The organism is Streptomyces sp. NBC_00271, from assembly GCF_036178845.1.
Taxonomy (GTDB): Bacteria; Actinomycetota; Actinomycetes; order Streptomycetales; family Streptomycetaceae; genus Streptomyces.
Genome location: NZ_CP108070.1, coordinates 8,091,699 through 8,149,369, shown reverse-complemented (window position 1 = coordinate 8,149,369; position 57,671 = coordinate 8,091,699). Strand labels below are relative to the sequence as shown.

The 57,671-nt window shown below is 70.6% G+C and carries 47 protein-coding genes and 1 pseudogene (1 of these 48 only partly in view); 16 read left to right on the top strand and 32 right to left on the bottom strand.

Annotation, left to right across the window (positions count from 1 at the left end; translation table 11 throughout):
* A protein-coding gene (locus OG798_RS37075; RefSeq protein WP_328758363.1) for an extracellular solute-binding protein crosses the window boundary here: on the bottom strand, nt 1–1,472 show its 5' portion. Its footprint begins 226 nt before the window's first position; only the first 1,472 of its 1,698 coding nucleotides appear in the window; it begins with the start codon at nt 1,470–1,472; its stop codon lies beyond the left edge, outside the window.
* A gap of 375 nt (nt 1,473–1,847) precedes the next feature.
* Between OG798_RS37075 and OG798_RS37070 the strand changes: the two genes are divergently transcribed.
* Nucleotides 1,848–4,703 carry a glycoside hydrolase family 3 C-terminal domain-containing protein gene (locus tag OG798_RS37070; RefSeq protein WP_328758362.1) on the top strand — a complete coding sequence of 952 codons (2,856 nt, stop codon included), beginning with the start codon at nt 1,848–1,850 and terminating at the stop codon, nt 4,701–4,703.
* 122 nt (nt 4,704–4,825) lie between these two features.
* Here OG798_RS37070 and OG798_RS37065 read toward each other — a convergent pair whose 3' ends face one another.
* The 3 genes from OG798_RS37065 to OG798_RS37055 form a co-directional block, all read right to left on the bottom strand.
* Nucleotides 4,826–6,271, bottom strand: coding sequence for an aldehyde dehydrogenase family protein (locus OG798_RS37065; RefSeq protein ID WP_121414880.1), 1,446 nt, complete (start codon nt 6,269–6,271; stop codon nt 4,826–4,828).
* A 415-nt stretch (nt 6,272–6,686) separates the two neighbouring features.
* Entirely contained in the window at nt 6,687–8,348 is a 1,662-nt protein-coding gene (locus tag OG798_RS37060; RefSeq protein WP_328758361.1) for a PucR family transcriptional regulator, read from the bottom strand.
* A gap of 330 nt (nt 8,349–8,678) precedes the next feature.
* Nucleotides 8,679–11,132 (bottom strand): ATP/GTP-binding protein, encoded by a 2,454-nt coding sequence (locus tag OG798_RS37055; RefSeq protein ID WP_328758360.1) that lies wholly within the window; start codon nt 11,130–11,132, stop codon nt 8,679–8,681.
* A 343-nt stretch (nt 11,133–11,475) separates the two neighbouring features.
* Between OG798_RS37055 and gabT the strand changes: the two genes are divergently transcribed.
* Nucleotides 11,476–12,810: a 4-aminobutyrate--2-oxoglutarate transaminase gene (gene gabT / locus OG798_RS37050; RefSeq protein WP_095852323.1), complete on the top strand. Its 1,335-nt coding sequence runs from the start codon at nt 11,476–11,478 to the stop codon at nt 12,808–12,810.
* A 200-nt stretch (nt 12,811–13,010) separates the two neighbouring features.
* Complete coding sequence (locus OG798_RS37045) at nt 13,011–13,838, top strand: phosphatase PAP2 family protein (protein ID WP_328758359.1); 828 nt, start codon at nt 13,011–13,013, stop codon at nt 13,836–13,838.
* Here OG798_RS37045 and OG798_RS37040 read toward each other — a convergent pair.
* The 8 genes from OG798_RS37040 to OG798_RS37005 form a co-directional block, all read right to left on the bottom strand.
* A complete protein-coding gene (locus OG798_RS37040; RefSeq protein ID WP_323138754.1) occupies nt 13,826–15,634 on the bottom strand; it encodes a chitinase in 1,809 nt (602 codons plus the stop codon). The genes OG798_RS37045 and OG798_RS37040 overlap by 13 nt on opposite strands.
* A gap of 137 nt (nt 15,635–15,771) precedes the next feature.
* Nucleotides 15,772–16,224 (bottom strand): hypothetical protein, encoded by a 453-nt coding sequence (locus OG798_RS37035; RefSeq protein WP_121414884.1) that lies wholly within the window; start codon nt 16,222–16,224, stop codon nt 15,772–15,774.
* Nucleotides 16,225–16,399: 175 nt separating this feature from the next.
* The gene (locus tag OG798_RS37030; RefSeq protein ID WP_097224649.1) at nt 16,400–17,818 is read right to left on the bottom strand and encodes an NAD(P)/FAD-dependent oxidoreductase; all 1,419 of its coding nucleotides are present in this window, start codon (nt 17,816–17,818) and stop codon (nt 16,400–16,402) included.
* Between the two features lie 72 nt (nt 17,819–17,890).
* Nucleotides 17,891–18,691 (bottom strand): ABC transporter permease, encoded by an 801-nt coding sequence (locus OG798_RS37025; protein WP_075031264.1) that lies wholly within the window; start codon nt 18,689–18,691, stop codon nt 17,891–17,893.
* On the bottom strand, nt 18,692–19,615 hold the full coding sequence (locus tag OG798_RS37020) for an ABC transporter permease (protein WP_095852329.1): 924 nt from the start codon (nt 19,613–19,615) through the stop codon (nt 18,692–18,694). It lies immediately after the preceding gene.
* A complete protein-coding gene (locus OG798_RS37015; protein ID WP_095852330.1) occupies nt 19,615–20,766 on the bottom strand; it encodes an ABC transporter ATP-binding protein in 1,152 nt (383 codons plus the stop codon). Before OG798_RS37015 ends, OG798_RS37020 begins: the two co-directional genes overlap by 1 nt.
* A 163-nt stretch (nt 20,767–20,929) precedes the next feature.
* The gene (locus tag OG798_RS37010; protein WP_121414885.1) at nt 20,930–22,177 is read right to left on the bottom strand and encodes a polyamine ABC transporter substrate-binding protein; all 1,248 of its coding nucleotides are present in this window, start codon (nt 22,175–22,177) and stop codon (nt 20,930–20,932) included.
* A gap of 101 nt (nt 22,178–22,278) precedes the next feature.
* Entirely contained in the window at nt 22,279–23,802 is a 1,524-nt protein-coding gene (locus tag OG798_RS37005; RefSeq protein ID WP_120985417.1) for a gamma-aminobutyraldehyde dehydrogenase, read from the bottom strand.
* 178 nt (nt 23,803–23,980) lie between these two features.
* Between OG798_RS37005 and OG798_RS37000 the strand changes: the two genes are divergently transcribed.
* Nucleotides 23,981–24,580 carry an NADAR family protein gene (locus OG798_RS37000; RefSeq protein ID WP_328758357.1) on the top strand — a complete coding sequence of 200 codons (600 nt, stop codon included), beginning with the start codon at nt 23,981–23,983 and terminating at the stop codon, nt 24,578–24,580.
* A gap of 24 nt (nt 24,581–24,604) precedes the next feature.
* On the opposite strand, the gene OG798_RS36995 is transcribed toward OG798_RS37000, so the two are convergent.
* Entirely contained in the window at nt 24,605–25,492 is an 888-nt protein-coding gene (locus tag OG798_RS36995) for a DUF4190 domain-containing protein (protein WP_121414887.1), read from the bottom strand.
* An 87-nt stretch (nt 25,493–25,579) separates the two neighbouring features.
* On the opposite strand from OG798_RS36995, the pseudogene OG798_RS36990 reads away from it, so the two are divergent.
* Nucleotides 25,580–26,709 (top strand): annotated as a pseudogene (locus OG798_RS36990) (adenosine deaminase).
* A gap of 20 nt (nt 26,710–26,729) precedes the next feature.
* Nucleotides 26,730–27,413, top strand: a complete 684-nt coding sequence (locus OG798_RS36985; RefSeq protein ID WP_328758356.1) for a glycerophosphodiester phosphodiesterase — start codon at nt 26,730–26,732, stop codon at nt 27,411–27,413.
* A gap of 22 nt (nt 27,414–27,435) precedes the next feature.
* Here OG798_RS36985 and OG798_RS36980 read toward each other — a convergent pair whose 3' ends face one another.
* Together OG798_RS36980 and OG798_RS36975 are read right to left on the bottom strand one after the other, a co-directional pair.
* A complete protein-coding gene (locus tag OG798_RS36980; RefSeq protein WP_328758354.1) occupies nt 27,436–29,145 on the bottom strand; it encodes an RNA polymerase sigma factor in 1,710 nt (569 codons plus the stop codon).
* Nucleotides 29,146–29,394: 249 nt separating this feature from the next.
* A complete protein-coding gene (locus tag OG798_RS36975; protein WP_328758353.1) occupies nt 29,395–30,276 on the bottom strand; it encodes a class I SAM-dependent methyltransferase in 882 nt (293 codons plus the stop codon).
* Between the two features lie 210 nt (nt 30,277–30,486).
* Here OG798_RS36975 and OG798_RS36970 point away from each other — a divergent pair, with 210 nt between their 5' ends.
* Entirely contained in the window at nt 30,487–32,106 is a 1,620-nt protein-coding gene (locus tag OG798_RS36970) for an MFS transporter (RefSeq protein ID WP_267062943.1), read from the top strand.
* 152 nt (nt 32,107–32,258) lie between these two features.
* Nucleotides 32,259–33,266, top strand: coding sequence for an Lrp/AsnC family transcriptional regulator (locus OG798_RS36965; protein WP_328758351.1), 1,008 nt, complete (start codon nt 32,259–32,261; stop codon nt 33,264–33,266).
* Between the two features lie 34 nt (nt 33,267–33,300).
* Here the strand turns inward: OG798_RS36965 and OG798_RS36960 are convergent, their stop codons facing one another.
* From OG798_RS36960 to OG798_RS36930, 7 genes are all read right to left on the bottom strand, one after another.
* Nucleotides 33,301–33,882, bottom strand: a complete 582-nt coding sequence (locus tag OG798_RS36960) for a PadR family transcriptional regulator (RefSeq protein WP_095852337.1) — start codon at nt 33,880–33,882, stop codon at nt 33,301–33,303.
* A 64-nt stretch (nt 33,883–33,946) separates the two neighbouring features.
* On the bottom strand, nt 33,947–34,468 hold the full coding sequence (locus OG798_RS36955; RefSeq protein WP_267062941.1) for a hypothetical protein: 522 nt from the start codon (nt 34,466–34,468) through the stop codon (nt 33,947–33,949).
* Nucleotides 34,452–34,943 carry an RNA polymerase sigma factor gene (locus OG798_RS36950; RefSeq protein ID WP_054235333.1) on the bottom strand — a complete coding sequence of 164 codons (492 nt, stop codon included), beginning with the start codon at nt 34,941–34,943 and terminating at the stop codon, nt 34,452–34,454. Before OG798_RS36950 ends, OG798_RS36955 begins: the two co-directional genes overlap by 17 nt.
* Before the next feature lie 94 nt (nt 34,944–35,037).
* Nucleotides 35,038–35,649 (bottom strand): class F sortase, encoded by a 612-nt coding sequence (locus OG798_RS36945; RefSeq protein ID WP_095852340.1) that lies wholly within the window; start codon nt 35,647–35,649, stop codon nt 35,038–35,040.
* Complete coding sequence (locus tag OG798_RS36940) at nt 35,646–36,065, bottom strand: Tat pathway signal sequence domain protein (protein WP_097224654.1); 420 nt, start codon at nt 36,063–36,065, stop codon at nt 35,646–35,648. Before OG798_RS36940 ends, OG798_RS36945 begins: the two co-directional genes overlap by 4 nt.
* A gap of 112 nt (nt 36,066–36,177) precedes the next feature.
* Nucleotides 36,178–37,368, bottom strand: a complete 1,191-nt coding sequence (locus tag OG798_RS36935; protein ID WP_121414890.1) for a polyamine ABC transporter substrate-binding protein — start codon at nt 37,366–37,368, stop codon at nt 36,178–36,180.
* Between the two features lie 458 nt (nt 37,369–37,826).
* Nucleotides 37,827–39,266: a gamma-aminobutyraldehyde dehydrogenase gene (locus OG798_RS36930; protein WP_095852344.1), complete on the bottom strand. Its 1,440-nt coding sequence runs from the start codon at nt 39,264–39,266 to the stop codon at nt 37,827–37,829.
* A 165-nt stretch (nt 39,267–39,431) separates the two neighbouring features.
* Here OG798_RS36930 and OG798_RS36925 point away from each other — a divergent pair, with 165 nt between their 5' ends.
* The 7 genes from OG798_RS36925 (at nt 39,432) to OG798_RS36895 (ending at nt 46,087) form a co-directional block, all read left to right on the top strand.
* Entirely contained in the window at nt 39,432–39,950 is a 519-nt protein-coding gene (locus OG798_RS36925) for an Lrp/AsnC family transcriptional regulator (RefSeq protein WP_054235338.1), read from the top strand.
* On the top strand, nt 39,935–41,317 hold the full coding sequence (locus tag OG798_RS36920) for an aspartate aminotransferase family protein (protein WP_095852345.1): 1,383 nt from the start codon (nt 39,935–39,937) through the stop codon (nt 41,315–41,317). The genes OG798_RS36925 and OG798_RS36920 overlap by 16 nt, the downstream gene beginning before the upstream one ends.
* Before the next feature lie 190 nt (nt 41,318–41,507).
* Nucleotides 41,508–42,245, top strand: coding sequence for an ABC transporter ATP-binding protein (locus OG798_RS36915; protein WP_095852346.1), 738 nt, complete (start codon nt 41,508–41,510; stop codon nt 42,243–42,245).
* Nucleotides 42,227–43,471, top strand: coding sequence for a hypothetical protein (locus OG798_RS36910; RefSeq protein ID WP_328758350.1), 1,245 nt, complete (start codon nt 42,227–42,229; stop codon nt 43,469–43,471). Before OG798_RS36915 ends, OG798_RS36910 begins: the two co-directional genes overlap by 19 nt.
* A 166-nt stretch (nt 43,472–43,637) precedes the next feature.
* Nucleotides 43,638–44,045: a VOC family protein gene (locus tag OG798_RS36905; protein ID WP_095852348.1), complete on the top strand. Its 408-nt coding sequence runs from the start codon at nt 43,638–43,640 to the stop codon at nt 44,043–44,045.
* Nucleotides 44,046–44,132: 87 nt separating this feature from the next.
* Nucleotides 44,133–45,248 (top strand): LOG family protein, encoded by a 1,116-nt coding sequence (locus OG798_RS36900; RefSeq protein ID WP_328758349.1) that lies wholly within the window; start codon nt 44,133–44,135, stop codon nt 45,246–45,248.
* A gap of 149 nt (nt 45,249–45,397) precedes the next feature.
* The gene (locus OG798_RS36895; RefSeq protein WP_328758348.1) at nt 45,398–46,087 is read left to right on the top strand and encodes an LAETG motif-containing sortase-dependent surface protein; all 690 of its coding nucleotides are present in this window, start codon (nt 45,398–45,400) and stop codon (nt 46,085–46,087) included.
* A gap of 82 nt (nt 46,088–46,169) precedes the next feature.
* On the opposite strand, the gene OG798_RS36890 is transcribed toward OG798_RS36895, so the two are convergent.
* From OG798_RS36890 to rlmN, 5 genes are all read right to left on the bottom strand, one after another.
* On the bottom strand, nt 46,170–46,973 hold the full coding sequence (locus tag OG798_RS36890) for a maleylpyruvate isomerase family mycothiol-dependent enzyme (protein ID WP_328758347.1): 804 nt from the start codon (nt 46,971–46,973) through the stop codon (nt 46,170–46,172).
* Between the two features lie 10 nt (nt 46,974–46,983).
* Nucleotides 46,984–48,126, bottom strand: coding sequence for an ABC transporter ATP-binding protein (locus OG798_RS36885; protein WP_328758346.1), 1,143 nt, complete (start codon nt 48,124–48,126; stop codon nt 46,984–46,986).
* Complete coding sequence (locus tag OG798_RS36880; RefSeq protein ID WP_443053934.1) at nt 48,126–49,802, bottom strand: ABC transporter permease; 1,677 nt, start codon at nt 49,800–49,802, stop codon at nt 48,126–48,128. The genes OG798_RS36885 and OG798_RS36880 overlap by 1 nt, the downstream gene beginning before the upstream one ends.
* Nucleotides 49,778–50,851, bottom strand: a complete 1,074-nt coding sequence (locus tag OG798_RS36875) for a thiamine ABC transporter substrate-binding protein (protein WP_121418300.1) — start codon at nt 50,849–50,851, stop codon at nt 49,778–49,780. Before OG798_RS36875 ends, OG798_RS36880 begins: the two co-directional genes overlap by 25 nt.
* Nucleotides 50,852–51,077: 226 nt before the next feature.
* Nucleotides 51,078–52,184, bottom strand: coding sequence for a 23S rRNA (adenine(2503)-C(2))-methyltransferase RlmN (gene rlmN / locus OG798_RS36870; protein WP_261689986.1), 1,107 nt, complete (start codon nt 52,182–52,184; stop codon nt 51,078–51,080).
* Between the two features lie 187 nt (nt 52,185–52,371).
* Here rlmN and OG798_RS36865 point away from each other — a divergent pair, with 187 nt between their 5' ends.
* Nucleotides 52,372–52,740 carry a DUF6479 family protein gene (locus OG798_RS36865; RefSeq protein WP_095852371.1) on the top strand — a complete coding sequence of 123 codons (369 nt, stop codon included), beginning with the start codon at nt 52,372–52,374 and terminating at the stop codon, nt 52,738–52,740.
* A gap of 100 nt (nt 52,741–52,840) precedes the next feature.
* On the opposite strand, the gene OG798_RS36860 is transcribed toward OG798_RS36865, so the two are convergent.
* From OG798_RS36860 to rpsB, 5 genes are all read right to left on the bottom strand, one after another.
* Entirely contained in the window at nt 52,841–53,971 is a 1,131-nt protein-coding gene (locus OG798_RS36860; protein WP_097224658.1) for a phosphatidate cytidylyltransferase, read from the bottom strand.
* Nucleotides 53,971–54,528, bottom strand: a complete 558-nt coding sequence (gene frr / locus OG798_RS36855) for a ribosome recycling factor (protein WP_054235439.1) — start codon at nt 54,526–54,528, stop codon at nt 53,971–53,973. Before frr ends, OG798_RS36860 begins: the two co-directional genes overlap by 1 nt.
* A 170-nt stretch (nt 54,529–54,698) precedes the next feature.
* Nucleotides 54,699–55,469: a UMP kinase gene (pyrH, locus tag OG798_RS36850; protein ID WP_054235346.1), complete on the bottom strand. Its 771-nt coding sequence runs from the start codon at nt 55,467–55,469 to the stop codon at nt 54,699–54,701.
* A 179-nt stretch (nt 55,470–55,648) separates the two neighbouring features.
* On the bottom strand, nt 55,649–56,485 hold the full coding sequence (tsf, locus tag OG798_RS36845) for a translation elongation factor Ts (RefSeq protein WP_095852373.1): 837 nt from the start codon (nt 56,483–56,485) through the stop codon (nt 55,649–55,651).
* 95 nt (nt 56,486–56,580) lie between these two features.
* Nucleotides 56,581–57,510 carry a 30S ribosomal protein S2 gene (gene rpsB, locus OG798_RS36840; RefSeq protein ID WP_121414908.1) on the bottom strand — a complete coding sequence of 310 codons (930 nt, stop codon included), beginning with the start codon at nt 57,508–57,510 and terminating at the stop codon, nt 56,581–56,583.
* Nucleotides 57,511–57,671: the final 161 nt, after the last annotated feature.

The following is a 57,671-nucleotide window of genomic DNA, read 5'->3' as shown; positions in this document are numbered from 1 at the left end:
CCCATCCGTTGCTGCCACTCGACCTGCGCCTTGGCGACCTCGGGGAAGTCGGGGTGGGCGATGGTCGCGGTGGGGCTCGCGACCATGACGTAGGCGTTGATGACCTCGTTGTTGCCCTGGTCGGTCTTGGTGGGAACGCCGTTCTTGACGGTGTAGTGGGTGCCCTCGACGCCGTAGTTGGTGAGCATGTACTCCTTGGTGCCGTACGGCGCGGCGGTGACGTTGGCGACGGCCAGCACGTCACGGATGACGGACTCGGAGGCCTTCTTGCTGACGAAGGCGAAGATGCCGGCCGGCTGCTCGGCCCAGAGGGTCGGTGAGCCGCCGTCGTGGCCGAAGATGTCCATGCCCCAGACCTTGTAGTCCGGGTTCTGGGTGGCCTGTTCGGCAGTGCGGCTCCACCACTGCGAGATGTTCTGGGCGTAGATGAGGAACTCGCCTGCCGCGAACTTGGGGCCCGGGTCGGTGGCCGCGCTCTTGCCCAGCTTGGCGTCCGGGTGGACGTATCCGGCGGCGAAGAGCTTGCGGGTCCACTCCAGCGCTTCGAGGTACTCCTGGGTCTCGATGCGGTAGACCAGCTTGCCATCGACGAGGTTCCAGCCGAGCGGCTTCTCACTGCCCGAGAGCACACCGAAGGACTGGAAGGCGGTCCACTTCATGTCGAGGCAGGCCCACCGCTTGGCCTTGGCGTTGGTGATCTCCTTGCACAGCGCCATGAACTCGTCGGCCGAGGTGGGGACTTCGTACCCCTCCTTGTCGAAGATGTCCTTGCGGTACAGGGGCACGATGCCGGTGACGTACGGGGACGGCTGCGGCAGGCCGCGCAGCTTGCCGCCGAAGAGGGAGCGCTGCCAGGCGTCCGTCGGGATCGCCGCGAGGTTCGGGTACTGCTTGATCGCGTCCCCGGAGAGGTACGGGCCGAGGTCCGCGAACTTGCCGATGATGGCGCTGGGTATCTTGCCGCCCATGTTCCAGCCGGGGATGACCACGACGTCCGGGATGTCGCTGGAGGCCAGGACCGCGCCGAGCTTCTGGTCGTAGGTGTTGCCGTCCTGGTTCTGCCACTCGACGTCGACACCGATCAGGTCGTTCATCGCCTTGTAGTAGGCGTTGTCCGACTTCGGCGGGGACCCCCAGAACGGCGACATGATGCTGACCTTGCCGCCCTTGCCGAGCTTCTTCGGCACCGAGGTCTTCAGGCCGGCGATGTCGAGCTTGCTGGTGAAGCCGACCGCGGAGCCGTTCTTGGCGGCGATGTCAGGGGTCACCACGTTGGTCGCGATGTAGGCCGGCAGCAGCTTCTTGGCGCTCTTGCCCGCCGAGGTGCCCCCGCCCGAGCCGCTGTCCGAGCCTCCGCAGGCGGCGAGCAGCGGCATCCCTCCCGCGACCGCCGCGGCGGCGACCGCCGTGGAGGCGAGGAAGCTTCTCCGGCTGGGAGCGGAGGGGGCGGAGGTGGCGGTGTTCGGCGTCATTGCGTCAACCCTTCGTGGCGCACAGCAGGACACCCGGCGGTGGAGCCGTCGGCTGCGGTGTCTTGAGTGGAACTGGCTGAGCTGAAGCGGTTCTCGGAGGACTGCGTGGAAGTCTGCGTGCCCCGAAGGAGCCGCTCCACTAGTCGAAGCGCTTCGATGTTGCTGCGAGGTTAAGTGAACACCTAGGGGTGCACAAGAGCCGATTCCAAGATTCCTCGGAGGTGTGGAGGACGGGACCGGCCTCGCCGGGCGCTTGAAATGCCAATGAGGAAACGGAGTTGTTGCGTCGAGGTGTCTTGACACCCGCCCCTCGGGCGAACCAGCATCGAAGCGCTTCGAAAGCACCCCGTCGCTCCACCGCAAAGGGATCACCACGTGACCGCACAAACGCCGCCTACGCCGCCTTTTCGCGATCCGCAGCTGCCGTTCGCGAAGCGCATCGACGATCTGCTGGCGCGGCTCACGCTCGACGAGCGCATCGCGTTCCTGCACCAGTTCGCGCCCGCCGTGGAGCGGCTCGGGGTGGCCGCGTTCCGCACCGGTCAGGAGGCACTGCACGGTGTGGCCTGGATGGGCCCGGCGACGGTCTTCCCCCAGGCCGTCGGCCTCGGCGCGACCTGGAACGACGAACTCGTGCGCCGCGTCGGCGAGGCGGTCGCGGGCGAGGTCCGCGCGATGCGCGCCCGCGACGACCGGGTGGGCCTCAACGTCTGGTCCCCCACGGTCAATCTGCTGCGCCACCCGCTGTGGGGCCGCAACGAGGAGGGCTACTCGGAGGACCCGAAGCTCACCTCCGCGATCGCCACGGCGTACACCCGGGGCCTGCGCGGCGACCACCCCGACTACTGGCGCACGGCCCCCGTCCTCAAGCACTGGCTCGCCCACAACAACGAGACGAACCGGGACACCACCTCCTCCTCGGTCCGCCCGCGCGTGCTGCACGAGTACGACCTGCGGGCCTTCCGCGCGACCGTCGAGGCGGGCGCGGTGGCGGGGGTGATGCCGGCGTACAACCTGGTCAACGGCCGCCCCAACCACGTCTCCCCCTACCTCGGGGAACACCTGCGCACCTGGACGGACCAGGACCTCCTGGTCTGCTCCGACGCGGGCGCCCCCTCCAACCTGGTCGACTCCGAGCACTACTTCGACACCCACGAGGAGGCGACCGCCGCCGCGATCCTCGCCGGGGTCGACAGCTTCACGGACCACGGCACGGACGGTTCGAAGATCGTGGACCGGGTCCGAGGGGCCCTGGAGAAGGGCCTGTTGAGCGAGGCGGACATCGACACGGCGGTCCGCCGCCAGCTCGCGATCCGCTTCCGGCTCGGCGAGTTCGACCCGCACACGGACCCCCATGGCGACACCTCGGACTTCGACACCCCGGCCCACCGCGCGCTCGCCCGGGAGGCGGCCGAGCAGGCGATCGTCCTCCTCAAGAACGACGGCCTGCTGCCCCTCGGCCCGGGCGTGCGCGTCGCCGTCGTGGGCCTCCTCGCCGACGAGTGCAAGCTCGACTGGTACAGCGGCACACTCATCCACCGCTCCACACCGCTGGAGGGCCTGTACGAGCGCTTCGGCGCCGAGCACGTCGACTTCGCCGAGGGCGTGGACCGCGTACGCCTGAGGACCTCCTCCGGTACGTATCTGTCGGTGCCCCTCGCCGTGGACGCGGACGAGGCGGTGCGCGGCGCCGAGGGGGCGCTGGACCCGGCCCTGCTCGCGGGCCGCACGGACCTGCCGCCCCTCACCACCGACGCCACCGGCACCGACCTCGCGCTGATCGACTGGGGCGAGGGGCTGCTGACCCTGCGGGCCCCCGACGGCCGCTACCTCTCGGTCGCCGAGGACGGTTACCTCCGCGCGTCCGCCGACCAGCCGGGCGGCTGGGTCGTCCAGGAGACGTTCCGCCTGGAACCGGCGGGTTCCCGCTCCGGATCCCATGGGAGCGGCCACCTCCTACGGCACGTCGGGACGGGTGGGCACATCTCTGTCGCCGCCGACGGCGTGAAGGTTGCCGACACATCGCCGGAGATTTTCGAGCTGGAGTTCACCGAGCGCGGCGAGGACGCCGTGGCCCGCGTGGCGCGGGCGGCCGACGTCGTCGTGGTCGTGGCGGGCAACGACCCGCACATCAACGGCCGCGAGACGCAGGACCGCACCACCCTCCGGCTCCCCGCCCATCAGGAGCGCCTGTTGCGCGCCGCCCGCGCCGCGAACCCGAACACCGTCCTCGCCCTGGTCTCGGCGTACCCCTACGCGGTGGACCCCACCGACCTGCCCGCCGCTTTGTGGACCGCGCACGGCGGCCAGGCTGCGGGCACCGCCCTGGCCCGCGTCCTGGCCGGCGACGTGTCCCCCGCGGGCCGCCTCCCGCAGACCTGGTACGCCTCCGACGCGGACCTGCCCGACCTGCTCGACTACGACGTGATCGGTGGCCGCCAGACGTATCTGTACTTCGAGGGCACCCCGCTGTTCCCGTTCGGCCACGGCCTCGCGTACACGACGTTCGCCTACGAGGATCTGTCGGTCACCGAGGCGCAGGCCGCGCTGAAGGTCTCCTTCACGGTCACCAACACGGGCGAGGCGCCGGCGGACGAGGTCGCCCAGCTCTACGCGCGCGCCGTGGACCCGTCGGTGCCGCGCCCCCGCCGCGAACTGCTGGCCCACCGGCGCCTCCACCTCACTCCCGGCGCCTCGGATCGCCTGACCTTCGAACTCCCCCTCTCCGCGCTGGAGTTCTGGGACGTGGCGGTCGGCAGGACCCGTCTGGAGCCGGGCGCGTACGAACTCCTCGCGGGCGCGTCGAGCGAGGACATCCGGCTGCGCACCACGATCACCCTCACCGGCGAGCCCGCCACCCCCCGCCCGGTACGCGAACAGGGCCTGAACGCGGCCGACTTCGACGACCAGCGGGACACCGAGATCGTCGACCGTACGAAGGTGTCGGGCGACGCGGTGACGCCGAGGGCCGACGCGACGGGCGAACTCGTCCACCGCGGCTGCGACTTCGCAACCGGGGTCACACGAGTCGAGGTCGAGGCGTCGGGCGAGGGAGTCGTCGAGGTGTCGCTGGACGGGGGCCCCTCACTCGCGACGGTCACCTTCGGCGGAACGAAGGGCCCGTACGACTACACCACCATCGGCGCCGAGTTCGCGGCCCACGGTGTGCACGACCTGTATCTCAGGCTGCGCGGCCCACTGCGGCTCGCGCGGGTGGGCTTCTCCGGTTGAGGGTCCGGACAGGCCGACCACCAGGGGCCCGGCACCGGAAGGCATCGGTGCCGGGCCCCTTCGGGAGACTATCTGAAAACGATTGTCGTTAGCTAGAGAGTGGCGCGGAGCGCGCTGTGCCCTTAGAGCGCGAGGCCCGTCAGGACGAGGACCCGCTCGTAGGTGTAGTCGTCCATCGCGAACTTGACGCCCTCGCGGCCGACACCGGACTGCTTCACACCGCCGTACGGCATCTGGTCGGCACGGTAGGACGGCACGTCGCCGACGACCACGCCACCGACCTCCAGCGCGCGGTGGGCGCGGAAGGCGACCTGCAGGTCGTGCGTGAACACGCCCGCCTGGAGGCCGTACTTGGAGTCGTTGACGGCGGCGAAGGCCTCCGCCTCCCCGTCCACCTTGCGCACGGTGAGGACCGGTCCGAAGACCTCCTCGCAGGAGATCGTCGCCTCGGCCGGTACGTCGGCGAGCACGGTCGGCGCGTAGGAGGCACCGTCGCGCTTGCCACCGGTGAGGAGGGTGGCGCCGGACCGGACGGCCTCGTCGACCCAGGACTCCACGCGCTGGGCGGCGTCCTCGCTGACCAGCGGGCCGACATCCGTCTTGTCGTCGGACGGGTCGCCGGTGACCTGGGCCTCGACGGCGGCGACGATGCGCGGCAGCAGCCGGTCGTACACCGACGCGTCGGCGATCACGCGCTGCACGGAGATGCAGGACTGGCCGCCCTGGTAGTTCGAGAAGGTCGCGATGCGGGTCGCGGCCCAGTCCAGGTCCTCGTCGCTCGCCCAGTCGGCGAGGACGACGGCCGCGCCGTTGCCGCCGAGCTCCAGGGTGCAGTGCTTGCGCGGCACCGAGTCCATGATCGCGTAGCCGACCTTCTCGGATCCCGTGAAGGAGATGACCGGGAGCCGCTCGTCCTGGACGAGGGCGGGCATACGGTCGTTGGAGACCGGGAGGATCGACCAGGAGCCGGCCGGCAGCTCGGTCTCGGCGAGCAGGTCACCGATGATCAGGCCGGAGAGCGGGGTCGCGGGCGCCGGCTTCAGGATGATCGGCGCGCCGGCGGCGATGGCCGGGGCGATCTTGTGGGCGCACAGGTTGAGGGGGAAGTTGAAGGGCGCGATGCCGAGGACGACGCCCTTCGGGAAGCGGCGGGTGAGGGCCAGGCGGCCCTGGCCGCCGAGGTCGGTGTCGAGGCGCTGGGCCTCGCCGCCGTTGAAGCGACGGGCCTCCTCGGCGGCGAACCGGAAGACGGACACCGCGCGGCCGACCTCGCCGCGGGCCCACTTGATCGGCTTGCCGTTCTCGGCGGAGATGAGCTGCGCGATCTCCTCGGTGCGCTCGACGAGGCGCTTGCTGACGTGGTCGAGGGCGGCGGCGCGGACGTGGGCGGGGGTGGCGGCGAACTCGTCGCGCACGGCGTGTGCGGCGGCGACGGCCTCCTCGACCTGTGCCTCGGTCGGGATGCTGACCTGTCCGACGACCCGGCCGTCCCACGGAGAGGTGACATCGAAGGTGGTCTCACCGGTGGCCTGGCGGCCGGCGAGCCAGAAGGCGTGGGTGGAAGTCATGTCGAGTCCCGGCCCTTCCGAGGTTGAGGTGTCCTTGGCGTTCGTGGTCCACGGTAGGGCCGGGGTGGCGGGAGGTCGTTTGTCCGGGGCGTAGCAGTGGCGGGGCGTGGCACTCCGCTTTGGCACCATCGAGGTGACCGCCGGTTTCCCTCGCCCCCGCCGCCCCTACCCGTCCCATCCCCGGGGGCTCCGCCCCCAGACCCCCGCCAAAAGAACGCGCAGTTCCCCGCGCCCCTGAAACCGGGGCGGGCGAGGATGCGGGGCGCAGCCCCGCCTCAGGGGCGCGGGGAACTGCGCGACCAGCCACAGACGGCCCGCGGACGAAGAACGAACCCACCCGGGGGGTCTGGGGGCGGAGCCCCCAGGTCGGCGGCAGTCCCCGCCGGACGGCGAACGCGGAACCCACCCGGGGTTCCTACTCCCCCGCCGCCGCCGTCGCCTTCAGTGCCAGCCACAGTTCCATGCGGACGTCGGGGTCGTCGAGGGAGCGTCCGAGGATCTCCTCGACGCGTCGCATCCGATAACGCAGGGTGTGCCGGTGCACACCCAGGTCGGCGGCGGCGGCGTCCCACTGACCGTGCCGGGACAGCCACGCCCGCAGCGAGGCGACCAGATCCCCCCGCCCGGTGGCGTCGTGCTCGTTCAGCGGGCGGAGCAACCCGTCCGCGAACGCCCGCACCGCGTCATCGGCGAGCAACGGCAGCACCGACCCCGCGGCCAGCTCCTCGTGCTCGACCAGCGACCGCCCCCGCCGCCGGGCCACGGACAGCGCCTGCTCGGCCTGCTTGTAGGCGGCGGCCGCGGCGATCGGCCCGGCGGGGGCCGACAGTCCGACGACCAGTTCGTCCTCGTCACCCACGGGCTGCTCCCGGGTGGCGATCCGCGCGGCGTCCAGCGCGGCCGCGTACTCCCCGCACGCCGTCACCGCCGCGCCTCCGTCCACGGCGAGCACGACCAGCCGCTCTCCGTCGGGCACGACGAGCACGGACTCACCGGAGCGGGCGGCGGCGGACTCGACGATCTCGGCGAGCCCGCCGAGCGGGTCGCCGTTCGTCGGGTCCGGCACCACGACGGGGGCCTTAAACGGTTTCGCGGCGGCCACGCGCGCGTGCCCGTCCGCGTGCGCCCGCGCCGCCGAGGCGGACGCCGACTCGGCGAGGATCAGCCGGAAGGGCGCGTCGAGCAGTTCCCCGTAGAGGTCTCCGGCCACGGTGCGCGCGTGCTCGGGCTGCCCGGCGAGCAGCATGCGCAGCACCGCCGCCCCGATGCGCTGCTCGGCGGCGTGCAGCGACCGTGAGCGTTCGGTGGTGAGGGTCAGCAGCGCGATCGCGGAGTGCACGGCGTAGCGCTCGGCGGTGCCGAGGGCGGCGGCCGTTCCGACGGCGAGCGCGGCGCGGGGGCGGCGGCCGGTGCCGAGGGAGTGGAGTTCCACGCGGTCCTCGCCGCCGACGACGGAGCTGGCGGGCGCGGGGCGCTCGCGCAGCCGCTCCACGTCGGGAGTGATGCGCGCGGCCCGCCGCCCGGCCCACTCGGGCGCGGTGGCGACGACGGCGCCGGACGCGTCGTACAGGGCCGCCCAGCCGTCCACCTGTCCCGCGAGGGCGGACAGCAGCCCCTCGGGGCCGTCGTTGAGAGCCTGCTTCGTCAGTTCGCGCTGCGCGGCGAAGCCCGCCGTCACGGCCCGGTACTGGTCCGCGGCGATCGCGGCCGACACCGCCTTGCTGATGGCCAGGAAGGGGGTGCGGCGGGGGACCTCCAGGAGCGGCAGGCCCTCTTCCTCTGCCGCGTCGACCAGGGCCTTCGGGATCTCGTCGTAGTTGACCCCGACGGCGAAGCCGAGCCCGACGACGCCGGCTCCCACCAGCCGCTTCACATAGCGCCGCATGACGTCCGGATCCTCCGCGTCCAGCTGGAGCGCGGTGATCAGCAGCAGTTCCCCGCCCTCCATGTACGGCACGGGGTCGGCGAGCTCGCTGACGTGGGCCCAGCGGACGGGAACGTCCAGACGGTCCTCGCCCGCCCGCACGGTCAGTTTGAGCGCGGAGTGGTGGACGATCGAGGCGAGCGTGGGGCGCATGGGACCTTCAGGTCTTCACAGGATCTTCGACGGTCACGGGCAGTGTGATCTTTTGGCCGCAACGTATGAACGACCTATGTCGATTCTGCCTCACCGTAAGGTCAGCCGGTGACCTTGTGTCCAGACGCCCTAAGCCCTGTCGACCTAGGGCCTGTCGTTTGGATCAGGCCTGGGCCGCGGGGTCTGGCACGCACATCTGCGGCGTTGTCGTCGGTCGCCATGGCTCCGCCATGACTCCCTCCTCCGCCTTGCAGCTGCACGCACCAGACCCCGCTCACCGGCACTGATCAGGCGACGTCTCTTGAAACGACCTGATCCAAACGACAGGCCCTAGCTCCGTAGATCCACCAGCAACGGCGGCGCGTGCTCTCCCCCCACCGTGGTGAGCGACAGCACCGCGTGCCCGGGCGGCACCTCGTGCGCCAGCTCGGACGCCGACCACCGCTCCCGCTCGACCTTCCTTATGGTCACCGCGTCCGTGGTGACGGCCTTTCCGGTGACCAGCTTGCGCAGGGCGTGAATGGCCCGGGTCATCGGCTGGTCCGCGAAGACGGTGTGCTTGGCCACGTCACGGGTCTCGACCCACTCGGTGCCCCAGGCGTGGGCGAAGCGGCTGCCGTCCCAGGTCGTGACGCCGGAGAACGCCATGCGGCAGCCCACGGCCCCGTACAGCGGCCCGTGCAGCGCCTCGGGGATGTCGCCGATCGTGCGCAGGGCGAGCACCACGCCCGCGTTCTGGGAGCGCAGGCGCTGGATGCGGCGTACGGAATCGGGGGTCAGCGTTCCGGTGGCGTCGTCGAGGACCAGGCAGACGAAGTGCGGGCGCTCGCCGCCGCGTACGACGGCGGTGAACTGGGCCAGTACGAGCCGGGCGAGCAGCCGGGCGGCCTCCTCGTGACCGTGCTCGGGCAGGTCGATCCGCACCCGCAGCGGGTGGTGGGCCACGGCACGCAGCGAGAAGGCGCGGGTGGTGCCGCCCGCGCCGAAGAAGTCGGCGAAGGCAGGACGGTCCAGGAGCGCCAGCCGGTCGGCGAGCGCCGGGCCCGCGTCGGCCGGGCTGCCGACCTGCCGCATACGGGCTTCCAGTTCGCGGCGCATCCCCGCGTGCTGCGGCCCGAAGAGGGCTTCGTGCAGGGCGGTCAGGGCCTCCGGCACGCCTTCCAGGAGTTCCCGCAGGACGCGCATGGGCGGGAACGTGCCGTGCACCGCCCGGTAGGGGCCGAGGAGTTGGGCGAGCGCGGTGGTGGCCCGCTGGCCGGCCACCGCGTCGAGGTCCCCGGCCAGCCCTTCGGCGAGGAAGGAGGCCGCTTCGTCGGGGTCGTCGGAGTCCGCGTACAGATCGAGGTCGTGGACGGAGGCGGGGTCGCCGATCTTCACCACGACGTCGAAGGCCGAGTCCGGGCCGAGCGGCGTCCCGGCGGCGGCGACCGCGACGACGGCGCACCGCCCGGTGAGCGCCTGCAGGGCGAGCGACTCGACGACGGGTGCGACCAGGTGCCGGGTCTTCCCGGAGCCGGAGGGCCCGACGGCGAGCAGGGAGGTGCCCAGGGCCTCCGGGTCGAGGGCCGCGCCTCCGCCGTCGTAGGCCTCCGGGGTACGGTCCCCGGTCGTCCACCGTCCGATGCGCACCTGTCCCACGAGCACGTCGTGCGCCGCGGTGCGCGCGGGCAGGTCCCGGGCCCCGGAGGGGTGCGTCCAGGCCGCCCCGCCCCGTCGCAGCACGGTGTCGACGAAGGCGGCCAGGCGCGTGGCGTCCCACTTCGCCGTGGTCCACGCGCGCCGCACCCGGGCGCAGTCCACGTCGTTCATCCGGCCGCCGAGCACTTCGGCGGTGAGCAGGTCCGCCGCCTCGTGCTGTCCGGCGTCACGGAGTTCGGGCCACTGGGCGGCGGGCAGGTCCGGCGCGAACTTGGCGGTGCCCGCCTCCTGTGCCTCGTTGTGCGCGGCTCGGGCGGCGAGCCACTCCCTGGCGTATCCGCGCCATGCGCCGATCCGGGCGAACGGCCACAGGACGAGCAGGGTGATCAGCGTGTAGAGCCCGTCGGTGATCAGCTGCGACTGGAACAGGTCGTAGCCGCCGGAGACCAGGGCGACGAGGGAGAACAACGGGGCGACGACCGGCAGGGCGTCCCAGCCGACCCCGGGGAAGGCGTTCGGGAAGACGAACGTCAGGGCGATCAGTGCGCCCAGCGCGGCGAGGGCGGCGCGCAGGGGCTGGGGCCGGGCGGTGACGTAGTGGCGGACGACCTCGGGCCAGCTCCCCAGCCGGCCCATGGTGTACACCAGCACGCCGAAGAAGACCCCGTTGTAGACCTCGATGGCCTCCACTCCCTGCCACGCCTTGGGCGAGGTGGTGCCGCTCCACCACCAGTCGTCCGGTGTGAACACCTTCAGCACGACCCACATGTAGGGGACGCTGCCGTGGCGCCACAGCGACCAGACGACGAGTGCCACCACGAGCGGGACGGCGAGCCCGACGATCGTGACCGGCGAGAGCCGCTCCCGCCCCTTCGACGGGCGCCGCACCCGGTATCCGTACCGCCAGATCCCGGGTCCGGCGGCAGGACGCGGCTTGTCGAGCCAGTCGGCGACGGTGGGCCGGGGGGCCGGGGACTGCTCCGGCACGGACGGCAGACCCGCGGGTCGCGGCGGTGTCCCCCTCGGCACCGGGGGTACCCCGGGTGGCGGAGACGCGGCTGCCCTACCGGGTGGCGGCGGCACGGCGGGTCCCGGCACGGCACCGGTATGCCCAGCCCGCGCGTCCTGCGTCCCGTCGCTGTCCATCGCCCTGCCCCCTGACCAGCCGCTCCGTGCTTCGTCCGCGAGTCAATCTAGTGCCCCTGCGGGGGGAGTTCACCGTTTACGCGGCCGGGTCCACGCCTTGCCCGGGCGGAGCGGCGGCGGACCGGCGACGAACCGGAGCGGGACCGGGACCATCGGTCCCTCGCCCCTCTATGTCCACCGCGGACAACGGATTCCTCCGACAACGCCCACATGGAGCATGCCGACCCTCCGTTCCCGGCCCTAGCCTGCGAAGAAAGAAGTCAAGAGTCCGAAAACACCCCGCCCGGCACACCCCGTCCGCCGCGGGGACCGTCCGGTTCGCAAGATCATCAGGGAGCCCCTCATGACCGCACTTCCGCAGGAGCGCCGCGTCGTCACCGCCATCCCCGGCCCGAAGTCGCAGGAACTGCAGGCCCGACGCATCGCCGCGGTCGCGGCCGGTGTGGGTTCGGTGCTCCCTGTCTTCACCACGCGCGCCGGCGGCGGCATCATCGAGGACGTCGACGGCAACCGTCTGATCGACTTCGGCTCCGGCATCGCCGTGACCTCCGTCGGCGCGAGCGCCGAGGCCGTCGTACGCCGCGCCTCCGCGCAGCTCCAGGACTTCACCCACACCTGTTTCATGGTCACGCCGTACGAGGGCTACGTCGCCGTCGCCGAGGCGCTGGCCGAGCTGACCCCGGGTGACCACGCCAAGAAGTCGGCCCTGTTCAACTCGGGCGCCGAGGCCGTCGAGAACGCCGTCAAGATCGCCCGTGCGTACACCAAGCGCCAGGCCGTCGTCGTCTTCGACCACGGCTACCACGGCCGTACGAACCTCACGATGGCGCTGACCGCCAAGAACATGCCGTACAAGCACGGCTTCGGCCCGTTCGCGCCCGAGGTCTACCGAGTGCCGGTGGCGTACGGCTACCGCTGGCTGACCGGCCCGGAGAACGCCGGCGTCGAGGCTTCCGCCCAGGCGATCGACATGATCAACAAGCAGATCGGCGCCGACAACGTCGCCGCGATCATCATCGAGCCGGTGCTCGGCGAGGGCGGCTTCATCGAGCCCGCGAAGGGCTTCCTGCCCGCCATCAGCAAGTTCGCCAAGGACAACGGCATCGTCTTCGTCGCGGACGAGATCCAGTCGGGCTTCTGCCGCACCGGCCAGTGGTTCGCGTGCGAGGACGAGGGCATCGTCCCGGACCTGATCACCACCGCCAAGGGCATCGCGGGCGGTCTGCCGCTCGCCGCCGTGACCGGCCGCGCCGAGATCATGGACGCCGCGCACGCGGGCGGCCTGGGCGGCACCTACGGCGGCAACCCGGTGGCCTGCGCGGGCGCGCTCGGCGCGATCGAGACGATGAAGGAGCTCGACCTCAACGCCAAGGCCAAGAACATCGAGGCGATCATGAAGACGCGCCTCGGCGCGATGGCCGAGAAGTTCGACGTCATCGGCGACGTCCGTGGCCGTGGCGCCATGATCGCCATCGAGCTGGTCAAGGACCGCGCCACCAAGGAGCCGAACCCCGAGGCGACCGCCGCGCTGGCCAAGGCCTGCCACCAGGAGGGCCTGCTGGTCCTGACCTGTGGCACTTACGGCAACGTCCTCCGCTTCCTGCCGCCGCTGGTCATCGGCGAGGACCTGCTGAACGAGGGCCTCGACATCATCGAGCAGGCCTTCGCCCGTATCTGACGCCCCACCCGCCCCAGCCCCGGACCCAGGACGGCCGCCCCGAGCGGATTCCGCTTGGTTCCGGGGCTGCGGCGACCGGGGTCAGAGCGTGTGAAGAACGTGTGCGAGGTGCATGACGGGACGCGATTCCGTCTGTCGGAGCCGGATCCCCTGCCGTAGGTTCTACCCAGATGAGAGATACACCCCGCCCACAGGGGACTGTGGGTGACACCGGGTCGAGGCCTCCCCAGCTTCGCCCTGGTCGTGCCCTCGCGCACACACCCGGAGCTTCCGGCTCCGGATCTCCTCACCGATCGGACAGTCGCTCGCCCCAAACCCCCCGGGGCGCGCGACGACCCGATCTGGACGGCCGCCTCGGAACTACCCCCCCTGTTCCGGGGCGGCCGACCTTCCTCCTGGGACGTCGCGGCCTCTTCGGACCTCTCGGCTTCCTCGGCCTTCCGGCCCTCCTCCTCGCGCTGATCACCTGGCAGGTCGCGGCCCACGGCCCCCTCGCCCGCGCGGACGAACGCCTCAGTGCCCGTCTCGTCCACCCCGACCGCGTCTCCGAACTGCTGGCCGACCTGGGCGATGTCGCCGTCGCGGTGCCGGTCCTGGCCGTCGTGCTCGGGTACGTGGCGTGGCGGGCCCGCGCGGCCGGGCGGGCGCGCTGGTGGCTTCCGCCCCTCGCGACGGCGACCTTGATGGCGGTCGTACCGGCATTGATCGTGCCTTTGAAAGACCTGGTAGCCCGGCCGGCCCCACCGGTGATGGGCCCGGGTACGGGCTTCTATCCCTCGGGCCACACCGCCACCGCCGTCATCGCGTACGGCGGTGCGGCCCTGGTGCTGATTCCGTGGCTGCGGGCCACCGGGGCCCGCCGCGCCCTGCTCGTCGGCTGTCTCACCCTCAACCTGGGTGTCGCCTTCGGCCTGATCCGGCGGGGCTACCACTGGCCGCTGGACGTGGCGGCCAGTTGGTGCCTCGGCGCGGTGCTGCTGCTCTCGCTCCGGCTCCTCCTCGGCCGGAACAGCCGTCAGCCGAAATAGCCGTCGAAGGTCCGCTGGAACTCCCAACTCCCGTAGCGGTCCCAGTTGATCGACCACGTCATCAGGCCGCGCAGCCCCGGCCAGGTGCCGTGGGTCGTGTACGAGCCGCAGTTGGTCTTCCTGGTCAGGCAGTCCAGGGTCTTGGTGACCTCGGACGGCGCCACGTAGCCGTTGCCCGCGTTCGTCGACGCCGGCATGCCGATCGCCACCTGGTCGGGGCGCAGCGGCGGGAAGACGTTGTTCGCGTCGCCCGCGACCGGGAAGCCGGTCAGCAGCATGTCGGTCATCGCGATGTGGAAGTCCGCGCCGCCCATGGAGTGGTACTGGTTGTCGAGGCCCATGATCGAGCCGGAGTTGTAGTCCTGGACGTGCAGCAGGGTCAGGTCGTCGCGCAGGGCGTAGATGACGGGGAGATAGGCGCCGGCCCGCGGGTCCTGGCCGCCCCACTTGCCCGTGCCGTAGTACTGGTAGCCGAGTTGGACGAAGAAGGTCTCCGGGGCCATCGTCAGGACGAACGTGGAGCCGTACTTGGCCTTCAGGGTCTTCAGGGCCGAGATCAGGTTCACGATCACCGGCGTGGTCGGGCTCTTGAAGTTCGTGTCGGCGGCGTCGAGCGAGAGCGAGTGGCCCTCGAAGTCGATGTCCAGGCCGTCCAGGCCGTAGGTGTCGATGATCTTCGAGACGGAGGACACGAAGGTGTCGCGGGCGCCCGTCGTCGTCAGCTGCACCTGGCCGTTCTGGCCACCGATCGAGATCAGCACCTTCTTGCCCGCAGCCTGCTTGGCCTTGATCGCGGCCTTGAAGTCGGCGTCGCTCTCGACCGTCGGGCACTCGGTGACGGGGCAGCGGGTGAAACGGATGTCGCCGGAGGTGGTGGAGGTCGGCTCACCGAAGGCCAGGTCGATGATGTCCCAGCTGTCGGGGACGTCGGACATGCGGGTGTAGCCGGAGCCGTTGGCGAAGCTCGCGTGGAGGTATCCGACGAGGGCGTGCCCGGTGGAGCCTCCCGAGCCCGTGGACGTCGTCGCCGTGACCGTCGCCGACTTCGCCGACTCCCCCGCGTCGTTCACCGCCGCGACCTGGAAGGCGTACGCCGTCGAGGGCGCGAGGCCGCTCACGGTGGTCGAGATGCCGGTGGCCGTCTGGACCTTCACCCCGTCGCGGTAGACGGCGTAGCCCGTCGCGCCGGTGACCGGTGACCAGGACAGGGCGACGGTCGAGGACGTGACCGTGCCGGCGGCCAGGCCGGTGGGCGCGGCCGGGGGCTGTCCCTGGTCGGCGCCGGGGCCGACCAGGGAGACGTCGTCGGCGTAGTACGCGCCGGTGCCGTACCAGCCGTGGGTGTAGAGGGTGACCTTGGTGGTGGACGGGCCGGTGCGGAAAGTGGTGGTGAGCTGCTGCCAGTCGGAGGCGGACTGGGTCCAGGTGGAGACGTCGGTGGTGCCGGTGCCGCTCGCGCCGAGGTAGACATAGCTGCCCCGGACGTATCCGGCGAGGGTGTATTGGGAGTCGGGTTTGACGGTCACCGTCTGGGAGCACTGCGCGTAGTCACTGCCGGCCGGGGTCGCCCGCAACGCCGAACTACCACTGCGTACCGGTGAGTTGACGACGGCGCCGGCCGTACAGGTCCAGCCGTCGAGGCCCGCCTCGAATCCGCCGTTCCTGACCAGGTCCGCGTCGGCCGCACGGGCGGCCGACGAGAGTGCGGCGAGGCCGGGTACGGCCAGAACGGTGGCCGTGCACACGGCGAGCAGCCTTCGACCCGTGGACGGTCTGGTGCGTTCGGTGCGATCCACAACTGCCTCCGGGCATGGGGGGATTCAGGAGGGTGGAGCGCGCCCAACTTGGTCCAGACCAATCCTGTTGTCAAGACCTTTGGCCGTGACCGGGGTCCGATACCGGGGTCCGATACCGGGGTCCGTCCCCGTGGCGACTATCGACCCTCGTATCCGGCGATGCCCGCCACCGCCTCGTGCATGGCCAGTTCCAGCAGCGCTGGATCGGTGAGCGTGCCGGTGCCGTCCGGCGGGATCAGCCAGCGGACCCCGCCCGCGGTCCGTCTCGGGTACGGCACCACGATCCACGTACCGCGCCCCGCCGTGCGCACCCCCGTGCCGAGCCAGCGCGCCGCGGTGCCGGGCGGCACGAAGAAACCCATCCGGGCGTCGCCGAAGTCGACGAGCACCGGGCCGAGTCGGTCGATCACGCGGGTCAGCACGTCGAGCGTGGGATAGCCGAGCTCGCCCGGCAGGATCAGTACGTCCCAGAGCCTGCCGGCAGGCAGCAGTGCGACCCCCAGCGGATTGCGCTCCCATTCCCCGCGGCAGGCCTCGGGATCCGGCGCCACGGATGCCAGCCACTCGACCGCCGTCTTGTCCCCTGTCATGGCGGACCCCCCTTTTCCCCTCGCGTCGACGCTGGTCGCGTCACAGAGGGGAGGGGGGTTCGGGCCGGGCATTACGCGGGTTCCGCCCCTTGTCGGTGGTGAGCCGGATCACAGTGGATGAGCGGGGCGTACGCCGATGGATCAGCCACGGCGGCGCACGCCCCGCCGGTGCGGCTCAGCTGTCGAAGCCCAGCCCCAGCTTGTCCATCGTCTTCAGCCAGAGATTGCGCCGCCCGCCGTGCGCGTCCGCCCGCGCCAGCGACCATTTGGTGAGCGCGATGCCGGTCCAGGCGAAGGGCTCGGGCGGGAACGGCAGGGGCTTCTTGCGGACCATCTCCAGCTCCGTGCGCTCGGTGCGCTCCCCCGCCAGCAGGTCGAGCATCACGTCCGCGCCGAACCGGGTCGCGCCCACACCCAGGCCCGTGTACCCGGCCGCGTACGCGACCTTTCCGTGGTGCGCCGTGCCGAAGAAGGCCGAGAAGCGCGAGCAGGTGTCGATCGCGCCGCCCCAGGCGTGGGTGAAGCGGACGCCCTCCAGCTGCGGGAAGCAGGTGAAGAAGTGCCCGGCGAGCTTCGCGTACGTCTCCGGGCGGTCGTCGTACTCGGCGCGCACCCGGCCGCCGTACGGGTAGATCGCGTCGTAACCGCCCCACAGGACGCGGTTGTCGGCGGAGAGCCGGAAGTAGTGGAACTGGTTCGCCGAGTCCCCGAGGCCCTGCCGGTTCTTCCAGCCGACGGACGCCAGCTGATCGGCGGTCAGGGGTTCGGTCATCAGCGCGTAGTCGTAGACCGGGACGGTGTACGCGCGCACCCGCTTGACCAGGTTCGGGAAGATGTTGGTGGCGAGCGCCACCTTGCGGGCGCGGACGGAACCGTACGGAGTGCGTACGGCCATGCCGGCGCCGTACGCCTTCAGGGCGAGCGCGGGCGTGTGTTCGTACACCCGCACCCCGAGCCGCAGGCAGGCCCGCTTGAGTCCCCAGGCGAGCTTGGCGGGGTGGAGCATGGCGACGCCGCGCCGGTCGTGCAGGCCCGCGAGGAAGGTCGGCGAGTCGACCTCTTCGCGGACCGCGTCGGCGTCCAGGAACTCGATGCCGTCCGCCAGGCCCCGCTCCCGCAGTTCCTCGTGCCACTCGCGGAGTTCGGCCGCCTGGTGCGGCTCGGTGGCGACGTCGATCTCGCCGGAGCGCTCGAAGTCGCAGTCGAGGGAGTAGCGGGCGACGGCCGCCTCGATCTCGTCGAGGTTGCGGGCGCCCAGCTCCTCCAGCTTCCCGATCTCGTCCGGCCAGCGGGTGAGTCCGTTGGCCAGGCCGTGGGTCAGGGACGCGGCGCAGAAGCCGCCGTTGCGGCCCGAGGCGGCCCAGCCCACCTCGCGGCCCTCCAGGAGCACCACCTCACGCTGCGGATCGCGCTCCTTGGCGATCAGCGCGGTCCACAGTCCGCTGTAGCCACCGCCGACGACGAGCAGGTCGCAGGTCTCGGCGCCGGTGAGGGCGGGCTCGGGGTGGGGCTTGCCGGGGTCGTCCAGCCAGTACGGAACCGGCTGGGCTTCGGAAAGAGACGTGGTCCAACGGGTCATGGCGCTTGGGGCCATGATTTCAACTCCCTACAGCTGAATTACCCACCGAAATTTCTCTGTGGGATATGCCTTCCGCGAGGCCTTTTACTATGCCTTTTGCTTGTTGCGGCGGTTGCTGACGACCATTCCGGCCAGGACGAACAGTACGGCGACGATGAACATGGCCGTACCGATGACATTGATCTGAACGGGCGTTCCGCGCTGCGCCGAACCCCACACGAACATGGGGAAGGTGACGGTCGAACCCGCGTTGAAGTTGGTGATGATGAAGTCGTCGAAGGAGAGCGCGAAGGCGAGCAGCGCGCCCGCCGCGATACCGGGGGCCGCGATGGGCAGCGTGACGCGCAGGAACGTCTGCACCGGACCGGCGTAGAGGTCCTGAGCCGCCTGCTCCAGGCGCGGGTCCATCGACATCACCCGCGCCTTGACGGCCGTCACGACGAAGCTGAGGCAGAACATGATGTGGGCGATCAGGATCGTCCAGAAACCCAACTGAGCACCCAGGTTGAGGAACAGGGTGAGCAGCGAGGCGGCCATGACGACCTCGGGCATCGCCATCGGCAGGAAGATCAGCGAGTTCACCGCGCCGCGCGCCCGGAAGCGGTAGCGGACGAGGGCGAAGGCGATCATCGTGCCGAGGATCGTGGCCCCGATCGTCGCCCAGACGGCGATCTGGAGGCTGATCGAGAGCGAGCCGCACATGTCGGCGACCCCGCACGGATCGCGCCAGGCGTCGAGGGAGAACTGCTGCCACTCGTAGTTGAAGCGCCCCTTCGGTTTGTTGAAGGAGAACACCGTGACGATGACATTGGGCAGCAGCAGATATCCCAGCGTCAGCAGTCCCCCGATGACGACGAGATTCCGCTTGAACCAGCGTACGAAGGCCATTTAGACCAGATCCTCCGTCCCGGACTTGCGGATGTAGAGGGTGACCATGATGAGGATCGCGGCCATGAGGATGAACGAGAGCGCGGCGGCCGTCGGATAGTCGAGGATCCGCAGGAACTGCGTCTGGATGACGTTGCCGACCATCCGGGTGTCCGTGGAGCCGAGCAGGTCGGCGTTCACGTAGTCACCGCTGGCCGGGATGAAGGTCAGCAGCGTGCCGGAGACCACGCCGGGCATCGACAGCGGGAAGGTGACCTTGCGGAAGGTCGTGAACGGCTTCGCGTACAGGTCGCCCGCCGCCTCGTGGAGGCGTCCGTCGATGCGCTCCAGCGAGGTGTAGAGCGGCAGGATCATGAAGGGCAGGAAGTTGTACGTGAGGCCGCAGACCACCGCCAGTGGTGTGGCCAGGACGCGGTCGCCGGAGGTGAAGCCGAGCCAGTTGGTGACGTCCAGGACGTGCAGGGTGTTGAGGGCGCCGACGACCGGGCCGCCGTCCGCGAGGATCGTCTTCCAGGCGAGCGTGCGGATCAGGAAGCTCGTGAAGAACGGCGCGATGACCAGGATCAGCACGACATTGCGCCAGCGGCCCGCGCGGAAGGCGATCAGATACGCCAGCGGGTAGCCGAGCACCAGGCACAGGATCGTCGCGGCGCCCGCGTACAGCACCGAGCGCAGGAACTGGGGCCAGTAGTCGGCCAGCGCGTTCCAGTACGTCTGGAAGTGCCAGGTGACCTTGAAGCCCTCCTCCAGGGAGCCCGTCTGCACGGACGTGGAGACCTGGTAGACCATCGGCAGCGCGAAGAAGATCAGCAGCCAGAGGATGCCGGGCAGGAGCAGCCAGTACGGGACGAGGCGGCCGCGCTTGCGGGGCGGCTTCTTGTCGGGCTGCGGCGCGAGGAGTGGCGCCTCGGTGACGCTGGCCATCAGGCGGCTTCCTCCTCGACCGTTTCCACGCCGGCGTCGATGTCCTGCGCCGCGTCGAGGCCGAAGGTGTGCGCCGGGCTCCAGTGCAGGACCACCTCGGCGCCAGGGGTGAGCCGGGCGTCGCGGTCGATGTTCTGGGAGTAGACCTCGAACTCGGGGCAGACGGCGCTGTCGATGACGTACTGCGTGGAGACGCCGATGAAGCTGGAGTCGGCGATCCTGCCGGTGATCCGGTTGCGCCCGTCGGGTATCTCGTCCGCGTCGTCGACGTGCGTGAGCGATATCTTCTCGGGGCGGACTCCGACCAGGACCTTGCCGCCGGTCGTCGTGGGCGCCGAACATCGCGCCTGCGGCAGCACCAGCCTGCCGCCGCCCGCCGCCAGGACGATGTCGTCGCCGTCCTTGCCGTCGACGGCGGCCTCGATGAGGTTCGAGGTGCCGAGGAAGTTGGCGACGAACGTGGTCTGCGGGTTCTCGTAGAGGTCGGCGGGGGCGCCGAGTTGCTCGACGCGGCCCGCGTTCATCACGGCGACCGTGTCGGCCATCGTCATGGCCTCCTCCTGGTCGTGCGTGACGTGCACGAAGGTGATGCCGACCTCGGTCTGGATGCGCTTGAGCTCCAGCTGCATCTGGCGGCGCAGCTTGAGGTCGAGGGCGCCGAGCGGCTCGTCGAGGAGCAGCACCTTGGGGTGGTTGATCAGGGCGCGGGCCACGGCGACGCGCTGCTGCTGACCGCCGGAGAGCTGGTGCGGCTTCTTGCGGGCCTGCTCACCGAGCTGGACGAGCTCCAGCATGTCCTCGACCTGCTTCTTCACCGACTTGATGCCGCGCCGGCGCAGACCGAAGGCGACGTTCTCGAAGATGTCGAGGTGCGGGAAGAGGGCGTAGGACTGGAAGACGGTGTTCACCGGCCGCTTGTACGGGGGCAGGTGGGTCACTTCCTGGTCGCCGAGGAAGACGGTGCCGGAGGAAGGTTCCTCCAGACCCGCGATCATCCGCAGGGTGGTGGTCTTGCCGCAGCCCGACGCCCCGAGAAGGGCGAAGAAGGAGCCTTCGGGGACGGTCAGGTCGAGCGGGTGGACGGCCGTGAAGGAGCCGTACGTCTTGCTGATCCCGGAGAGGCGGACGTCGCCGCCGTTGTCTGTCGTCATGGTGTGGTCCCTGGATGTCGGGGTCGTAGGGGTGTCCGGGGCGGACTGCGGTCGCTGCGCCGGTCGGGGCCGCGCGGCGGAGCCGGCGCGGGTCTCCTCGGGCCCCGGGCAACCGCCCGGGCGGCCCGGCCGGACCACCGCCACCGCTCAGCCGCCGGAGGCGTCACGCCCCGGTGAGCTTGGCGAACTTCTCTTCGTAGGCCGTCTCTTCCTTCTGCGTCAGGGAGCGGAAGGCGTGGGACTTCGCGGCCATGGCCTTGTCGGGGATGATCAGCGGGTTGTCCGCCGCCGCCTTGTCGATCTTCGCAAGCTCGTCCTTGACCCCGTCGACGGGACAGACGTAGTTGATGTACGCGGCGAGCTGTGCGGCCGGACCGGGCTCGTAGTAGTAGTCCATGAGCCGTTCGGCGTTCGTCTTGTGACGGGCCTTGTTGGGGATCAGCATGTTGTCCGTGGACGTCAGATAGCCGCTGTCCGGGATGATGAAGTCCACGTCCGGGCTGTCCGCCTTGAGCTGGACGACGTCGCCCGCCCAGGCGACACAGGCCGCGAGGTCGCCCTTGGTGAGGTCGGACGTGTAGTCGTTGCCGGTGAAGCGGCGTATCTGGCCCTTGTCGACGGCCTTCTGGAGTCGGGCGATCGCCGCGTCGAAGTCGTCGTCGGTGAACTTCGCGGGGTCCTTGCCCATGTCGAGCAGCGTCATGCCCATGCTGTCGCGCATCTCCGAGAGGAAGCCGACGCGCCCCTTGAGCTTGGGGTTGTCGAGCAGGTCGGAGACCGACTTCACCTCGATGCCGTTCAACGCCTTCTTGTTGTATGCGATGACGGTCGAAATGCCCTGCCAGGGGTAGGAGTAGGCGCGTCCCGGGTCCCAGTCGGGGCTGCGGAACTGGGCGGACAGGTTGGCGTACGCGTGCGGCAGGTTGGAGGCGTTCAGCTTCTGCACCCAGCCGAAGCGGATCAGCCGGGCGGCCAGCCAGTCGGTGACCACGATCAGGTCGCGCCCGGTGTCCTGGCCCGCGGCGAGCTGCGGCTTGATCTTGCCGAAGAACTCGACGTTGTCGTTGATGTCCTCGGTGTACTTGACCGAGATGCCGGTGCGCTTGGTGAACGCGTCGAGCGTCGGGTGGTGCTTCCCGCTGTCGTCGACGTCCATGTACTCGGTCCAGTTGGAGAAGTTGATCGTCTTCTCCTTGGCCGAGTGGTCCTCGGCGGACACGCCGCCCTGGGTCTTGCCCGCGGCCGGGATCCCGCAGCCGCTCAGCGCGCCGAGCCCGCCGACGGCGAGCGCGCCGCCCGCGGAGGCGCGCAGCAGCGAGCGGCGGCTGAGCGCGGCCCTGCCATTCCTGAAACTGCGCCGCATGGCGGCCACTTGGGCCGGGGAGAGGCGGTCGGGCTCGTACTGCTCCATGCTCGTGGTGCCCTTTCGGAAGGGTCGCGGCCGTGGTCTGGCGGCCTGGTCTGCCACTCGGCGATAGTCGGAAAGCCGGCGCGCGGCCGACTCCGGATCGACTAGGGCCGGTCCCCGAAGATCGTGCGGTGCCAGTCCTTCCTGGCGACCGCGGTGTTGTCGAACATGACGTGCTTGATCTGGGTGTACTCCTCGAACGAGTACGCCGACATGTCCTTGCCGAAGCCGGACGCCTTGTAGCCGCCGTGCGGCATCTCGCTGATGATCGGAATGTGGTCGTTGACCCACACGCAGCCCGCCTTGATCTCGCGGGTCGCGCGGTTGGCCCGGTACACGTCCCGGCTCCACGCGGAGGCTGCGAGACCGTACGGAGTGTCGTTGGCGAGCCGGATTCCCTCGTCGTCGCTGTCGAAGGGGAGCACCACCAGGACGGGACCGAAGATCTCGGACTGCACGATCTCGCTGTCCTGAGGAGCGTCGGCGACGAGCGTGGGCCGGTAGAAGGCGCCCTCCTTGAGCCCTTCGGGGATCTCTCCGCCGGTCACCACGCGCGCGTAGCCGCGGGCCCGGTCGACGAATCCGGCCACGCGGTCGCGCTGGGCGTGCGAGATCAGCGGGCCGAGGTCGGTGCCGGACGCGAACGGGTCGCCGAGGCGGACGCTCGCCATCAGGGCGGCCGTCCTGGACACGAACTCTTCGTAGAGGGGCCTTTGTACGTACGCGCGCGTGGCGGCCGTGCAGTCCTGCCCGCTGTTGATGAGCGAGCCCGCGACCGCGCCGTTCACGGCCGCGTCCAGGTCCGCGTCGTCGAAGACCACGAAGGGGGCCTTGCCGCCCAGCTCCAGATGGAGCCGCTTGACGGTCGAGGTGGCGATCTCGGCGACGCGCTTGCCGACCGCGGTGGACCCGGTGAAGGAGGTCATCGCCACGTCGGGGTGGCCGACGAGGTGCTCGCCGGCGTCCCGGCCGGCCCCGGTCACGATGTTGATCACGCCGTCCGGGATGCCCGCCGCGGTGGCGGCCTCGGCGAACAGGAGCGAGGTCAGCGGGGTCAGCTCGGCGGGCTTCAGCACGATCGTGTTGCCCGCGGCGATCGCCGGGAGGATCTTCCAGGCGGCCATCTGGAGGGGGTAGTTCCAGGGCGCGATGGAGCCGACGACACCGATGGGCTCGCGGCGTACGTACGAGGTGTGGTCGCCGGAGTACTCGCCCGCGGACTGCCCTTGCAGATGCCGGGCCGCGCCCGCGAAGAAGGCGATGTTGTCGATGGTGCCGGGCACGTCGAACTCGCGGGTCAGCTTGAGGGGCTTTCCGCACTGGAGCGACTCCGCCCGGGCGAACTCCTCGGCGCGGTCGGCGAGTACGGCGGCGAAGCGGTGCAGGGCGTCGGAGCGCTCGCCGGGGGTGGCGCCCGCCCAGCCGGGGAACGCCTCCCGGGCGGCGGCGACGGCCGCGTCCACGTCGACGGTGCTCGCCAGCTCGTACGTGTAGACCTCCTCGCCGGTGGCGGGGTCGACGACCGCGTGCATACGGCCCGAGGTGCCCTTGGCCAGCCGGCCCGCGATGTACTGCGCGCCGTCCGCGAAGCGGTCCTGCGCCTGGAAGCGATGGCCCGGATTGTGCATGTCGCTCTCCTCCGCCGTTCTCCCCGCTGCCGCAGGGGTGGGCGTAGCTCCAGCCCGATTTGAGTGCCGATCCTGACAGAGCTAAGGGACTCCAACAAGTGATTCCGTTGTTGCCTTTTGGTTACGCGACGGAATCTGTCGACCAGGTGTCGAGTCCCCATGGAAAAGGCGGGACGGAATGTCAGTGGTGCGTGCCACAGTGGCGTGCATGGCGAAGATCGATTCTTGGGAAGCGCTGGTCAGCGCGGTCCGCTCGGGGGCGAGGGTCAAGTACCTGCACTTCTGGGGGCACCGCCCGCGACCGGACGGTCAGGTGAGTGCGAGCTGCCTGAGCCAGTGGTGGCCGTCACCGTTCGTGGTGGACGGTGTCACTTACGCGACGGCTGAGCACTGGATGATGGCGGGCAAGGCACGGCTCTTCGGTGACGCGGAAGCGCAGCGGCGCGCGATCGAGGCGTCCAGCCCCGCGCTCGCCAAGAAGGTGGGACGGCTCGTGAGCGGCTTCGACGAGGCGACCTGGGAGCGCGAGCGCTTCGGGATCGTCGTCGAGGGCAGCGTGCACAAGTTCGCGGCCCATCCCGAGCTGCGCGCGTTCCTGCTGGGCACGGGCACGCGGGTGCTGGTCGAGGCCAGCCCCATGGACCGGGTCTGGGGCATAGGACTCGCGGCGGACGACGAGCGGGCGGCGGATCCCGAGCGGTGGCGGGGGCCGAACCTGCTGGGATTCGCCTTGATGGAGGCGCGGGAGCGGCTCCTGGGGGACGACCAGTTCAGGTAGTTCAGGCGCGGGAGCGGTTGGGACCTAGCCGAGGTGCGGCACGACGAGTGAAGTGGAGTAGCCGTCGTCTCCGCTGAACGGGTCGCTGTCGCCGCTGTCGTCCGGGAGGACGAAGAAGACCACGATCATCGCGATGCCGAGCGCGATGCCGACCGCTCCGCAGATGATCCCGGCCAGCGCCTGACCGGGGTTGTTCGCCTCGCCGCGGCGCGCCCTGCGTCGCCCCAGCACGCCGAAGGTCACCGCGAGGATCCCCAGGATGATCGCGACCGGCCACAGACAGAACACGACGGCCGAGATGATGCCGAGCACCAGCCCGGCGGTGCCCATGCCGTTGCTCGGCGCCGGGGGCATCATCGGCCAGCCGTAGCCGGGGGCGCCCGGGTAGCCGGGTCCCGGCGTGGGGTAGGTCGGGTAGCCGTATCCGTAGCCGTACGGGGCCTGGCCGGGGCCCTCGGGAGCGATGGGCGGCGGGGGAACCGGCTCTCCGGGGGCGGGCCGGGGGTGGGGCGAGGGTGCGGCGGCGGGAGACGCGAAGGGGTTGTCCCAGGACTGGGGCGGGGACTGGGGGTGGGGCTGGGGGTGGCCGGGCGTGCCCGTTCCGGGGAGGGCGACGACCGTCGGCTGGTTGTGCACCGAGGGGGGTGTGGGGGCACCGGGCGCGGGGGAGGGTGCCTGGTCCGCGGGCGGGGCCCAGGGGTTCGGCTCGGGTCGCGGTCCGGCGGCACCGTTGTCCAGGGGGCCGCCGGGCGGGGAACCCGGCTGGGGGTTCCCGCCGGGTATCGCGTCCTCGGAACCGGCGGCCAACGGCACGTCGATCTGGGTCGGCGGCGGAGCCGGCTGGTCCGGGGATGCCCACGGGGTCGCGGCGGCGTCCTGCGGCACCTGTGGCGCCTGCGCGTCGTCGGACATGCGTGAGGTCCCCTCCTCTGTCGTACCTGCCGTCATGCTACGGCCCGGGGCTTCACCCCGTGAGGGGCGGCCTACGATGATCCCCGAATCACCGATCAGCCGATCACCCGCGTCCCCCGACCACGGTCCGGGGGCGCCGTTCCGGGGAGGAATCCTTGACCGACCAGCTCAGCACCCGCGAGGGCGTCCGCGACCTGCACGCCTTCATCGCCGGACTGCCCAAGGCCGAACTGCACGTGCACCACGTCGGATCCGCCTCCCCCCGCATCGTCTCCACCCTCGCCGCCCGCCACCCCGACTCCCAGGTGCCGACGGACCCCGAGGCCCTCGCGGACTACTTCACGTTCACCGACTTCGCCCACTTCATCCAGGTCTACCTGTCCGTCGTCGACCTGATCCGCACCCCCGAGGACGTACGGCTGCTGACGTACGAGGTCGCCCGGGACATGGCCCGGCAGCAGGTCCGTTACGCCGAGCTGACCATCACCCCGTGGTCCTCCACCCGCCGCGGCATCGACGAGCGCGCCTTCATGGACGCCATCGAGGACGCCCGCAAGGCGGCGGAGGCCGAGTTCGGGGTCGTCCTGCGCTGGTGCTTCGACATTCCCGGCGAGGCGGGGCTCGAGGCGGCCGAGGAGACCCTGCGGCTCGCCACCGACGACCGGCTGCGTCCTGAGGGTCTGGTCTCCTTCGGACTCGGCGGGCCCGAAATCGGCGTACCGCGACCGCAGTTCAAGCCGTACTTCGACCAGGCGATCGCGGCCGGGCTGCGCTCGGTGCCGCACGCGGGTGAGACGACCGGGCCGGAGACCGTCTGGGACGCGCTGAACGAGCTGCGCGCCGAGCGCATCGGGCACGGCACCAGCTCCGCGCAGGACCCGAAGCTGCTCGCCCACCTCGCCGAGCACCGCATCGCGCTGGAAGTCTGCCCGACCTCCAACATCGCCACCCGCGCGGTCCGCACCCTCGACGAGCACCCCATAAGGGAGTTCACCCGGGCCGGGGTCCTCGTCACGATCAACTCCGACGACCCGCCGATGTTCGGCACCGACCTCAACAACGAGTACGCGGTCGCCGCCCGTCTCCTCGACCTCGACGAACTCGGCCTCGCCGGGCTCGCCAAGAACGCGGTGGAGGCGTCCTTCCTCGACCCGGCCGGCAAGACACGCCTCGCCGAGGAGATCGACACCTACGCCTCGGCGTGGCTCACGCTCTGAGCGACCAGCACAATGGGCCCATGCGCACCGTGACTGCCGTGGCCCACCGCGGCGACCCCTATCGCGTCCGCGAGAACACCATCGACTCGCTGCGTTCCGCGCTCCAACTGGGCGCGGACGCGGTCGAGATCGACGTACGGCTGACCCGCGACGAGGTGCCCGTGCTGCTGCACGACGAGACACTGAAACGGCTGTGGGAGCTGGAGCGGCCGCTCAGTTCGCTCTCCTCGGACGAGGTGCGCGGGCTCACGGGCGGCGGGGTACCGACGCTCGTGGAGGCCCTCGAGGTGACCAAGGACAGCCGGATCATGGTCGATCTGCCGGGAGAGCCCGACGGCACGGCCGTACGCCGGATCATCGAGGTCATCCGTGAGTGCGGGGCCCAGGACCGGGTGTACTACTGCGCGGGCGCCCCGGCCATGCTGGCGGTGCGCGCCGCCGACCCCGCCGCCGAGATCGCGCTGACCTGGACGAGCCTCGCACCGCCGCGCCCGGCCGTCCTCGAAGCCGTACGGCCGCGCTGGCTCAACTACCGCTTCAGCCTGGTCGACCGCGCCCTCACCGCCCGCGTCCACCGGGGCGGCCACCTGCTCTCCGTCTGGACTCCCGACACCCGCCGTTCCATGCGCCGGCTGCTGGACATGGGAGTGGATTCGATCACCACGAACCGCATCGACGCGCTGTGCGCGCTGCGCAAGGCCTGAGGGGGAAACGCGGGCGGCCCGGTCAGGAGGTGACCTGCGAGCGCCTGCTCACGGTCGCCGGGTCGGCGGGGGTCGAGCGGGTCAGGTACTGCGGCACCGGGGCGGTGTCCTCGCCGTTGTCGCGGACGAGGCCGTAGCGGATCACGCCCTGGGCGGGACCGGTGCGGACGTCCTCGGTCACCTTGTCCCAGGTCGAGGTCTGGACGAAGAGGTTGTAGTCGGCGGGGCCCTCGTTCTGGTGGAGGGTGACGGTGCCGTCGATCCAGAAGTACTCGTTCTGCCACATCTGTTGGGTGCCGGAGGGCAGGACGGCGTAGCCCACGGACGGGCCGCCCATCCAGGTCGTGCCGTCCGTCGAGCCCGACTGCACGTCGTCCATGCGGTGGCCGCCGCCCGAGGCGACGTGGAAGAGCCTGCCGCTCAGCCCGGTCCAGGTCGGCATGAGCAGGGCGCCGGTGCGTTGCTGAGGCAGCACCTGCCAGCGGACCCGGAAGTAGCCCTGCCCGCTGAAGGTGACCGTCTCCCCGCGGTGGGTGAGGCCGGTGGCGGGCGCCCCGGTGGCGGTGACGCCCTTCTCGGCGCGCCGGGGCAGCGCCGCCGGCAGCGCGCTCGCGGCGGGTGCGCTGTCGACGGCGTCGACGACGGTGCCGTACAGCTGGACACGGGTCTTCGAGGGCGAGGGCGACGGTGATGGGGAGGCCGAGGGGGACGGTGAGGGGGTCGCGGAGGCGGACGGCTCGCCCGTACGTCCCGACGGTGGGCGTGCGGTGCTCGCCGCCGTGGGCGCGGCGAGGGCCGGGGGCGGGTCGTCGGGCGCCCGGGTGACGACGTACAGGCCACCCGCCGCGAGGGTGGCGCCGGCCGTGACGGCGACGGCGGGCTTGGTGAGCAGGCCGAGGACCTTGGCGGACCAGCCGACGGAGGTGGCGGCGACCGCCGTCTTGCCGCCGAGCGCGAGCGACAGCGTGAAGCCGACCGGCAACGGGACTAGAGCGATCCCGACGAGGAGGCGTTCGGCCGGTACGACGGCCTCGCGGGCGCCCGAACAGTACGCACAGCCCCGGATGTGCCGGGCCAGCCGCTTGCGCCACACCGAGTCGGGCCGCCCGTCCCAGCGGGCGGTCACCAACCGCAGGTCCGGGCAGGGGGAGTTGCCCGCGCCGGGGTGGTGGCCGTCGAGCGCCCGCACGATGTCCCGCGCGATCTCCAGCCGTTGCTTCATCCGCTGCACCCGCACCGCCGCGTGCTGCCTGCTGATCCCGACCGCGGCCGCCAGCTCGCGCCGGGTGAGTTCGCCCGCGACCTCCAGCCACCACAACGAGAGCAACTGGCGGTCCTCGTCGTCGAGCCAGCGCACCGCCTCCGCGACCTCTCGCCGCTGTCCCTTCAACTGGAGCCGCAGCACGGTCAGTTCGGCGAAGTCGGCGGCCTGTTCACCGGCGCCGTCGGCCAGCGGCTCGGCCGTCCGGCGGCGCGAGCGGTCCCGTATCTGCCGCATCGTGATGGCGACCAGCCAGGACCGGAAGCTGTCCGGGTCGCGCAGCGAGCCGAGGTTGTCGACGGCGCGCAGCATGGTCTCCTGCACGACGTCGTCGACGTCCGCGTGGCCGTTCAGGGCGCGGCCGACGATGTTGTAGACGAGCGGGAGCCAGCCCGCGACGAGTTCGTCGAGGGCGCGCCGGTCGCCGGCCTGCGCGGCCCCGATGATGGAGCGCCACTGCCGCCCGTCCACGTACGTCCCTCCGATGCCACGGTGACCACCCGTGCCACTGGGCACACACGGGCGAAAGTGCAGGATCCCCCACTCCGGCGAGCCTGTCCGCGCGCCATGTCGCGGATCACAGCCGTTCGTCGGGCCCTGACGCACAGGAGACGGAGGGCCGCCCTCCGCGATAACAGTTTTTTGCGCACAACGGCGGTTGATCCGGGGCAGTGCCAGGGAACGGGCTCCCGGTCGCCCTGCGCATGGCGATGGCGGCGCTCAGGCAGTAGCGGTTCCGGCCGCCGGATTTGCCGCCGGAGGCGCCGTCGGATCGGTCGGATTCGTCGTCAGATTCGTCGTCACGAGATGCACGTTCATCCCGCACGGGACGACCCCGTTCGGCGCCGTGAGCTTCTTCGCCCCGGTGAGGAAGGCCGCGCGCAGGGACTCCACGGTGGCCGCGTCGAGCGGGCCGACGTCATAGACACCCGCCAGGGCGTCCCACACCTGCTCGACCGGTCCGCTCAGGTCGATGGGGACGGTCTCCCAGTCGACCGGCGCGAATCCCGCCGGCGTGAGGACGCTGTCGAGCCCCGCACGGCTGCGGGTCCTCCGGTCCCCGAGAGCGGGGATGCGCTGCCCGACGGGAGCCGTCTCGACCGCGGACCGCAACAGCCCGACGAACAGCTCGTACGCCTCACCGCCCACGGCTCCGCCGCCGATCACGCAGGCCAGCATGCCTCCGGGGCGCAGCACCCGGGCCACTTCCGCGGCCACCTGTTCCACCTCGCCCATCAGCATCAGCGCCATGTGGGAGACACAGGCGTCGAAGGTGTCGTCGGCGAAGGGAAGGTGCTGGGCCCGGCTCTCCGACAGCGTCGTCCCGGCGGGCAGCGGTCGCAGACGCGCCAGCTCCAGGGCCTCCGGTGAGAGGTCCACCCCGGCCAGCCGGCGTCCCTCGGTCCGGCCGAGCAGTTCGAGCAACAGGCCGTCGCCGCAGCCGAGATCCAGTACCCGCCCGTGTCCGGCGACCCGGTCGCGCACGATCTCGTAGCTGGACCGGCCGTCCGCGGCGCGGCCACCGGCGAACGCGTCCGCCGTCACCGCCGGCCGCTCGGCGTGGAAGGCCCGCAGGAAGGCTTCTTGCGATGTCGTCGTCATACCCGCGAACCTATCCGCCGCGCCGGTCACCAGGTCGGCGGCCTCACACCTCCTGACAGCGATCACGGAAATCCCGGGAAACCGGGTCCGGAATGTCGAATATCCAGATTTTCCCCCGCCGTGGCTGGCCCCGGCCCGCAGGCGGCCCCGAAGGTGAGCGCCGTATCGAGCGATCGCGGTGCGGTGCGCCGCAGGGGGAGAGGGAGTTTCGTGAACGTCACGACAACGGCGCACGAGCCGCGGGAACGGCGGGCGGCCACGCTCGTCATGGCCTGCGTGGGCGTGTTCGTCGCGTATCTGCCGGTGACCACCGTCTCGGTGAGCCTGCCGGCCATCCAGCGGGCGCTGAACGCGTCGACCGCCCAACTGTCGTGGGTCTCGGACGCGTTCGTGCTGCCCATGGCCGCGCTGATCCTGACCGCCGGAGTCTTCGGCGAGGTCCACGGCCGCAAGAAGGTCTTCCAGGCGGGCCTCGCGTTCAGCGCGGTGGGGGCGGCGATCGCGCTGTGCGCGCGGTCGATCGAGGTCCTGTGGGTGGGCCAGGCCTTCGCCGGTCTGGGCGCCGCCGCGCTGCTGCCCACGACGCTGGCGCTGATCAGCCACGCCGTGCCCGACCACCGCGAGCGCGGCAAGTTCGTCGGGCTGTGGGCCACGGCCCTGATGGCGGCGCTGGCGCTCGGCCCGGTGATCGCGGGACTGATCCTGGAGCACTTCTCCTGGCGCTGGATCTACCTGCTGCCCGTTCCCGCCTCGCTCCTCGCGATGGCCTTCGCGGCCCGGCTGGTGACCGACTCGCGCGCCCCCGGCTCCCGACGTCTGGACTGGCCCGGCCAGATCACCGCCGCGGTGGCGATCACCGCGCTGGTCTACGGCGTCATCGAGGGCGGCGCCGGCTCCTTCACCGAGGGGAAGGTGATCGTGGCCCTGGTGGCGGCGGCGGTCGCGGCCGTCGCGTTCGTCCTGGTGGAGCGCCGCAGTGACAGCCCGATGCTGGACCTGACGCTCTTCCGCAGCCCCGCCTTCACCGCCACGACGCTCGTCGCCATGATCAGCTTCCTGGGCCTGATCGGCTTCTTCTTCGCCCTCAGCCTCTACTTCGGCATGGTGCAGCAGCTCAGCACCCTGGAGGCGGCGGCCCGGATGCTGATGGTCACTCTGATGTGCATCCTCGTCGGGGCACCGGCCGGGCGGCTGATGCACAAGGTGTCGCCCCGCGTCCTGATCACCGGCGGGCTGCTGGTGACCGCGGCCTCGCTGCTGTCGCTGACGTCCCTCGACGCCGGTACGTCGTTCGGTTCGCTGGCCTGGCGACTGGCCCTGCTGGGCCTCGGCCTCGGCTTCGTCATCACGCCGATGACGGCCGCGGCCGTCGCCTCCGTACCGCTGCGCCAGGCCGGTATGGCGGCCGCCGGGAACAGCGCGTTCCGGCAGGTCGGCGGCGCGCTCGGCCCGGCCGTCCTCGGCGCCGTGCTGTCCACCAAGGCCGTGCACACCCTGCCGGGCCACCTCACCGACGTGGGTCTGCCGGCGGCGACGGTACGGAGCGTCACCTCCGTGGTGGACGCGAACGGCCTGGGCGCGGTCGCGGGCATGAACCTGGGCGCCGACCGGGGCCGTGCCCTGGGCGCCCTGTCCGAGGCCTTCCTCGACGGCCTTCACCTGTGCCTGATCATCGCCGCGGCACTGACCTTGGTCGCCGCGGCGGTCGGTGCCGTCCTGCTGCGCAGCCCGCGGCAGTCGGTCACCAGGCCGGTGGCCGGATCCGGCGCCGCCCCGGCGGCACCGCGGGAGACCGGGGCGGCGGAGCCCCGGCTGGGGCAGCGCGGCTGACCCCGGCACCAGGGCGTGTCTGCGGCGTGATCCGCCGGACAGGCCCTGGAGGCGCCCTTTCGTGGGGACGGAACGGGCGCCCGTACGAGGCCCGGGACCACACTGGTCCCGGGCCTCACCGTCATGCTCGATCATTGACTTCGGGAGTCCGCATGGAGCGAATGGAGCGAGAGGAGGCCGAGCCGATGCCGTCCCGCGCGCTCGACGCACTCGACCTGAGACTGCTCCAGTGCCTCCAGATCGACGGACGGGCGCCGCTCACCCGGATCGCGGAGGTGCTCGGGGTCTCCGACCAGACCGTCGCCCGGCGCCTGCGGCGGTTGCGCACCACGGCACGGCTGCGGGTGCTCGGCGTGATCGACGAGAGCCGGCTCGGCCGCACCAACTGGATCGTCCGGCTGCGCTGCACCCCGGACGTGGCCGAACTGTTGGCGGGCGCGCTCGCCCGGCGCCCCGACACCTCGTACGTCTCGCTGATCTCCGGCGGCACCGAGGTGATGTGCGCGATGAAGCCGCGCAGCCGGCAGGCCCGGGACGAACTGCTCTTCGACCGGTTGCAGCGCACCCCCCGTGTCGTCTCCGTCAGCGCCCACTGCGTACTGCACTCGTTCTACGGCGGACAGCTGGACTGGCTCAACAAGGCCAACGGGCTCGCCCCCGACCAGCAGGCGGCCCTGCGCCCACCGCCGGTCGAGCCGGTCACCGACCCCCTCACGCTGGAGGCGGCCGACGAGGCGCTGCTGGCCGTGCTCGTCCGGGACGGGCGTGCCACGCTCACCGAACTCCAGGCGGCCACCGGCCAGTCGGAGTCCGTGGTCAAGCGGCGTCTGGAGCGCATGCGGGCCACCGGGGTGCTGTACTTCGACGTCCAGTTCGACCAGGAACCGCTCGGCCACGAGGTGGAGGCCATGCTGTGGCTCACCGTGGCCCCGGCCGCCCTCGCCGACGTCGGACGGGCACTCGCCGCGCATCCCGAGGTGCGTTTCGCCGCGGCGATCACCGGTCAGGCCGGCATCGTCGCCTCGACCGTCTACCGCAACAGCGGGGAGCTGTACACGTATCTGAGCGAGAAGATCGGCGCCCTCGACGGCGTCCAGGCCGTCGAAACCGCCCTGACCCTGCGCCTGGTCAAGCAACTCGCCTACGACCCGGGCCGCTGATCCCGCCCAGGACGGGCGCGGGGTACGTGGAGCATCAGCCGCGAGCCGTCGCGCCGAGGGCCTCGGCCCGCTGGTCGAGCCTCCTCAGGGCCGTCTCGCCCCACTGAAGGTTCGCCTGCTCAAGGGCCATGCCGCCGAGCAGGGTGAGGTAGGGGCCCACGCGTTCGACGGTGACGAGGTACTCCTCCTCGCTGCGGCCGGCCAGCATGCGTTCCTGCGCGCGCCGGTAGCGGGCCAGTTTGGCGCCGGCCCGCTCCACACGCTCGACGACCCCGGCCCGTACGGCTTCGGCGTCTCCGATGTCGACGCAGCTCACCTTGACCATCAGCTCGTCCCGGATCGCCGTCGGCTTGCTGGGGACTTCGGCCGTGTAGGCGCGTATCGCGTCGAGTCCGGCCTCGGTGAGCGAGAAGAGCCGCTTGTTGGGCCGACGTTCCTGCTGCACGACGCGGGCGGAGACGAGCCCTTCGCCCTCCATGCGCTCCAGCTCGCGGTAGATCTGCTGAGGGGTGGCCATCCAGAAGTTGGCGACCGAGGCCTCGAACCCCTTCGCGAGGTCGTAGCCGGACGCCTCGCCCTCCAAAAGCGCGGCCATCACCGCGTTGCGCAGAGCCATTTCCCCAAATTAACACCCTGTATCGACACTCCATTGATTAGTCAACGGAGTGAAGGCCGTCCGCTCAACGGCGGGCAGAGCCGCTCGGCGCGATCGACGGCTGGGCGACGGGCGTGGTCGGTGTCGGCGACGGCGTCGACGACGGTGCCGGGGTGGGGACGGCCGGCCGGGTCGTGGCGCGGCCGGTCGTCCGGGCCGCCTGGGTGGGAATTGCCGTCCGCTTCCCCGGGGTGGGACTGGCCGTCCGACTCTCCGGGGTGCGGCTGGGGTCGGCGGGCACGGGGGACGCCGACGGGCTGGGGGGCACGGACGAAGGGCGGCCCTCGGAGGGCGGGGCGAGCGGGACCGTCGGGGACGTGGGTGCCTGGGACGTCGACAGGCGGATCGGCAGCGCGACGAGGGCGGCGACGGCGCACACCGACCCGACCCCGACCGCGGTGCGCAGCAGCCGACGGCGGGCGGCGCCGCGGCGGATCGCCTCGTAGTGGCCGGGGGGTGGGCCGAGGTAGTCGGAGGCGGGCCGCAGGATGACGGCGAGCGGATCGTCGGGGTCGAAGTCCGGACCCTCGTCAGAGTGTGTGATCAAGGCTTCTCCTCAGGTGGGCGCGGAGCAGTTCGCGGGCCGCGTGGAGGTCGGCCTTGATGGTTCCTTCCTTGCGTCCGGTCAGCACGGACACCTCCCGGATCGGCATGTCAGCGTAGTAGTGCAGGAGGATCGGGACGCGCAGTCGTTCCGGCAGCGACTGCACGAGCAGGCGTACGGACGGGTCGGACTGTTCGGTGTGCGGGCGGACGGCGGCCTCGGCGGTGGCACGGTGCACGGCTCTGCGTTCGCGCTCCAGCTTGCGCCAGTGGTCCCGGACGAGGTTGGCCGCGGTGACATAGAGGAAGCCCCGGGGCTCAGCCACCGAGGTCCAGCGGGCCCAGAGCCGGGTGAACGCCTCCGAGGCGATCTCGTGGGCCGTCTCGTCGTCGTCGACGAGACGGCGGCACCAGCCGGCGAGGCGCGGATAAAGGGCGGCGAACAGCTCGGACGCGGCCTTCTCGCGGGACCGTTTCAAAGCTCTCCATGGTCGTGACGTCGTGCGGGCACTCGTGGGAAAGAGCCCGGGCCGACGGCGTACGTTCCCTCGGCCCGGGATCGGTCTCGGCGGGTCAGGGCGTCGCCGAGCTCAGCGCGGCGAAGACGATCACGTTGTCGGCGTAGCCCGTACCGGTACGGGCCCCTCCGCACGTGATGAGCCGTAGCTCGGGACGGTCCACGTCCCCATACACCTCGTCCGACGGGAAGTCGGCCTTGGCGACCGTCCGTACGGCGTCGACCGTGAACTCCGCCGTCCTGCCGTTCTCCAGGCGCGCCACGATCCGGTCGCCCTTCCGCACCTGCGCGAGACGGCGGAAGACGCCGTCCCCGTAGGAACCGACCGTGACATGGCCGAGGATCACCGACGGACCGGTCTGACCCGGCGTCGGCGAGTTCCGGTACCAGCCCGCCCGGTCGTGCGCCGTGATCGGGGGCACCTGGACGCTGCCGTCCGCGGCCAGCCCCAGCTGCATGACCGGGGTGTCGACCCCGATGGCCGGGATGCGCAACCCGACCGGGACCGAACGCCCGAGGCCGTGCGCGGCCTTCGCGGAGGTCCGCGAGGGCACCGGCGTGCTCCCGGGGTGTTCGGGTGCGGTCGAGTCGGTCCCGTGGCCGCCGCAGCTCACGAGCAGCGAGGCCGTCGCCGCGGTGACGAACGCGCGCCTGGAAAGCGAGGTCATTCCCCGGTCGCCCGCCGGCGACGTACGACGAAGACCGCCGCGCCACCGATGGCGAACGCCGCGGCGGCGCCCCCGCCGATGAGGCCGCCCTGGCCGCCGGACTTCGACGCCGTCGGCGTCACACCGGTGTCGGGCGCTCCCTTCGGCACGACGGCGACCTGCGCCGGGGACGGCGCCCGGGTCGGCGTGCCGACGCTCGGAACCGGCGACGGGGTGCCGGAGGCCGGACGGGTGGTCGGCACCGCGCTCGGGGCGGCACTCGGGGTGGCGCTGCCGGTCGGCGCCTTGGACGGGGCGGCGGTGGCGGTCGGACGGACCGTCGGGACCGGGCTCGCCCCACTGGCGAAGGCGGGCACCGTGCTCGCCAGCACGGCGGTACACGCGAGTGCCAGGGTGCTGAGGACAGTTCGGCGCATGAATCGCTCTCTTTCGTCGGTCCGCCCGCCCGGTGACCCGGCGGGCTGAGTTACGGATCGTGCGAAGAGACGAGGCAGCCGGAGACCGGGTTGTAAAGAGAGGGCAAAGCCGTCAGAGTCCCGCGATCGCGTTCCAGCGCTTGGCGAACTCCGTGCGTTCCGTGGACGTGATGTCGCGCGCGATCGCCAGCCGCTTGCGCATGGTGGCGTCGGGGAAGATCAGCGGGTTCTCGGCGAGGGCGGCGGTGTCCTCGTCCTTGGAGGAGGCGAGGACGTGCTGGGCGGCCGGGACCGGGCAGACGTAGTTGACCCAGGACGCCAGTTCGGCGGCGACCTCGGGCTCGTAGTAGTAGTCGACGAGCCTCTCGGCGTTGGCCTTGTGGCGGGCCAGGTTGGGGATCATCAGCGAGTCGGACCACAGCTCGGCGCCCTCCTCGGGGACGACGAAGCGGATGTCCGGGTTGTCCGCCTGGAGCTGGATCACATCGCCCGAGTACGCCTGACAGGCCAGTACGTCACCGCTGACCAGGTCCTTGGTGTAGTCGTTGCCCGTGAAGCGGCGGATCTGGCCGCTGTGCACGTACTTCTCGACCTGGTCGCAGACCTTGTGGAAGTCGTCGGCCTTCCACCGGGTGATGTCGACGCCGTTGCCCTGCATGAGCAGCGCGAACGCCTCGTCGAGGCCGGAGAGCAGAGTGACCCTGCCCTTGAGGTCGGAGGCCCACAGGTCCGAGACGTGGTTGATCTCGCGGCCGAGCTTGCGGCGGTTGTACGCGATGCCGGTGATACCGGACTGCCACGGCACGGTGGACTTGCGACCCGGGTCGAACGCGGGCCGACTCAGCAGCGGGTCGAGGTACTTGGCGACGTTCGGCTGCCTGGCGCGGTCCATCTCCTGCACCCAGCCGAGCCGGACGAAGCGCGCGCACATCCAGTCGCTGATGACGATCAGGTCGCGGCCGGTCTGCTGGTGGTTCATCAGGGACGGGCTGATCTTGCCGAAGAACTCGTCGTTGTCGTTGATCTCCTCGATGTAGTCGACGGAGATCCCGGTGCGTTTGCGGAACGCGTCCAGCGTGGGCCGCTTCGTGTGGTCCTTGTCGTCGGTGTCTATGTAGAGCGGCCAGTTCGCCCAGGTCAGTTTCTTGTCGCGGGCCGAGAGGTCGGCTCCGGCGCGGTCACCGGGTGACACGTACGCGGCGGGCACCCCACAGCCCGCGAGGGCCCCGAGCGCCGCACCCCCGCCCAGGGCGCGCAGCAGGGACCGGCGGGACAGGGGCGAGGTCTTCCGAATCTCTGGCACCCCGGCAGCATGCCTGCTGCGACTCGACGCGAACAATGGACGCTGCGTCAAGCGGTCGCGCGCCGACCCGACACCCTGTCGATCGCGTCATTTCCGGTCGGTTACCTCGGGCGATCGCCTCAGGCGGACACCTCGTGCTGCTCCTCGTACGGTTCCTCGTACGGTTCCTCGTACGGAGTCGGCGCGGACCGCCGTGCGCCATCGCCACGGCGGCGACGACGGACAGGCCGAGACCGGGACCGTCGCTGCCGGCGATCCGCGGGACCGGCCGCACGCCGTCCAGTCCGGTCCAAAACCGGATCCAACTCCCCGCGCCGTCCTGACGGTTGGCGTACGGCGTCGTCGACGAGGTCGGCCACCAGGCGCTCCATGAGCCGCTCCTGCTCCCGGCCCGTCGTCGGGACCAGCTGGTGCGGCTGACCACCACGGGGGGGGCCGCACGGTTCACACCGTACGCACTACGCGTCCAGCGACGTCATCACGTGCTTGATCCGCGTGTAGTCGTCGAAGCCGTACGCCGACAGGTCCTTGCCGTAGCCGGACTTCTTGAAACCGCCGTGCGGCATCTCGGCGACCAGCGGGATGTGGGTGTTGATCCACACGCAGCCGAAGTCGAGGGACTTCGACAGACGCATCGCGCGGCCGTGGTCCTTCGTCCAGACCGAGGAGGCCAGGGCGTAGTCGACGCCGTTGGCCCACTCGATGGCCTGGGCCTCGTCCGTGAAGGACTGGACGGTGATGACCGGCCCGAAGACCTCGTTCTGGATGATCTCGTCGTCCTGCTTGAGGCCGGAGACGACGGTCGCGGCGTAGAAGTAGCCCTTGTCGCCGACCTGCTGGCCGCCCGCCTCGACCTTGGCGTGCGCGGGCAGCCGCTCGATGAACCCGGCGACCTGCTTCAGCTGGTTCGGGTTGTTCAGCGGGCCGTAGAGCACGTCCTCGTCGTCCGGCTGACCGGTCTTCGTCTCGGCGGCGGCCTTGGCGAGCGCGGCGACGAACTCGTCGTGGATGGACTCCTGGACGAGGACCCGGGTGGCGGCCGTACAGTCCTGGCCCGCGTTGAAGAAGCCCGCGACCGAGATGTCCTCGACGGCCTTGGCGATGTCGGTGTCCTCGAAGACGACGACCGGGGCCTTGCCGCCCAGCTCCAGGTGAACCCGCTTGAGGTCCTTGGACGCCGACTCGGCGACGGACATGCCCGCGCGTACGGAGCCGGTGATGGAGGCCATCGCCGGGGTCGGGTGCTCGACCATCGCGCGGCCGGTCTCCCGGTCGCCGCAGATGACGTTGAAGACGCCCTTGGGCAGGATGCCGCCGATGATGTCGGCGATCAGGACGGTGGAGGCGGGGGTGGTGTCCGAGGGCTTCAGGACGACCGTGTTGCCGGCCGCGAGCGCCGGGGCGAACTTCCACACCGCCATCATCATCGGGTAGTTCCACGGCGCGACCTGCGCGCAGACGCCGATCGGCTCGCGGCGGATGATGGAGGTCATCCCCTCCATGTACTCGCCGGCCGAGCGGCCCTCGAGCATCCGCGCCGCGCCCGCGAAGAAGCGGATCTGGTCGACCATGGGCGGGATTTCCTCGGACCGGGTCAGTCCGATCGGCTTGCCGGTGTTCTCGACCTCGGCGGCGATCAGCTCCTCGGCCCGCTCCTCGAACGCGTCCGCGATCTTCAGGAGGGCCTTCTGGCGCTCGGCGGGGGTCTGGTCGCGCCAGGCAGGGAAGGCCGCGGCGGCGGCCGCCATGGCGGCGTCCACGTCGGCCTCACCGGACAGCGGCGCGGTCGCGTACGCCTCGCCGCTCGCGGGATTGACGACCTCGGTGGTCCGCCCGTCGGCGGCGTCCCGGAACTCACCGTCGATGTAATTGCGCAGACGACGCAGCTCGGTGCTCACTGCCGGCCCTCCAAGTTCAGGTGTCCAATCGCTGAGACACCCACCCTAATCCGTGGCGCCACGTTTTCAACACCCCCAGTCACCCCTTGACTGCGAAATCCGCAAGCTACGTCCTCGTAAACAACGAATTTCATCGCTACAGCCTTGCGGAACCGTCGAGACCTCGTGCACAGTGAGCTCGTGGCCAGTCGAAGCGCAGACCCCAGGGACTCCACCCGCGAGTCCAGGAACGGCAGTCCCCAGCTGGACTCCGTATCCCTCGCCATCATCGAGCAGCTCCAGCAGGACGGACGCCGTCCGTACGCCGCGATCGGCAAGGCCGTCGGCCTGTCCGAGGCGGCCGTGCGCCAGCGCGTCCAGAAGCTGCTCGACCAGGGCGTGATGCAGATCGTCGCCGTCACGGACCCGCTCACCGTGGGCTTCCGCAGGCAGGCGATGGTCGGCGTCAATGTCGAGGGCGACCTCGACCCGGTGGCCGACGCGCTGACCGCCATGTCGGAAGTCGAGTACGTGGTGATGACCGCGGGCTCGTTCGACATCCTCGCCGAGATCGTCTGCGAGGACGACGACCACCTGCTGGACGTCATCAACAAACGCATCCGGGCCCTGCCCGGGGTGCGCTCCACCGAGAGCTTCGTCTATCTGAAGCTCAAGAAGCAGACCTACATGTGGGGAACCCGATAGCCGTGAGCACACAGGACCTGAGCAAGACCGCGTACGACCACTTGTGGATGCACTTCACCCGCATGTCCTCGTACGAGAACGCGCCCGTTCCCACCATCGTCAAGGGTGAGGGCACCTACATCTACGACGACAAGGGCAAGCGCTACCTCGACGGTCTCGCGGGCCTGTTCGTGGTCCAGGCGGGCCACGGCCGCGTGGAGCTGGCCGAGACGGCCTTCAAGCAGGCGCAGGAGCTGGCCTTCTTCCCGATCTGGTCCTACGCCCACCCGAAGGCCGTCGAGCTCGCCGAGCGCCTCGCGCACTACGCTCCGGGCGACCTGAACAAGGTGTTCTTCTCCACGGGCGGCGGCGAGGCCGTCGAGACCGCGTGGAAGCTGGCGAAGCAGTACCACAAGCTCACCGGCAACCACACGAAGTACAAGGTCATCTCGCGCGCGGTCGCCTACCACGGCACCCCGCAGGGCGCCCTGTCCATCACCGGTCTGCCGGCCCTGAAGGCCCCCTTCGAGCCGCTCGTCCCGGGCGCGCACAAGGTGCCGAACACCAACATCTACCGCGCCCCGATCCACGGCGACGACCCGGAGGCCTTCGGCCGCTGGGCCGCCGACCAGATCGAGCAGGAGATCCTCTTCGAGGGCCCCGAGACGGTCGCGGCCGTGTTCCTGGAGCCGGTGCAGAACGCCGGTGGCTGCTTCCCGCCGCCGCCCGGCTACTTCCAGCGCGTGCGCGAGATCTGCGACCAGTACAACGTGCTGCTCGTGTCGGACGAGGTCATCTGCGCCTTCGGCCGCCTCGGCACGATGTTCGCCTGTGACAAGTTCGACTACATCCCGGACATCATCACCTGCGCCAAGGGCATGACCTCGGGCTACTCCCCGATCGGTGCCACCATCGTCTCGGACCGCATCGCCGAGCCGTTCTACAAGGGTGACAACACCTTCCTGCACGGCTACACCTTCGGCGGCCACCCGGTCTCCGCGGCCGTGGCGCTCACCAACCTCGACATCTTCGAGCGCGAGGGCCTCAACCAGCACGTGCTCGACAACGAGGCCAACTTCCTGCAGACCCTCCAGAAGCTGCACGACCTGCCGATCGTCGGCGACGTCCGCGGCAACGGCTTCTTCTACGGCATCGAGCTGGTGAAGGACAAGGCCACCAAGGAGACCTTCACGGACGAGGAGTCGGAGCGCGTGCTCTACGGCTTCGTCTCCAAGAAGCTCTTCGAGTACGGCCTCTACTGCCGCGCCGACGACCGCGGTGACCCGGTCATCCAGCTGTCGCCGCCGCTGATCTCCGACCAGTCGACCTTCGACGAGATCGAGGGGATCGTCCGTCAGGTGCTGACGGAGGCGTGGACGAAGCTCTGATCTTCCTCCGGGATGATCAACAACGGCCCCGGTGGCGCCCGTTCGAGTGAGAATGGGCGCCCCGGGGCCGCGTGCTGTCCGGCCTCCCGGCCCCGACTCCCTAGCGTGCCCAGTGACCGATCGGCCCCGCCTTCGTTCCCCCGTCCGGGGGATTGGCAGCGCAAATCAGATCTGAACCGAGGTGTACGCGATGGTGGCCCCGCCGGACAACGACGTGCTCTGGGCACGTGCCCTGCACGTCAAGCACAACGGCTCGCCCGCGCTCAACGGTGTCTCGCTCGGCATCCGCGACGGCGAGATCGTCGCCGTCGGCGGCCCGCGCGGCAGCGGCAAGACGACCCTGCTCCAGTGTCTGTCGGGGCAGCTGCTGCCCCAGCAGGGCGAGGTCTGGTTCAACAGCACGCCGGTGCACACCATGGACCCCGTCACCCGCGAACGGCTGCGCCGCGACCGCTTCGGCTGGATCGACCCCACGCCCGTCCTCGTACCGGAACTGAACGCCTGGGAGAACGCGGCGCTGCCCCTGATGCTGCGCGGCTGTGGCCGCCGGGCCGCCAAGACCGCCGCCCTCGAATGGCTGGAACGCCTCGACATCGGCGACTGCGCCCGCAAACGCCCGCACGCCCTGCTCCAGACCGAGCGGCAGCGCGTCGCCATCGCCCGGGCGCTCGCCCTCTCCCCCAAGGTGCTCTTCGCCGACGAGCCGTCCGCCCCGCTGCACAGCGCCGACGGCGCGCACGTCCTGCGCACCCTCACCTCGGCGGCCCGCTCTCACGGCATCACGGTCGTCCTCGCCACGCACTACGCGGACACCGCGGCCCTCGCCGACCGCACAGTGTCACTGCTCGACGGACGGCGCGTGAACACACTCCACCTGCCCCCGGTCCTCGAGGCGGAAGGCCGGGCCGCGTGCTCGCTCTCCGTCTAGCCCGCGGGGCCCATTCCCTCGTCCAGCTGCGCAGACTCCTGGTCGCCGCCGCCTCGGCGGGCACCGGCTTCCTGCTGCTGTGCACGCTGGGGTACGCGCTGGCGCACCCGGACCCCTCGGCCGGCGCGCTGCTCCGGCTCCTCTGGTGCTTCGCGCCCGTCGCCGCCACCGTGCACTTCGCGGTCGCGGTCGCCCGTACGGACCCGGGGACCCGGCCGCGCCCGGGGCTCTCGGCGGTCGGACTCGGCCCCGGCCAGCTGATGGCCATCTCGGCGGTCACCACCGCCCTGTCGACCACGCTCGGCTCGGTGCTCGCGCTGCTCGTCTTCCTGCACCTGCGCGGCGACCTCCCCGGCATGCGCTTCGACGGCGACGCGGCCTTCCTCGCCTCCGACCACCCACTGCCCCTGCCCGCGGCCCTGACACTGCTGCTCCTGGTCCCGCTGGCCGCCTCCTCCGCGAGCGCGGTGGTACTGCGACCGCGGGGGGCCCGGCCGACCCGTCCCCGACGGCCGGGCGCCGCCGGGGACTCCCCCCGTGAGCGGTCCCGTAGGCGCGCCGAGTCCGGCCCGTACGCCGACCAGCCGGGGCGCCTGTTGGATCCGCAGCAGCCCGCCCCTCCGCTGCCCACGCCCGGGGGACTGCCCTGGGGCATCGCCGTCCTCGCGGCGGGCCTTGCCGTGGAGGCGTACGCGAGCCGTTCGGGACCCGGCCTGGCGCTGCCCGGCCGTTTCACGGGCGGCCCCGCCCGGGTGTTCGGCGGCTGGTCCCTGACCGCGCTCGGGCTGATGCTGGCCGCCCCCGCGATCACGCATCTGTGCGGGCGGCTGCTCCAGGCCGTACGCCCCGGCGTGCTGCGGCTGCTCGCCGGGCGCGCCCTGCAGGAGGAGGCCCGGCGCATCGGGCGCCCGCTCGGCGTGGTGTGCGCGGTCGCGTCCGGCGCGTACGCCATGGCGACGGTGTACTCGGGGGCGCGGCCCTCGTTCGGTCCGCTCAGCACGCTCGGGGCGCTGCTCGTGGCCGGGTGCACCGTCGCGACCCTGCTGACGGCGGCGGTCGAGGCCAAGCACGCGCGCGCCGACACCACGGCGGCGCTGCTGCGCATGGGAGCACCGACCACCGTGCTGCGGGGCGCCGCGCTACTCCGCGCGGGCGCGCTGCTCGCCGCGTTCGGCCCGCTGACCTGGGTGGTCGCGGAACTGGCGGCGGCGCCGCTGGTGCGCTGAGCACCCGTACGCGCTTCCTTCCCGTTTGCTTCCCCGCTTCCTCCCCCGCTTCTTTCCCGTTTCTTTCCCGCCGGGCGATGAGTTCCGTGCGGAGTGGCGGTCTACCTCTGCGCACGGCACCACCTCACTTCACCGTCACCGTCACCGTCACCGGGAGAGACCCCTCATGTACCAGCAGATGATCTTCGTGAACCTCGCCGTGAACGACATCGACACCTCGAAGAAGTTCTTCACCGAGCTCGGCTACACGATCAACCCGCAGTTCACGACGGACGACTGCGCCTGCGTCGTCATCAGCGACACGATCATCGCGATGCTGCTGAGCAAGCAGCGCTACGCGGACTTCACGAAGAAGGAGATCGCGGACCCGACGAAGACCAGCGAGGTGTTGCTGTGTCTGAGCGCCGAGAGTCGCGAGAAGGTCGACGAGCTCTGCGACAAGGCCCTCGCGGCGGGCGGCTCGGGGACCCGGGAGGCGCAGGACCACGGCTTCATGTACGGCCGTACCTTCGACGACCTGGACGGCCACACGTGGGAGGTCGTGTGGATGGACCCGGCCGCGGTCCAGAGCTGAGCGCCCCGGGGGGACCCACGTGCATGTCCCCCCAAAGAAGGGGAGACCGCCGCCCGCCGCCGAAGAACCCACCCCTAGCATGGCCGCGTGCAGTCAACTCCCCTTCACGCCGCCCATGACCGCGAGATCGAGTCCCTCGCCGAGTTCGACAAGGTCGTCTCGGAGCACGGCTCGCTCGCCCGGTTTCGCGTCCAGGCCGTGGATCTGACGGACCGTACGGACGCCCTGCTCGCCGTGGACACCACGGGCTCCGTCTTCCTCGGCTGCCCGATGGACCCCGAGGCGGCGGCACGGGTACGGGCCGCCGGCGCGCTCGTCTTCCCACCCATACCCGGACTGCCCTTCGACCCCTACCGCGGGCTGCTCTACTCCCCGGACGAGCTCTTCACGTCGCTCGACGACGGCTACGATGCGACCCCGGACGCCCGCGCGTACGCCTGGTTCCAGCAGACCAAGGCCGACGGCGACGTCTTCGCATCGATGCTGCGCGCGATCCACGACGACTCGGTGTCGGACGCGCTCGACGAACTCTTCGTCGGCACCCGAGTGGTGGGCGTGATGGGCGGTCACGCGATGGCACGCGGCACGGAGGCCTACGAGGGCGCCGCTCGCCTGGGGCGCGAACTGGCGCGTGCCGGGCTCACGGTCGCCACCGGCGGCGGCCCCGGCGCGATGGAGGCGGCGAACCTCGGCGCGTACGCCGCCCCGTTCGACGACGAGATGCTCACCGAGGCGCTCCGGCTCCTCGCCGAGGCACCGTCGTTCACCCCCTCCATCGGCGACTGGGCGCGCGCCGCCTTCACCGTGCGCGAACGCTGGCCGGACGGCGGCCCCTCCGTCGGCATCCCGACCTGGTTCTACGGCCACGAGCCGCCGAACGCCTTCGCCGCCCGCATCGCCAAGTACTTCGCCAACGCGACCCGGGAGGACGGGCTGTTGGCCCGCTCGAACGCGGGTGTCGTCTTCCTGCCGGGCGCCGCCGGGACCGTACAGGAGATCTTCGACAACGCGACTCCGAACTACTACGAGTCGCGGGGTGAGCCCACCCCCATGGTTCTCGTGAACCGCGCGCATTGGACCGAAAAACACCCTACTTGGCCCCTTCTCCAATCCCTTGCCCATGAACGGTCGATGGCGTCCCGGATCGCACTGGTGGACCGGATCGAGGACGTGCCGGAGGCGCTCAAACGCCTCGGCGGTTAATGACAAGGCAAAGCCGGTGGCACGGCAGGGCATATGCATTGACAGCCCTTAGGTGGCACTTATAAACCTGTGAGGCCCGAGGGGGCCCTGTTGACACAGCAGAAACCCCCTTAATCCCCCCGCAGTTGCGCATTCTGTGAAGGGCAATCGTGTCCATATCTCGCCGTACCGCACGTTCCGTGCGAATCCTCGGTGTCGCCTCCGCCACCGCCGCGCTCGCGCTCGGTGCCGCCGGCAACGCCCTTGCCTGCAACATCAGTGAGTTCTCCGCCGAAGCCAAGTGCGACGGCACCAAGGGCATCATCTCCGTCAAGGACGTGGACGCCTCCGGCACTTCGGCGATCGTCTCCGTGTTCCTCGAGAACAACGGTGCCGACGTGCAGAAGGTCGGCCAGCAGGAGGTCAAGGGCTCCCGCGAAGGCGTCACCATCACCTTCGTCGAGGACTGGAAGCCGAACGCCACGTACCGCGTCCACGTCAAGGCCGGAAACCTGGTCGACGCGGACATCAAGGGCAACGTGACCGCTCCGCCCACGGCCTGCGCGACCGAGTCGCCGTCGCCGTCGGCCTCGGAGACCCCGGAGCCGTCCGAGACCCCGTCCTCGCCCGCCTCCTCGGGGACGCCTTCCGCGAACCCGTCGGAGTCGGAGAGCAGCGCCGCGCCCGCGACGCCGGGCGACAACGCCCCGTCCCCCGCGGCCGGTAGCTCCAACCTCGCCGAGACCGGTGCGAACTCCAACACGCCGATGATCGCCGGTATCGCCGGTGCCCTCGTGGTGGTCGGCGGCGGAGCGGTGTTCTTCGGCATGCGTCGCCGCGGCGCCTCGAAGTCGAGCTGAACCGCACACCGTACGTCCGCGTGAAACGTGTGGCCCGTCCCTCTCGAAGGGGGCGGGCCACACGCCTGTCCGGGTACGCCGGCTAGCCGAAGGTCGCCCGCTCCAGCCAGAAGTCCAGCAGCTCCCTCTCCCCCAGCACCTCCAACCGCCCGTCGTCCAGAGGCAGTCGGCGGTAGAAGGCGAGCAGGACGTCGGTGAGCGGGCCGCGCAGCGCGACAGTCGCCTTCTCGTGGTCCCGGCGCCAGGAGACGCCCTCCTCGGTGAGCTCGACGACCCACTCGGCGTTGAGTTCGGGCGGGGTGTCGGTGGCGTGCAGGTGGATGCTGCGGCCCGGGCCGCGCAGTTCGGCCGCGGCGCCGTCGTGCGGCCGCGTCCGCTGCACGAACTCGATGATCCCGAGCCATTCGTCGATGGCGTCCGCGGCCACATCGGGCGCCACCTCGTACGGCAGCCCGGCCGCCAGCGTCGCGTCGGCTCGGTGGATCACCAGCTCGTGCGTCATCCGGCGGGCCCAGAAGCCGGAGCTGAGGTCCCCGGCCCAGGCCCACACCTTGGTGTCGGGCCCCGCCTCGCGCAGCGCGGCGACGAGCATCTCGCCGGTCTCGGCGAGCCAGGCGTCCAGCGCGGCGGGGTCGCCCTCGGCGGCGGGGGGTCCCTCAAGGAGCGGCACCTGCTCGTCCTCGATGTTCTCCTGTGCCTTCGTGCGGACGATGAGCTCGACCCAGCGCAGCGCCCCGCCCGCGTGCCGCACGAGCCGCTCCAGCGACCAGTCCGGGCAGGTCGGCACGGTCGCGGACAGATCGGCCCCGGACGTCACCACGTCCCTCAGCCGCCGCACCTCCAGTTCGATGGCGTCGCAGTAGCGGTCATGTGCGAGTAGCGTCATGATCCGCACCCTATGGCGCCGACGGCTCCCCGAGCACGACGATTTCGGCTGCCTCGAACGCCACGCCAACCTCGCCACCGGGCGCGGGCGCCTCCCGCAGCGCGCACGCCGCCTCGATGGGCGGCGCGCCTTCCGGCTTCAGCTGTACGGCGACGTGGGTGCCCCGGAAGGTGCGTGCCGCCACGGTGCAGCGCAGCCCGTCCGCCGGGGCGACCAGCCGCACCCCCGCGGGCCGTACGAGGAGCGTGCCGGGGCCCTGCGCGGTACCCTCCGGCACCGGGACCTTCCCCCACGGGGTGTCCGCGAGCCGATCGCGCACCGTCGCCGCGACCACGTTGTCGAAGCCGAGGAAACGGGCCACGAACTCGTCCGCCGGGTACTGCCAGACCTCAAGTGGCGTGCCGGACTGGGCGATCCGCCCCTCGCGCATCACCACGACCCGGTCGGCGAGCGCGAAGGCCTCGCCCTGGTCGTGGGTGACGGCGAGCACCGTCGTTCCCAACTCGCCGAAGAGCTGCCGGAGTTCGAGGACCAGCCGTTCCCGCAGCGAACGGTCCAGCTGGCCGAGCGGCTCGTCGAGCATCAGCAGCCGGGGGCGCGGGGCGAGCGCGCGGGCCAGCGCGACCCGCTGCTGCTCACCGCCGGAGAGGGCGGCGACGGCGCGTGCCCGGGCTCCGGGCAGCCCCACCAGCTCCAGCAACTCCTCGACTCGCGCGCCCTGTTGCTCCTTCGACGCGCCATGCATCCGCAGCCCGAAGGCGACATTGCCGCCCACGTCCCGCTGCGGGAAGAGCTGGTGGTCCTGGAACATCAGCCCGACACCCCGCTTGTGCGCGGGCACCCCGGCCTGGTCGTGTCCCGCCAGGAGCACGCGGCCCGTGTCGAGCGACTGCAGTCCGGCCACCGCCCGCAGCAGCGTGGACTTTCCGCTGCCGCTCGGTCCGAGCACACACACGATCTCGTGCTCGGCGACGTCGAGGTCGACGGCGTCGAGCACCGGCCGACCGCCGAAGCGTACGGTCGCGGCCTCGACCCTCAGCAGGGCGTCGCGCGTCCGGGTCTGGGTTCGTATCTGGGTCCGGGTCCGGGTCCGGGGATGCTCCGCCGTCCCCTCCTGCGTCCCCTCCGTCGCTTGCTTCGTGAGTCGCGCCATCAGAACTCCCCCGTCCGGTCGGTGCGGATGCGTTCCAACAGCAGCAGGGCCACCGCGCACACCACCATCAAGATCGTCGAAAGGGCCATCGCCTGGCCGTAGTTGAGGTCACCCGCGCGCCCGAGCAGCCGGGCCACGGCGACCGGCAGGGTCGGGTTGTCGGGCCGCGCGATGAAGACCGTCGCCCCGAACTCGCCAAGCGACACGGCGAAGGCGAACCCCGCCGCGATCAGCAGCGCGCGCCGCACCAACGGCAGATCGACCTCCCGCCACACCCGCCAGGGCGAGGCTCCGAGGACGGCGGCGGCCTCCCGGAGCCGTCCGTCCACCGCCCGCAGCACCGGCAGCACGGTGCGTACGACGAAGGGGACGCCCACCAGAGCCTGCGCGAGCGGCACCAGGATCCAGGAGGAGCGCAGATCCAGCGGCGGTTCGTCGAGCGCGATCAGGAAGCCGAACCCGACGGTCACGGCGGACACGCCGAGCGGCAGCATCAGCAGCGCGTCGAAGCCCCGTACGAGACGCCCGGTCCGCCTGGTGAGGGCGGCGGCCGCCAGACCGCCGATCACGACGGCGATCGCGGTGGCGGCGAGCGCGTACTCCAGCGAGTTGCCGATCGCCGCGATCGGCGCCACCAGGAAGATGCCGCTGTCGGCCGAGGTCAACGCCTTGTAGTACGCGAATCCGTAGCCGCCGGGTGCGTCCAGGGACCGCTGGACCAGTACCCCGAGCGGCAGGACGAGAAGAACGAGGATGCTCGCCAGGACCCCACCCAGCAGCGCCCACTGGCCGGCCCCGCGCGGCCTGCGCACGGTCAGCTCCGGAGCGCCCAGGCGCAGGGCGGTCTCCCGGCGGCGTACGGTCCAGGCGTGCACGGCGAGGATCGCGCCGACGGCCACGAACTGGACGATCGTCAGCACCGCCGCGGTCGCGAGGTCGAAGATCTCCGAGGTCTGCCGGTAGATCTCGACCTCGAGGGTGGAGAAGGTCGGCCCGCCGAGGATCTGCACCACACCGAACGAGGTGAAGGTGAACAGGAAGACCATCAGCGCGGCGGCGGCCACGGCCGGGCTCAGCGCCGGCAGCGTCACCCTGCGCCAGGCCGCGAACCGGGAGGCACCCAGCATCCGCGCGGCCTCCTCCTGACGCGGGTCGAGCTGCGACCAGAGCCCGCCGACGGTCCGTACGACCACCGCGTAGTTGAAGAAGACGTGCGCGAGCAGAATCGCCCAGACGGTGGTGTCCAGCCGTACACCCCACAGCTGGTCGAGGAATCCGCCCCGGCCCAGCAGGGCCAGGAACGCCGTACCGACCACGACCGTCGGCAGTACGAACGGGACGGTCACCACCGCCCGCAGCACCTGCTTGCCCCTGAAATCGAAGCGCGCGAAGACATACGCGCCGGGGAGCGCGATCAGCAGCGTGAGCGCCGTGGAGGCGAGCGCCTGCCAGGTGGTGAACCACAGGACGTGCCGGATGTCGGACTGCGCGAGCACCTCACCGATCCGTCCGAACCGCCAGGCCCCGTCGATCTTGAGACCACGGGCGACGATCGCGGCGACGGGATAGGCGAAGAAGACGGCGAAGAACGCGACGGGCAGGGCCATCAGCCCCATCCGCGTCGCGCTCTCCTTGCGGCTCTTTCGAGACGCTACTTCAGTACGAGCGAGGTCCACGACTTGACCCACTGGTCACGGTTGTCGGCGATCTTGGCGGGCGCCAGGGTCTCGGGGTTCTTGGCCTGCGGGCCGAACTTCACGAACTCCTCGGGCACCTGAGCGGTCTCGCGGACCGGGTACACGAACATGTTCAGCGGCATGTCGTCCTGGAACTTGACGCTGATGAGGAAGTCGAGGAGCGCCTTGCCGCCCTTCGTGTTCTTCGCGTTGCTCAGCAGCCCCGCGTACTCGACCTGGCGGAAGCAGGTGCCGCTCGCGACCCCGGTCGGCGCGGCCTTCGGCTTCGGGTCGGCGTAGATCACCTCGGCGGGCGGGGAGGAGGCGTACGAGACGACCAGCGGCCGGTCGGCCTTGGCCTTCTTGCCGCCCGCGGACCCGGAGAACTCGTCGTTGTAGGCCTGCTCCCAGCCGTCGACCACCTTCACACCGTTGGCCTTGAGCTTCTTCCAGTAGTCCTGCCACCCGTCGTCCCCATACTTCGCGGCGGTCCCGAGCAGGAAACCGAGGCCGGGCGAGGACGTGCCCGCGTTCTCGGTGACGAGGAGGTTCTTGTACGCGGGCTTGATCAGGTCGTCGAAGGAGGCCGGCGGTGCCAGCTTGTGCTTGCTGAAGTAGGCCTTGTCGTAGTTGACGCAGATGTCACCGGAGTCGATGGGCGTGACCCGGTGCCTGTCCTGGTCGATCCGGTACTGCTGGACGATCTGGTCGGAGCCCTTGGCCTCGTACGACTGGAACAGCCCGTTGTCGAGCGCGCGGGACAACAGGGTGTTGTCGACGCCGAAGAAGACGTCGCCCTGCGGGTTGTCCTTGGTGAGGATGGCCTTGTTGACGGCCTGCCCGGCGTCGCCGTCCTTGAGGACCCTGACCTTGTACCCGGACTGCTTCTCGAAGTCCGCCAGCACGCTCTTCGAGACGGCCCACGAGTCGTGGCTGACGAGCGTGACGGTCTTGGAGTCCCCGGCACCGCCGCTGTCGGAGGACCCGCACGCGGACAGCGTGACGAGGCCCAGCCCGATGACGACGGCCGTGGTCTTCCTCTTGGTGATCACTGAATTCCTCCTGGGATGACCAGGAAGAGACGCGGCCCTGCCCGGGATCCTCGGAAGGTTCCCGGGCAGGGCGCAACAGCTTGAGTGATGCCCGAACTTCCTACCCAGAATGACCTGGGCAAGGTTCTGAGGGTCTGCGGCCCACCGGTGCTCCGGCTACCGCACTCTCAGCGCTGTGGCGCTCCCCTGTCGGAATATGAAGATGTGGTTGGACCTCGCCAGATTACCGCTCGGTGGCGGCGAGCTGACCACAGGCTCCGTCGATCTCCTGGCCCCGGGTGTCCCGGACGGTCACCGGCACCCCATGAGCCGCGATCGCCTCGACGAACGCCTTCTCGTCCTCGGGCCGCGAGGCGGTCCACTTCGAACCCGGTGTCGGGTTCAGCGGGATGAGGTTGACGTGTACAGGCTTACCCCTGAGCAGCCGCCCGAGCCGGTCACCACGCCATGCCTGGTCGTTGATGTCCCGGATGAGGGCGTACTCGATGGACAGCCGGCGTCCGGACTTGGCCGCGTACTCCCAGCCGGCGTCCAGCACCTCGCGCACCTTCCACCGCGTGTTGACGGGGACAAGGGTGTCGCGCAGTTCGTCGTCCGGGGCGTGCAGCGAGATGGCGAGGCGGCACTTGAAGCCCTCGTCGGAGAACCGGTGGATGGCGGGCACCAGCCCGACCGTCGACACGGTGATCCCGCGCTGCGAGAGCCCGAGCCCGTCCGGCTCCGGGTCGGTGAGCGCGCGGATGGCGCCCACGACCCGCTTGTAGTTGGCGAGCGGTTCGCCCATACCCATGAAGACGATGTTGCTCAGCCGCGCCGGGCCGCCCGGGATCTCGCCGTCCCTGAGGGCCCGCATCCCGTCCACGATCTGGTGCACGATCTCGCCCGTGGACAGGTTCCGGTCCAGGCCTGCCTGTCCGGTGGCGCAGAACGGGCAGTTCATCCCGCAGCCCGCCTGCGAGCTGATGCACATGGTCACCCGGTCCGGGTAGCGCATCAGCACGGACTCGACGAGTGTGCCGTCGAACAGGCGCCACAGCGTCTTGCGGGTGGTGTCCTGGTCGGTCGACAGATGCCGCACGACCGTCATCAGCTCGGGAAGCAGCGCCTCCTGGAGCTTGCCGCGCGCGGCGGCCGGGATGTCCGTCCACTGCGCGGGGTCGTGCGCGTACCGCGCGAAGTAGTGCTGCGAGAGCTGCTTGGCGCGAAACGGCTTCTCACCGATCGCGGCAACCGCCTCTTTGCGCTCGGCGGGCGTGAGGTCGGCGAGGTGCCGCGGCGGCTTCTTGGCTCCGCGGGGGGCGACGAATGTGAGTTCTCCGGGCTTAGGCATGGCCATACCAGTGTCGCAGATCGAATTACGTGACCCGGGCCGCGAGCCGTGCGGGGCGCCACCCGGCTGCCGGATCCACATCCCGCCGAGGACAGCAGCCCGGTTCGAAGCCGCCGGCCCGTCGAAGTACGGCACAGGCCGGTCGGGGTGGCAGGTTCGTTGGGTAATTTGAGGGTATTTGCCTTATATGAGTACTGCATCGACGATGTATTTGGCGGAGCCCAGCGGCCTGATCAGCCTGGCGCTGTTCTTGATCGCCGTGGCACTCATCACACTCCTGGGCGGCAGCTTCTGGCTGAGCTGCCGCATGCGGACCCGCGCACCGCGTCTGCCACGCGCCGAGGAACAGCCGCACATGCCTCAGGGGGGGCCGGTCCGCGAGATGCGGGAGGTCCGGGAGGCCGCCGAGGTACCCAAGGTGGCCAAGGGACAGCACGCTCTCACCCCGTACGAGCTGACCCACATGTCGACCCGCACGAGCGCGTCGCAGAAGCGAGAGCGCTGGCACGACGGCGGCAGCGGCTCGTTCGGCAGCGGTGGACTGGGTCACCACTGACCCCGGGCCGTCGGCCACCCGGCGAGAAGCCGTCGGCCCCCGACGAAAAGGGGCCCGCCGTCACCGTGGACGACGAGCCCCTCACCGACATGCGCGCAGGTCAGCCGGATCCCACGAAGAGCACCAACAGCAGCCAGACCACCGGCGCCGTCGGCAGGAGCGAGTCCAGCCGGTCCATGATGCCGCCATGACCCGGCAGCAGGGTGCCCATGTCCTTGATGCCCAGGTCCCGCTTGATCATGGACTCACCGAGGTCACCGAGCGTGGCGGTGGCCGCGACCGCGAAGCCCAGGATCAGCCCCTGCCACCACGTGCCGCCCTCGATCAGGTACTGCATGCACAGCGCGCCCCCGACCATCGCGAAGGTGACCGCTCCGAAGAGGCCCTCACGGGTCTTGCCGGGGCTGATGCGCGGTGCCAGCTTGTGCTTGCCGAAGCGCCAGCCGATCGCGTACGCACCCGTGTCGCTGACGACCGTCAGCAGCAGGAACGTCAGGACGCGGCGCGGACCGTCGTCGGCGGTCAGCATCATGGCCACGAACGTCGCCAGGAACGGCACGTAGAAAGCCGCGAAGACGCCCGCCGTGACGTCCTTGAGATAGCCCTCGGGCGGTTCCGTCATCCGCCAGACCAGGACCGCCAGCGCGGTGAGCGCCATCGCCACCCACGCGCCCTCGGCGCCCCGGACGTAGCCGGAGACGACCATCGCCGCACCGCCCACCGCGAGCGGGACGAGCGGCGCCTTGATGCCCTTGCGCTCCTCGAGCCGTGATGTGAGCTCCCACAGGCCCACCACCACGGCGACCGCTATGACCCCGACGAACACGGCCTTGACGACGAACAACGACGCGACGATCACCGCACCGAGCCCGACGCCGACCCCTATCGCGGCACCCAGATCGCGTCCCGCACTCTTCTTCTGCGGTGCGGGGGCGGGCTGTGGGACGGGGCTGGGCATGGGCTCCTGCGGCTTCTGCGAAGGGGTCCCGAGGGATCCCGCCGACGGGGTGTCGTCGCGGAACAGGGGGCCGCTCAGCCGAGCGGCCCCCCGGTCGTCATCCTGGTCTCCGCCATGTGCGGGTACGTCGGGCGCGATGGGCATGGGGCGAGTCTGCTGCGCGTTATGCGCATCGTATGCGGGACCCGCCGGGGCTGCCCCCTGGACAGGCCCCTGCTCGGACGGCCCCCAGTACCCGGCTTGTGGCGGCGCCCCCCAGGAAGAGTCGTTCATCAGACCTCGAGCAGCTCCGCTTCCTTGTGCTTCAGGAGCTCGTCCACCTGAGCGACGTACTTCGCGGTGGTGTCGTCGAGCTCCTTCTCCGCGCGGCGGCCCTCGTCCTCGCCGACCTCGCCATCCTTGATCAGCTTGTCGATGGCGTCCTTGGCCTTGCGGCGGACCGAGCGGATGGACACCTTGGCGTCCTCGCCCTTGGTCTTGGCGACCTTGATGTAGTCCTTGCGGCGCTCCTCGGTCAGCTCGGGGAACACCACTCGGATGATGTTGCCGTCGTTGCTCGGGTTGACGCCCAGGTCGGAGTCGCGGATCGCCTGCTCGATGTTGCGCATCGCGCTCTTGTCGAACGGGGTCACCACGGCCATGCGCGGCTCCGGCACCGAGAACGAGGCCAGCTGGTTGATCGGCGTCAGCGCGCCGTAGTAGTCGGCCACGATCTTGTTGAACATCGCCGGGTGCGCACGGCCGGTGCGGATCGCGGCGAAGTCCTCCTTGGCGACCACGACGGCCTTCTCCATCTTCTCCTCGGCCTCGAGGAGGGTCTCTTCGATCACCACTTGCTCCTGCGTGTCTTGAGTAGGCCCGGCAGCTGCTCCTCGTCGGGGTGGCGGCCGGCTGCGTCGCGTCTTATTCCTGCACGGTTCCGGACCGGCAGGACATTGTCCATCCCCCGGTCAGGGTCCGTCCTCGGCCCGGGCTTGTCCCCGGCCGAGGTCGGTCCCGGTCAGGCCCGGCCGCTTTGGTCACCCACGAGTGTGCCGATCTTCTCACCCTTGACGGCCCGCGCGATATTGCCCTCCGCCAGGAGCTCGAAGACCAGGATCGGCAGCTTGTTGTCGCGGCACAGCGTGATGGCGGTCATGTCGGCGACCTTGAGGTCGCGCGTGATGACCTCGCCGTAGCCGAGCGAGTCGAACTTGACGGCCTCGGGGTTGGTCTTGGGGTCGGAGTCGTAGACCCCGTCCACGCCGTTCTTGCCCATCAGCAGGGCCTCGGCGTCGATCTCCAGGGCGCGCTGGGCGGCGGTGGTGTCGGTGGAGAAGTACGGCATGCCCATACCGGCGCCGAAGATGACCACACGGCCCTTCTCCAGGTGCCGTACGGCGCGCAGCGGGATGTACGGCTCGGCGACCTGGCCCATGGTGATGGCGGTCTGCACGCGGCTGTCGATGCCCTCCTTCTCCAGGAAGTCCTGGAGGGCGAGGCAGTTCATGACCGTGCCGAGCATGCCCATGTAGTCGGACCGGGCCCGGTCCATGCCGCGCTGCTGGAGCTCGGCGCCGCGGAAGAAGTTGCCGCCGCCGATGACGACGGCGATCTGGGCGCCGCCGCGCACGACGGCCGCGATCTCGCGGGCGATCTTGTGCACCACGTCGGGGTCGACGCCCAGTCCGCCGCCTCCGGCGAACGCCTCGCCGGAAAGCTTCAGCAGAAAGCGGCCCGCGCCTTTGCCGTCGTCGGTCTTCTCGCCCTTGTCGGCCTGGGTGGTGGTCATGGAGATCTCCTCATGGTGCACATACGAAGAAGGCCATTGCCGGTGGGGTGTTGTCTCCCATACGCGGCAATGGCCTCCTCGTCAGATCTGCTGTCGTCCGTCACGCACGCGCGCGTGTCGGCGTACGCGGACGACTGCTGCCGACCCTATAGGGGTCGCGCGTCGATCGCGGTACGGACTCAGATGCCGACCTTGATGCGCACGAAGCGCTTCAGGGTGACACCGGCCTCGTCCAGGACCTTCTGGACGGACTTCTTGTTGTCGAGCGCATACGGCTGACCGAGGAGGGTGGCCTCCTTGAAGAAGCCGTTGACGCGACCCTCGACGATCTTCGGGAGGGCGGCCTCGGGCTTGCCCTCGGCGCGGGTGGTCTCCTCGGCGACGCGGCGCTCGGACTCGACGACCTCGGCCGGGACGTCCTCCTTGGAGAGGTACTTCGGCGCGAAGGCGGCGATGTGCTGCGCGACACCCTTGGCGAGGTCGGCGTCGGCCTTGTCCAGCTCGACCAGGACACCGATCTGCGGGGGCAGGTCGGGCATGGTGCGGTGCATGTACGCGGTCACGTAGGCACCGGAGAACTGGGCGAAGCGGTCCAGGACGATCTTCTCGCCCAGGTTGGCGTTGGCCTCGTCGACGAACGCCTGAACCGTCTTGCCGGGCACGATCTCGGAGCCGAGCAGCGCCTCGAGGTCGGCCGGCGACGTCTTGACGACGTGCTGGGCGATCTCGTTGGCGACGGCCTGGAACTTCTCACCCTTGGCGACGAAGTCCGTCTCGCACTTCAGCTCGACCAGGACACCGGAGGTGTTGTCGTCAGCGATGATGGAGACCACGGCGCCGTTCTCGGCGGAGCGGCCTTCGCGCTTGGCGACGCCCTTCTGGCCCTTGATGCGCAGCGCCTCGACGGCCTTGTCGACGTTGCCGTCGGCCTCGTCCAGCGCCTTCTTGCAGTCCATCATGCCGGCGCCGGTGAGCTCACGGAGCTTCTTGACGTCGGCGGCGGTGTAGTTCGCCATGATTCCTGGAATCTCTCTCGAAGTCTGAAGATCTACGGGCCGAACGGCGGGGGCTCGGTGTGCCCCCGCCGTTCGTGACCCGAAGGGGTGAGGGGTCAGGCCTGCTCGGCGTCCGCGGCCGGGGCCTCGGCGACGGGGGCCTCGGCGGCCGGGGCCTCGACAGCGGCCTCGGCCTCGGCGACAACCTCGGCCTGCTCGGCGTCGGCGACCTTCTCCGTCTCGGCGGAGGTCTGGACCTCGGCGTCGTCGGACTTCTTCTCGCCCTCGAGCAGGTCGCGCTCCCACGCGGCGAGCGGCTCGCCCGCGGCCTTGTCACCCTCGGCCTTGCCGGCACCGGAACGGGAGATGAGGCCCTCGGCGACGGCGTCGGCGATCACGCGGGTGAGCAGGGTGACGGAGCGGATCGCGTCGTCGTTGCCCGGGATCTTGTAGTCGACCTCGTCGGGGTCGCAGTTGGTGTCGAGGATGGCGACGACCGGGATGTTGAGCTTCCGGGCCTCACCGACCGCGATGTGCTCCTTCTTGGTGTCCACGATCCAGACGGCGCTGGGCACCTTCTGCATCTCGCGGATACCACCAAGGGTCTTCTCCAGCTTGGCCTTCTCGCGCGAGAGCACGAGAAGCTCCTTCTTGGTCAGACCGGAAGCGGCGACGTCCTCGAAGTCGATCTGCTCGAGCTCCTTGAGGCGCTGCAGACGCTTGTAGACGGTGGAGAAGTTGGTGAGCATGCCGCCCAGCCAGCGCTGGTTGACGTAGGGCATGCCGACGCGGGTGGCCTGCTCGGCGATGGCCTCCTGCGCCTGCTTCTTCGTGCCGACGAACATGACCGTGCCGCCGTGGGCGACGGTCTCCTTGACGAACTCGTAGGCGCGGTCGATGTACGACAGCGACTGGAGCAGGTCGATGATGTAGATGCCGTTGCGCTCCGTGAAGATGAAGCGCTTCATCTTCGGGTTCCAGCGACGGGTCTGGTGACCGAAGTGGACGCCGCTTTCCAGCAGCTCCCGCATCGTGACGACGGCCATGGCCGTTCTCCTTGGTGTTCTCGGTTGTGCCGCGCGTGCCGGACGGCACTCGCGCCTGACGCCCGCGATGCGCCTTGCCACGAGGGACCGAGGGGCGCTGACACCGGCTTTTGATGGCCGGTTGTCGGGGCGTGCGAAGTCGACCCGGTGACCCGGATCGC

Excerpts from the sequence above, each read along its gene's own strand:
- OG798_RS37065 (WP_121414880.1), bottom strand. The coding sequence starts at position 6,271 with ATGACTTCCACCCACGCCTTCTGGCTCGCCGGCCGCCAGGCCACCGGT.
- OG798_RS37060 (WP_328758361.1), bottom strand. The coding sequence starts at position 8,348 with ATGCGCCCCACGCTCGCCTCGATCGTCCACCACTCCGCGCTCAAACTG.
- OG798_RS37055 (WP_328758360.1), bottom strand. The coding sequence starts at position 11,132 with ATGGACAGCGACGGGACGCAGGACGCGCGGGCTGGGCATACCGGTGCC.
- gabT (WP_095852323.1), top strand. The coding sequence starts at position 11,476 with ATGACCGCACTTCCGCAGGAGCGCCGCGTCGTCACCGCCATCCCCGGC.
- OG798_RS37035 (WP_121414884.1), bottom strand. The coding sequence starts at position 16,224 with ATGACAGGGGACAAGACGGCGGTCGAGTGGCTGGCATCCGTGGCGCCG.
- OG798_RS37030 (WP_097224649.1), bottom strand. The coding sequence starts at position 17,818 with ATGGCCCCAAGCGCCATGACCCGTTGGACCACGTCTCTTTCCGAAGCC.
- OG798_RS37025 (WP_075031264.1), bottom strand. The coding sequence starts at position 18,691 with ATGGCCTTCGTACGCTGGTTCAAGCGGAATCTCGTCGTCATCGGGGGA.
- OG798_RS37020 (WP_095852329.1), bottom strand. The coding sequence starts at position 19,615 with ATGGCCAGCGTCACCGAGGCGCCACTCCTCGCGCCGCAGCCCGACAAG.
- OG798_RS37015 (WP_095852330.1), bottom strand. The coding sequence starts at position 20,766 with ATGACGACAGACAACGGCGGCGACGTCCGCCTCTCCGGGATCAGCAAG.
- OG798_RS37010 (WP_121414885.1), bottom strand. The coding sequence starts at position 22,177 with ATGGAGCAGTACGAGCCCGACCGCCTCTCCCCGGCCCAAGTGGCCGCC.
- OG798_RS37005 (WP_120985417.1), bottom strand. The coding sequence starts at position 23,802 with ATGCACAATCCGGGCCATCGCTTCCAGGCGCAGGACCGCTTCGCGGAC.
- OG798_RS37000 (WP_328758357.1), top strand. The coding sequence starts at position 23,981 with ATGTCAGTGGTGCGTGCCACAGTGGCGTGCATGGCGAAGATCGATTCT.
- OG798_RS36995 (WP_121414887.1), bottom strand. The coding sequence starts at position 25,492 with ATGTCCGACGACGCGCAGGCGCCACAGGTGCCGCAGGACGCCGCCGCG.
- OG798_RS36985 (WP_328758356.1), top strand. The coding sequence starts at position 26,730 with ATGCGCACCGTGACTGCCGTGGCCCACCGCGGCGACCCCTATCGCGTC.
- OG798_RS36975 (WP_328758353.1), bottom strand. The coding sequence starts at position 30,276 with ATGACGACGACATCGCAAGAAGCCTTCCTGCGGGCCTTCCACGCCGAG.
- OG798_RS36965 (WP_328758351.1), top strand. The coding sequence starts at position 32,259 with ATGGAGCGAATGGAGCGAGAGGAGGCCGAGCCGATGCCGTCCCGCGCG.
- OG798_RS36960 (WP_095852337.1), bottom strand. The coding sequence starts at position 33,882 with ATGGCTCTGCGCAACGCGGTGATGGCCGCGCTTTTGGAGGGCGAGGCG.
- OG798_RS36945 (WP_095852340.1), bottom strand. The coding sequence starts at position 35,649 with ATGACCTCGCTTTCCAGGCGCGCGTTCGTCACCGCGGCGACGGCCTCG.
- OG798_RS36940 (WP_097224654.1), bottom strand. The coding sequence starts at position 36,065 with ATGCGCCGAACTGTCCTCAGCACCCTGGCACTCGCGTGTACCGCCGTG.
- OG798_RS36915 (WP_095852346.1), top strand. The coding sequence starts at position 41,508 with ATGGTGGCCCCGCCGGACAACGACGTGCTCTGGGCACGTGCCCTGCAC.
- OG798_RS36905 (WP_095852348.1), top strand. The coding sequence starts at position 43,638 with ATGTACCAGCAGATGATCTTCGTGAACCTCGCCGTGAACGACATCGAC.
- OG798_RS36890 (WP_328758347.1), bottom strand. The coding sequence starts at position 46,973 with ATGACGCTACTCGCACATGACCGCTACTGCGACGCCATCGAACTGGAG.
- OG798_RS36885 (WP_328758346.1), bottom strand. The coding sequence starts at position 48,126 with ATGGCGCGACTCACGAAGCAAGCGACGGAGGGGACGCAGGAGGGGACG.
- rlmN (WP_261689986.1), bottom strand. The coding sequence starts at position 52,184 with ATGCCTAAGCCCGGAGAACTCACATTCGTCGCCCCCCGCGGAGCCAAG.
- OG798_RS36865 (WP_095852371.1), top strand. The coding sequence starts at position 52,372 with ATGAGTACTGCATCGACGATGTATTTGGCGGAGCCCAGCGGCCTGATC.
- OG798_RS36860 (WP_097224658.1), bottom strand. The coding sequence starts at position 53,971 with ATGAACGACTCTTCCTGGGGGGCGCCGCCACAAGCCGGGTACTGGGGG.
- pyrH (WP_054235346.1), bottom strand. The coding sequence starts at position 55,469 with ATGACCACCACCCAGGCCGACAAGGGCGAGAAGACCGACGACGGCAAA.
- tsf (WP_095852373.1), bottom strand. The coding sequence starts at position 56,485 with ATGGCGAACTACACCGCCGCCGACGTCAAGAAGCTCCGTGAGCTCACC.
- rpsB (WP_121414908.1), bottom strand. The coding sequence starts at position 57,510 with ATGGCCGTCGTCACGATGCGGGAGCTGCTGGAAAGCGGCGTCCACTTC.